We start from the raw sequence: 47,770 nt of genomic DNA, 5'->3' as shown, positions 1-47,770 counted from the left end.
GCTTTGCCTTGGGGCTGGCCAGCGGACGATCGCGAGGTAGCAGAGACCTCGATCGCCTGGGCCATTTGTACCTGACGATGTAAGGTTTCGGCACTGGAGACCAGATTACTTAGGCCATTGATGAGGCGACGGAGGTTCTGGCGGAGGGTAGGGTCACCCGTCAGATCATCCAGATCCGAGGTGATTTTCTGGACATTTTGGAAGGTCGATCGGGCTGAATCCAGGGTTTGTTGAATGAGTAAGAGGGTCTGGGGATCATTCAGAGAGGTGGAGAGATCCCGCAGATTGACAGATGCCTGGGCCGCATTGGCGGATAGGGTTTCCAGATTTTTCAAGAGATCACTTTGCTCCACTTGGCCCAGGATGGGATTCAGGTTGGTAACCGTGAGCCGCAGTTGATCGCTGGTGAGGCGCAGGCTGGTCAACGTGGCCGTAATATTATTGCGATTGGCCGCCAGCAGGGCATTGATTTCCTGGGTGGTGGCCCCAAACTCCTGGGCCGCATGACCGAGCGATCGCGCTGAGGCAGAAAAGGCCCCCAGTTCCTTTTGCAGCGATCGGCTCAGGCTGGAAAAGTCCTTCGACAAATCCGTGACCCCGGCGGCGGCCTCGGCGGCATTGCGGGTGACGGCTTCAATATTGTTGTATAGCTCCGGATTACTAAAGAGGTCGGCAATGCGAATGGTCGATCGCATCAGGGCATCGAAACTCACCCCAATTTGGCCCTGGAGCCGATCGCCCTGGCAGATGATGACCGTTGAATCACAGTCCGGAGCTACCGGGCTAAGGGCCGCCAGATCGTCAGAGACCACGGCCAGGGGGGTAATATCCAGGTTGACTTCCCCAATCAGGCCCGTTTCATTAGCCTCGATCATCACGGGCTGGGGGATGATCAGGTGCTTGGAGGCAAACTCCACGGCCACCTCAATCCGAGTTGCGGAAGGGCGAACCTCAATGACGCGTCCTACCCTTACCCCTCGGTAGCTGACGGTTGAACCCAGTTGCACCCCCCCCGCATCCTGGAATTCGACAATGATCGTGTAGGTACGCCGTCCCAGGCGAATATCCCGCACCCACAGAAGCAAACCGCCAAAGACCAGGAAACCGACCAGGATCATCAGACCAACGGTACCTTCCCGAATTGTGCGTGCCCGCATGACGATTGCCTCACTACCAAATTGAACCAGGGGCTATCCCCCCAACCTTACCAGCTCGTCCGGCCCCTTGAAGCCTATCCTAGGCCCCAACAACCTGAATGGGACCTTCGACCGCTGCCTTGAAAAACTGACACACATAGGGATTATCCGTCGTCTCGATCTCGGCTGGGGTTCCCTGCCATTGCACCTGACCCGCGTGGAGGAAGAGGATGCGATCGGCAGTACGGCGAATCGTGGTGTCCTGGTGGGTGACAATGGCATAGGTCTGACAGCCCCCGGGTTGTCGCTGCAAAAAGCGAATCAAGTCTTCCACCACGGTTGAGGCGATCGGGTCTAGCCCGGCTGTGGGTTCATCGTAGAGTAAAATTCCGGGAATTTCGGTGGGATCATCGGGGTTCGCAATAACCGCCCGTGCCAGACTGACCCGTTTGCGCATCCCCCCCGACAGTTGGGCCGGATAGCGATCGCCAATGCCAGCCAGCCCCAACATTTCCAGCTTCTCATTCACCAGGTCCCGAATCCGCCGCCGTGACAGCCGGGAGTGTTCATAGAGCAGAAACCCCACATTCTCCTCCACGGTGAGTGAGTCAAACAAAGCCGCCTGTTGAAAGACCATCCCAATCCCGATCGGGTCTTGGCGTTCCTCGGCCAACCCCTGGCGGCGCTGGCCCTGAATGTAGATTTCCCCCTCGTCGGCTGGGATCAGACCCGCAATCAACCGCAGAATCGTAGACTTACCCGTACCGGAGGGACCAATAATCGCCAAGCCTTCCCCCGCATAGATTTGAAGGTCGATGCGATCGAGCACGCGTTGCTGATCAAAGGACTTGGAGACACCACGGAGTTCAATCAGGGGTTCCGGTTCCGGCATAGTAGCTGAGGGGGGCAATTAGGGGAACAATGGATGCAGTAGAGGGGCCTAGGGGGGCATTGTACCCACAATTGGTTGCGGTTGGTGGGTGCGGATCAGGCAAATAGACCTGGGATGGCGGTCGCCCTTAGGAGCAGGATTTGGAGTCAGGGCGGAACCTAGTAGCTCGAACGGTAAGTTCTGCAACGTTCGTCGTGCTGGCTTTAGCCGGCAACGACTAAAGTCGTTACTACCAACGTTGTAGTCGAGTAAGTTCTGCAACGTTCGTCGTGCTGGCTTTAGCCGGCAACGACTAAAGTCGTTACTACCAACGTTGCGAAACTTTATGTTTACTGTACTAGGTTGTTAAATCATCGCGAAATGACGCCGTGATCCTCAGACCGACCCTGACAGATGGGCCGATGCCCAGTATTCTGGTAGGCGACTATTCAGTTAGGTCTTGTCAGCGAGGCCGTGGTCAGGGAAACAGGATGATGCCAGACTAAACGACAAGGAACGACCGCATATTCGCACATCCCCTTTTTATTGTTACCAATATGCCGATTGGTTTACTCAAACAAGTCTTCCAGGCACTGCGAACGGAAACCCGCCAATTCTACTTTGTCGCAGAAGGCATTGCCTTGGGTCGGACAGCGGCCCTGAGTCAGCGGCTTGGGAAGCGCCCCCGCCAGTGGTTTAAGTGGTTAGCACCGGGATTATTGGTCAAGCGTTGGCTGTTCCTCAGTGTGGTTGGGGTCATTCTCACCAGCCTTGGATTAGCCATTTGGGCGAATCTTACCCCCGTTTATTTCCTTTTCCGGGTATCCGGTCAATTCCTGCGCCTAGTTACCCAGGTCATCCCCAGTTATATCAGTGGGCCGTTGGTCGTTGTGGCGGGTCTCCTGCTGATCCTATGGGGCCAGTCCCGTACCCTGGGGTCAATTACGGAGGTATTGATGCCCGATGGGGATGCGGAGTTGATTGATGTTTTGCTCAATCACCGTCGTCTGCATCGGGGGCCCAAGATTGTCACGATCGGCGGCGGCACGGGCCTTTCCCACCTCCTGCGGGGCCTGAAAACCTATAGCGCCAATATTACGGCGATCGTCACCGTCGCTGACGATGGGGGGTCCTCTGGCCGCCTGCGCCGCGAGATTGGGGTGCTTCCCCCTGGGGATATTCGCAACTGTCTAGCCGCCCTCGCCGATGAGGAAAAGCTGATGACGGAGTTATTTCAGTATCGCTTTCGAGCCGGGGATGGGTTAACTGGGCACAGCTTTGGCAATCTCTTCCTCACAGCCATGAGCGAAGTGACAGGCGATCTGGAGCAGGCCATTACCGCTAGTTCCCAGGTCCTAGCCGTGCGCGGACAGGTATTACCCGCAACCCTGAGTGACGTGCGCCTGTGGGCTGAGTTAGAAGATGGACGGCGCATTGAGGGAGAATCGAGCATTACCGAAGCCCACGGCAAAATTGTGGATATTGGCTGTATTCCTGCGAACCCGCCGGCCCTACCCCGTGCCCTTGAAGCGATCCAGGACGCGGACTATATCATCATTGGCCCCGGGAGCCTCTATACCAGCGTTGTCCCCAACCTGTTAGTGCCGGAAATTGTCCAGGCGATCGCGGCCAGTCGGGCACCCCGAATTTATGTCTGTAACATCATGACCCAACCGGGTGAGACGGATAACTACAGCGTCAGTGACCACATTAAGGTCCTCGATCGCATCTGTGGCCAGCCGATTTTTGATGCGGTGCTGGTTCAACGCCAGGTGCCCTCCGCCAGGGCACTCATCCGCTATGCCCAGGAAAATTCCCATCCCGTCGCCCTCGATCGCGAAGCAGTGGCTCAAAGTGGGCGCAAGCTAGTTCTGGCGAATATTCTCCACGAAGATCCCGAAACGGGCCTCGTGCGCCACCACTCCCAGCGTCTTGCCCGTGTTCTGTTCCGCTGGTATGAACGCACACAAAATGCCGGATAAGCCAACCGACCTCGCCACCCAACTTCAGGCAAGCCAGCTTGCCTGTCGCCTAGCCCAGGAGATGGCCCGCTTCCAGGCGGGTTTTTTGGGACGGGTGGCCCACGAGTTGCGATCGCCCTTGAATCGGATTCTTGGCATTCACCAGATGATCCTGGCTGATCTGTGTGATAGCCCTGAGGAAGAGCGGGAATTCCTGCGCCAAAGCCAGGCCGCTGCCCAAACCTTGCTGCAGTTACTCAGCCGGGTGAGTGATCTGTCGAAGTTGGCCTATGGGACTGAAAAGCTGGACATCCAACCGCTACAAGTCCAAGCGCTCCTGCAAAATGTAGCCGATCGGACACATCTCCAATTTGCGAACCGCAACTTGCATCTCCAGGTAGCCGCAGTTGATCCCACCTGGTATGTATTAGCCGACCAAATCGTCTTGCTGCAAGTGTTGGTAAACCTCGTGGAAACCCCGATCGCCCATCTGGATCAGGGCACCCTCACGATCACCGCCGAAATTCTTAACCCGCCCACTTCCTCATTGGACCCCAATTGTCCCCAAGTCGCCATCACCATTGCCGGCCCCTTCGCCACCACAAGCTGGGCCGACGCGATCGCCCCCGACCCCGTATCCGAGCCAGAACCTTGCCCCGCGCCGAACCTGCATCAGCCCCCCCCTCACCTCTGGCCCTCCTTCGGCCTATCCCTCACGATTAACCAAACCCTCCTGGAATTAATGGGCGGACTTTTAGACATCACCGAAGCAGAAACCAGCACCCGCTTTCTCTGTATCCTCCCCCTTTGTCCCCCAGAAGACGACCTGTTCTAGCCTTTACCCCAAAATCTAAAATCTAAAATCTAAAATCCCCCAATGCCTCGCACCGTCACCTACAGCCCTGCCTACACGATCGTCCCCACCTATGAATGTTTTAACCAGTGTAGCTACTGTAACTTTCGGACAGATCCCGGCCAGGACGAGTGGCTGTCGTTAGCGGCGGCGAGTGATCGCCTACGGGCACTGCAAAAGACGGATGTGATTGAGATTTTGATGCTGAGCGGGGAAGTGCATCCCGATAGCCCCCGCCGTTCGGCCTGGTTTGAGCATATTTATCGCCTTTGCCAACTGGCCTGCGAGTTTGGTTTTTTACCCCACACCAATGCGGGTCCCCTGCGGTTTGAGGAAATGGCCCGTCTCAAAACGGTCAATGTGTCCCTGGGGTTAATGTTGGAGCAGATCACCCCCCGTTTGTTGGCAACGGTTCATCAACATGCGCCGAGTAAGGTGCCTGCTAAACGGTTACAACAATTGGCGTGGGCGGGAGAGCTGGGTATTCCCTTCACCACGGGCATTTTGTTGGGCATTGGGGAAACGATCGCCGAACGGCGGGAGTCATTACGGGCGATCGCGGCGATCCATGACCGTTGGGGCCACATTCAAGAGGTGATTCTCCAACCCCATCGCACGGGTCAGGCCCAATCCTGGGCCGGGGTGACCTTAGAGCCAGCCGAGTTTCTGGCAACGATCGGCGAGGCCCGTCAAATTCTCCCGCCGTCGATTACCCTCCAGGTGCCCCCTAACCTGCTCCCTGATCCTGCCTTTCTCCTCGCTTGCCTGGAGGCTGGTGCCCGTGATCTGGGTGGGATTGGTCCCAAAGATGAGGTGAATCCGGACTATCCCCACCTCCCGATACCCGTGTTACACACCCATCTAGCCGCTGCGGGTTGGCAGTTAGTGCCCCGGCTCCCGGTCTATCCCCAGTACGTGACCCCCACCTGCACGAGCGCTGGCAGGGACGACGCAGGGAAGGCAAGTCGCACATGGATATCGCCCTGGTTGCGCGACCAGGTTGCCCAATGGCAAAGGTACTTAGGCGATCGTGGCCCCAACCCCCCGTCGCATCCCGATAGACCCACCGGGCAAACGGCCATGCCCCCTCATCCATCCATTGGAATTAAATAGGTGCCCCAGGTGGGGGGATGCTGTCGGGTTCCCCCCTGGAGACGGGCTAAGCGCCAGGTTTTGTTTTCAATTTGGGGTTGTAGGTAGACTTCAAACGGGCTGTGCTGGGTCAGCGATGCTCCCGCTTGTTTGATCTTGAGATCATAGGAGCCGGTCACGCGGTAGGTGTCCGTATTCGCGATCGCAGTGGGTTCAACCTGGGTAATCTGGACGTGTTTGACGGCAAAGTCGTTAGGGTTGGGGTCACCCAGGCCCAGTTGTTGGTTGAGTTCTGTCTGGGCCAGAGTCAGTTGGAGGGCGATCGCCTGCCGGACCACCTGTTGGCTCAGGCCAGGAACACCCGTGCCACAGGCAGTCAGGAGGCTCAGGACACCGATCAGGAGGATGGCAATTCCCGTGCGCAGTGGTTGCCTGACAAAGCGTCGCATCATATCAAAACCTCTTGACCCGCTACGATCGACTCTACCAGCAAACTCGATCGCCCGCTTACGATCGTTACCCGTAGGAATAACGCCTATAGTGGTAGAACGCATTGTGGGAGGTTGCCTATGTTTGGCTTGGGTTGGCCAGAAATTGTCATTATTGGCGTAGTCGCACTCCTGATTTTCGGCCCGAAGAAGATCCCAGAGTTCGGAGCCGCCCTGGGTAAAACCCTGCGCGGGTTTAAGGAGGAGTTGAATAAGCCCGCGCTGCCAGAGGAAGAAGAGGACGATCGCCTTTAGGGGGGTGGGCGTCGCCTAGAGTCAGGGATGGCCAGGTTTGTAGGGCCGTGACCCAGCAGATTTCTTCCTAGGCTACACCCGCTTTAACTGCCGACGCTTGATAATAGCGCCTAGCCCTGTGGCTGTGAGCATACCAAGGATTGTGGTGGGTTCTGGTACAGCAGAGGCCAAACCCGTTACTTGACAACTCCCCGGCCTAAAGGCGCGGGGATTCTTGGAGCACAGGGTGTCTTAGACATTGCCCTCACCAAGCAGCGTCACTTCTAGGGCAAGGGGAATCGCTCTTGGTTGGCAAACACCTGTTTAGGCAAATCAATCGCTAGAACACACCCCGATCGCGAATCGCAGCTTGCAGGCGATCGCCCACCTCATCCACGGGTAACGCGCCCAATTCACCGGCTGCCCGGGTCCGAATACTCAGGGCATTGGCTTCCCGTTCCTTGGCCCCGACGACCGCCATCACCGGCACCTTTTCCTTTTCCGCCTTGCGGATCATCTTGCCTAGGCGTTCCCCACTGGTATCGACCTCAGCGCGAATCCCGGCTGCCCGGAAGCGATCGCCGACCGCGTGGCAGAACGCCAATTGCTCATCCGTCACCGGCAACAACCGGATTTGCAGCGGCGCTAACCAGAGGGGGAAATCCCCCGCATATTCCTCGATCAGAATCCCGATCAGGCGTTCCAACGAACCAAAGGGTGCCCGGTGGATCATCACGGGCCGTTGGCGCGACCCATCTTCGGCCACGTATTCCAGGTCAAAGCGTTCCGGCAGGTTGTAGTCCACCTGGACCGTCCCCAGTTGCCACTCCCGTTCCAGGGCATCCTGCACCATGAAATCTAGCTTGGGACCATAGAAAGCGGCTTCCCCAATTCCCTCAAAGTGGTCCATCTCCAGGGTTTGCACGGCATGGCGGATAGCATTTTCGGCCTTGTTCCAGGCTTCATCACTGCCGATATATTTATCTGAATCCGGATCACGGAAACTGAGGCGGGCCTTGAAATTCGTCAGATGCAGGGCGCTGAACACCGACTGGATCAGATCTACCACCTTGAGGAACTCATCCTCTAACTGCTCCGGGGTCACAAACAGGTGGGCATCATCCTGGGTAAAGCCGCGCACCCGCGTCAGGCCCCCCAGTTCCCCCGACTGCTCATAGCGATAGACCGTGCCAAACTCCGCCAAGCGCAGTGGCAATTCCCGGTAGGAGCGCAGGCTGGATTTGTAAATTTGCACATGGAAGGGGCAGTTCATCGCTTTGAGGACAAAGCCCTCATCTTCATCGGCCCCCATCATCGGGAACAGGTCATCGCGATACTTCTGCCAGTGGCCAGAGGTTTTGAACAGTTCTACCCGACCGACGTGGGGGGTAACGACGGGTAGGTAACCGCGCTTGATCTGCTCCTGCTTGAGGAAGTCCTCCAGGGTCGATCGCAGCACCGTCCCCTTAGGGGTCCACAGGGGCAAGCCCGGTCCCACCTGATCGGCAAAGATAAACAGCCCCAACTCGCGGCCTAATTTGCGGTGATCACGGCGCAGGGCTTCTTGTTTACGGCGTTGGTATTCGGCCAATTGTTCCGGCGTTTCCCAGGCGGTGCCATAGATGCGCTGCAATTGGGCCTTGGTTTCATCCCCACGCCAGTAGGCCCCTGCCACGGATTCCAGGGCGATCGCCTTCGGGTTCAAATCAGCGGTACTCTCCACATGGGGACCGGCACACAGATCCCACCATTCTTCACCCAGGTGGTAGATCGTAATCGGTTCCTGAATGCTGTCCAGGATTTCAAGTTTGTAGGGTTCCCCGATCGCTTCAATGCGCCGTTGCGCTTCCGCCCGGGTCACCTCTTCCCGGAGCACCGGCAGCTTTTTCTTGATGATCCGCTCCATTTCCTTTTTGATCGCCTTGAGATCCGCTTCGCTGAAGGGTTCGGGCGTGTCAAAGTCATAGTAAAAGCCTGTCTCAGTCCAGGGGCCGATCGTCACTTGGGCCTTAGGGAAGAGCTTCTGCACCGCCATCGCCATGACGTGGGAAGTGGTATGGCGAATCTTCTTCAGGGTTTCCGACTCGCTGGTGCGGGGTAAGTGTACCTTGACAGGTTGCTCATCGGCCAACGGCTCAACTGGGGACAGGGATTCTGAACTAGACATGGACTCGCGGGTAAAAAATACTCACAAACTGGGCCTTAATGCCTCTATGGTATAGCGCTTTCGACGATCGCGCCTGCCCCCTAGCCCAGTCCCGCTCAGGGTTAGTGCCCTGGATCTACACCCACATAGAATGTTACAAAATGTAAATTGCGTTAAGCTTAGCATAGGGATCTTTACACCCGCCCAAACACCTCAACCCTTGAGTCTAGACCCGATAAGATCATCATGTTTAAATCTGGCCTCCCTGACCCTGATCTGTTGAAAAACGTTTTAGAGCCACTTTTAAATGATTTCCAGGACTGGTTTGCCCGATCGCGGGCTTTACTGGAAAGCGAGAATATTCCTTTTCTGGAAGCGGCGGCCCAAGCTGATCTACTCGATCGTGTCAAGCAAGCCCAGCAGGAGGTCAGTACGGCCAAGTCCCTATTCCTTGTGACGCAGGGAACCGTGGGGGTGGAAATGGCGGTCCTAGTGCCCTGGCATCAACTATTGATGGAATGTTGGCGGGTTTCAACTCGCTTGCGGGCAGAGCGGGCGGCCAATTCCCCCGCCGAAGCCTAGGGCAATGGGCGATGGAGAAGCCGCCGGGGACTGGCCTACCCAGCATCCACCACGATCCTCAGATTTTTGTCAGTTTTCTAGATAAGCTTTTTATTAAGACTGGAATACCACTCTAAGTTCTCAATGGCGCAGGGCCAACTGGCCTGAAAGGGAGAAAGTCATGCTACACCTCATTTACATCCTGGCATTTACTGTGTTGGCCTTGATCGCGATCGTGAACCTGTTCCGCAATCTATTAACCCTGAACGTGGCGGAAGTTCGTCGCACCCATTCCCACCTGGGCTATCCTTTCGCGGGCGGGGGGGCCAACCGGCAAATGCAACCCACGCCCCACCCGGAACTGCTGGACGAATCGGGTCGTGTGGTGAATGAGCCGCTGTTGGTGATGCGATCGCTGTCGGTGGAAGATGCCCGCGAACGCCTAGATGCTCTTTACAACAGTTCTCCTGATGCCCGCAACGATACCCGCGAAGACGAGTAAGGGGCGTTGGGCCAGCCGATTCACATAAGAGGCTGTTTTAAAAGGGGGAGCGCGGTTAAAACCGCGACTACAAACCCTGACGTTTGGCTGTCCTAAGGGTTGCTTGGCGTTTGTAGTGGCGATTGAAGTCGCCAAAACGACTGATTTCTGGACTTTTCAAACACCCTCTAAGGCTAGCCAGCGGTGTTGTTGGGTCTACTCAATTTTTCGGGACTTCAATAGTTCAGGAATCGTGGCTTCCAGTAGCTGATCGATTTCGCGCGATCGCGGTTGGTGAATAAACGGACGCCGGGGATAGATACGATCGTTTACCCAGTGCTGCGACCAGCCCGTGGTCGTGGTCACACACATTTCTGCAAATTGCTCGATCGCAAAATTTTTCTCAATTTCTAAACACCCCCCCAGCATGATATCGACATAACTTTGCACGATCGGGAAATCGGCATTGGGGGCAATGGCCTTATCTGGCTGCACGGTATACATCCAAATTTGCCCCTGTGGCGTTACCGAGCGATCGAGCATTTCGATTTGTCGTGCATCAACCAGCACCCGACAATACCCACTCTCACGCCGATCCGTTGCTGCTAACTCTGACGCTAGGGGTAACCGGTAGATTACCGCATTCATTTGGGCACGCGGGTTCGCCATCGCACCGAGATAGGTGGTGGGGCTGTAGCTGGAACCCCGAATAAACCAACCCCGTTCAAAGCCGGTCACCATAATGGGTAAGTTTTCCCCTGCTGTTGGGGCCGTTTGCTCCTTCGATGCGGTTGCCATCAAACTGCCATAGCCAACAATGTATTGCGGTTGGCGCGGATCAATGCTGGGACGACAGTGATCGGCGCGAGGGGCAAGCGCTGCGTCGGGCAGCAACGCGGGTTGGGCAGCGATCGGCCAGGGATAGATGAGCCACCCCAAGGTTAGCAATAGGCGTAAGTCAGGCTTAAAAATCACAGTTTTGGGCAATCGCTAGGACAAAAAAGCAAGTCTAGAATCTCTTGTAACGCTAGGCTTTAGTATTAGGCTTTTAGTATATGGCAGCCTGGAATATGAAACCCTAGGACTTCACCACGTCTAGGATGAATCCATTACTTAACATTGGACACGCTACCCTTGATCGCGTGTGCGAGGAGGAATACAGCCGTTTCCCCGCTCATGAAGTACTGTCAAGCCTTGTAGACAAGGGACTTAAGCCCTTTGTTTGTCCCTCACCAAATTATGGAAGTGCTGTAGAGCGATCGCGGTTGTCGGCTAATCCCCTTTGGCAGGAGAGTGTCCTACGTGTTTGTCGGTCCCACTGCGGGTAGCGAATCATGCTGGCCGGAATCTATCCTAAAGCTGATGAAGTATACCAAAGCCCAGGGCTAGACTGAATCAAAGCGCTCCCCAGAGAACAATGGAACGGTTGTTGGGGGGTGTATGGTGTATCGATCGTTGGCATACTTGCCCCTGTCATCCCATTGCCTCGTAACCCCCATGATCCAAGAATTGGCGATTCAAACCCAGGGCCTAACCAAGGAGTTTGATGCACCCACCCCAACCCGGAGCCTTCACCGGGGAACTCCCCAGACCCATCGCTACCGAGCCGTCAGCGACATTGATCTCACGGTGAGTGCGGGTGAGGTGTATGGCTTGATTGGCCCCAACGGCGCGGGGAAGACAACCCTCATTCGGCTACTGGCGACGGCAGAAACCCCGACCCTGGGGGAAATCCATATCTTTGGACAGCGCCTAGAACAGGATGAGCATAACCTGGCGCTGAAGCGACGGATTGGGTACTTGCCGGATGACTATCCCCTGTATGACGATCTCACGGTTTGGGACTATCTCGACTACTTTGCCCGTCTCTATGATTTACAGCAACCCCGTCGGAACCAACGGCTGCACGAAGTTTTGGAACTGGTCCAGTTGACGGGCAAACGCCATAGTCAGATTACAACCCTCTCCCGTGGGATGCGTCAACGCCTCAGTCTGGCCCGCACAATTATTCACCAGCCGTTGCTCTTGCTGTTGGATGAGCCAGTATCGGGTCTAGACCCGATCGCCCGTCTGCACTTCCGGGATTTAATCAAGGCCCTGCGGGAAGCTGGGATGACAATTTTAATTTCGTCCCATGTCCTCAGCGATTTAGCTGAGTTATGTACGACGATCGGGGTTATGGAATTCGGCTTTTTAGTGGAAAGTGCGCCCTTGGCTGAGCTTTATCAGCGATGGAGCCAGCAACGATTGATTATTGCCAGTCTGGGGAGTCTCGACGCACTCCAATCGGAACTGCGCAACCACGCGGCGGTAGCCACGATCGCACCGTTACCGGATACAGCGTCGCGATTTCTCAGGGGGGGAGCAGCGGAATCAGTCGCGGCGGGGCAAACGGTAACGACTGTCCAGGTCCACTTTACTGGGGGACCCGCTGCTGCGGCTGCGCTCCTCCGTCAGTTGGTTGAGGCGGGCTTGCCGATCGCGGAGTTTCGCCTGGAGCAGGAGGATCTGGAAGCAATTTTCCTGAAACTCGGCCACAAGCAGGCTTCTTGAGGCCCCTGGGGGGATCAGTATTCTAGTTGTGCAGCAGTGGCTGGATGAAATTCAACATTCAAAATACTATTTTGACACTAGCAGGTGGGAGCCGACTCCACGGGAGGTTTAAGTTGGCAATTTGTGTTTCGACACTGGTAGGCAAGATGCCTACCCCACGGGAATATCGACCTAAAATTTACTTCCTAGCTAGAGGTTATGCCTAATGTTTGCGGTTTATTTTGATCGTCTTGGCAACTGGAATCCCCAACTACTACGCGAACTCAAGGGGCGCTTAAATCTGCGCAATTTGGCGATCGCGATCAGCCTTTCCCTGTTCGGCCAACTCCTATTGTTTTTATTTCAACTGGGGCGATTGCCTTCGATCCATAAGTTTGTTAATGTTCAAAATGTCTATTGTACCGGATCGCGCAATTATCCCTACTCCGCTCCAAATTGCCTGATCGGTGCGGATCGGTCTTTTCTTATCAACTGGCCCCTGTGGTGGCAAGATTTATTTATTTTGATCAGTATTGCTTCGCTTTGCATCCTATTGGTCAGTGGTAGCTATCTCATCATCCATGATTTATCGAAGGAGGAACGACTAGGCACCCTGAATTTTATTCGCCTGAGTCCCCAGTCGGCTGAAACGATCCTGTGGGGAAAGCTATTGGGCGTACCAGTATTATTTTATTTAATGCTCCTATTAACGATACCCCTATCGATCTATGCGGGGCTGGCCGCTGGTTTATCTCCCATCATTCTGATTTGCTATTACAGTATTGTCGCTGGCAGTTGTTTATTTTTCTTCAGTTTATCTCTGTTATTTGGGTTAGTAACCACTTGGCTAGGGAGTTTGCAGGCTTGGCTGGGCAGTGGAACGTTATCTATGGCTTTGTTCAGCTATACGCTCATGAATACGGGAGGTGCTGAAATTAATAACTTCGCGGCTTGGCCTCGAATTCTTTTCCCAACCACCTTAATTCCTGGCATCGAAAGTAGTGGAATGCTGCCCTACGGAAATAATTTTCAATTATCCGATCTAACCTGGTTCTATCTACCGATCGGCTTAACGACGATTGGAATTACCCTATTCACTCTGGTCTTGTATGGGATTGGTACAATTTGGGTGTGGCGCGTCTTAAGGCGACGTTTTCGCGCAGTGAATACAACGATTTTAACGAAGGCGCAAAGTTATGCGTTGACCGCTATTTTGCAATTGATCATGTTAGGATTTATTTTACAGGAAAGTATCGAGGCCAATCGTTATCGAACGGAGATGGCCTGGATTTATATGTTGATCTTGAATCTCATACTGGGATTATTCCTGATCGCGGCCCTAACTCCCCAGCGATCGTCCTTGATCGAGTGGGCGCGGTATCGGTATATCCGGCGTTCCGATCGCCCGGCTTGGTTGCGTCAGTGGCTTAAGGAATTCATCTGGGGTGAGAAAAGCCCTGCTTTTCTGGCGATCGCCGTCAATGTCATGATCTTCGCAATCGTGCAATTGCCCTGGATTGGGTTCACCTTTGCCACGGATGCCCCCAAGACTCAAGGAGCAGCCCTGCTAGGCACCGCATTTGCCTTGAGTATCTTGCTGATCTATGCCGCGATCGTCCAACTCTGCCTGCTTTCGGCTTCGCCCCGTCGTACTGTTTGGGCCGCCAGCCTCATTGTCCTGGCTATTACGATGCCACCGATTATCTTGGGATTTTTGGGCATACTCCCCAGTTCCTATGCCGGTGCCCCCTTCTGGCTGTTCACCGCCTTCCCCTGGGTAGCGGCTGAAAATATCCTGGGAGGGACCCTGGGCTTCGCGGGCCTCAGTCATGGGCTGGCGATCGTCCTCCTGAATCTTCAGTTTACCCGTCAACTCTCCCGGCTGGGCGAGTCTGCCTCCAAGGCTCTGTTAACCCCAACCCCGGTGGGTAAGCCTCTGGCACGCTAAGCCCTGAAGGCGACGATCGGGGGGAGAGGATTGGCCCGGATTCAGGCGCATCTCTTTATACACATTATACGCGGACTCCTTATACTCAAAGTAGCCGGATAATTTACATAACGGCTGGCACATGAGTTATTGTCTGAATCCTAGTTGCCAATGTCCCGAAAACGCCGATGCCGAGGATGCCCAGGTCTGTCGGACCTGTGGTAGCCCGCTCCTCCTGCGATCGCGCTATCGGGCAATGCGGGTGATTGGCCAGGGCGGTTTTGGCCGCACCCTATTGGCGGTGGATATGGATAAGCCCTCCCAACCGCTGTGCGTCATTAAACAATTTTTTCCCCGTAGTCCCAACCCCGATAGTCGCTCAAAAGCTATCGCCTTTTTCCGGCAAGAAGCCCAGCAATTGGAAGCCCTAGGGCATCATCCCCAAATCCCGGACCTATTGGCCTATTTTGTGGTCAGTGATCAACACTATCTGGTTCAGGAGTTTATCGAAGGGGAAACCCTAGCCGCCCTGATCGCGACGGGTGATGCCTTTGACCAAAGCCGCATTCTCGATGTCCTCAACGCCCTGCTGCCCGTATTGCAATTCCTGCACGATCGTCAGGTTATTCACCGCGATATTAAGCCGGATAATATTATTTGGCGATCGGCCACCGATAGCTATGTCCTAGTTGATTTTGGTGCTGCTAAATATGCCACACCGTTGACATTAGCCCAAACCGGTACCGTCATTGGGAGTGCCGCCTATGCCGCGCCGGAGCAGGTGGGGGGAAAAGCCACGTTTGCCAGTGATTTGTATAGCTTGGGGGTGACGTGTCTGCACCTGCTCACCCTGGTTGAGCCGTTTGATCTGTTTTCCTTCGCTGACGATCGCTGGGTTTGGCGCGATTATCTTTCCCATCCCATCAACCCTGGCCTCGGTCGGATTCTCGACAAGCTGGTGGCCCGCCCCCTGCGCTGCCGCTATCAAACCGCGACTGAGGTCCTACGCCACTTACAGTTGCTCACGGCCTCGCCATCCGCTAGCCCGCCGCGTGATCGTCCGCTGCCACCCGTGGGCGATCGTGCCCGGTCTTCCCACACGCCACCCCAACGGATCGCCCCGGCGGCCAAGGACACCCCGATATCCCAATGGTTGACGCCCCCCACCCCATCCCACCGTCCGGAGCCACCCGTTGTTCCCAAACCTCTCATCCCGACAAGCATTCTGGCTACCCCTCGCCCCCCCGCTGCCCCCCTAGCACTCACAGACACGCTGGCGGCAACAGCAGGGGTAGACTATCAACCTTTGGAACAATCCCTGGCAGCGGGAGACTGGCTGACGGCGGATAGCCAAACCCACGCGGTGATGTTACGTGTGATGGGCCACGATCGGGGGGAATACCTAACTTTTGATGATTTAGCGGCCTTCCCTTGCACAGATTTGCAAACCCTCGATCGCCTGTGGGTAACCTACAGCCAGGGCCATTTTGGCTTCAGCGTCCAACAGAAAATTTGGCAGCAGTTTAGTGTAGCCTCCCGCAGCGGGATAGAGTGCTGGTGTGACTTTGGTGAAGCGATTGGTTGGTTACACCGGGTTGAAAAGCAGATTGGAGCAGCCCTGCGGGGAGATATTCGCGAATATTATTGGCTATCACGAGATGAAGTCGTTGCCAATGTGCACAATATTCCCTCTGATGAGTTATTAGTCCGCGTTCCGGCGGGATGTTTGCCTTTTTTCTGTAGTCTCTATACGGGCACCTCACGCGGTGGTAAGATTCTACTAGAACGAATTGCCGATTGTATCCATTAAAGCTGGCGGCAAGGGGTTATGGAGGAAGTCAATGCGGTTGGGGAAAGTCGTCAAATCTAATTCCCATTGTGATTATTTAGTAGAAGTTGACGATAGCTTTGGCGTTGCCGAGCCACCCCAACCCGAGGACTATGGCTTTGGTTCATTTGTGAAGTTTGAAGATCGGGAGGGTCGCCATTGGGCGGTTGGCATTGTTTATAACTCCCAACTGTTTAATCCCATGTTCTTAAATATGGGGCCACGGTTATCCAGTGAGCCTGATCCCTTGTTCACGCCGGATTTAATTCAGGAAACGCGAACGTTGCTGGGGGTGGTTCTCATCGGTACGCTGGTGACGCAAGCCGATCAGCCCTATGGCCAGCACGGAATTCCCCACATGGTGGTGCCTGTCAATACGCCTGTTGTCCGGATGACGGCGGCAGAAATTCACCAGTTTCACTTGAATGCAAACCGGCAACCCCAATTTTGTTACTACAGCCTGTTATTACGGTATGGCGGTAGTTTTGCGACCCATTTGACCCAACAGGTCTTGGATGATTTGGCCGATCGCCAATTATTCCAGGGATCGGAACAGCGGGCACTGGAAATGCTGTGTAAGGAACTCTCTTGGCGCAATACGATGGGGGTGATGCGCTAACTGCTGAATGCTTGAGGATGGCTATGCAACTGACCACGTATTATGTCCTGCGATCGCAGCAGGATGGCCGTTATTTAACGGCTCGCCTAGAAAGTTCAGCCCCCGAGGCAATGACGAAGGAGGACTTGCCCCCGCCAACCTTGGCCAGCTTTTTGTTACTGTTCCAGGAGCACTTTGAGGCCTTGAGTTATGTCAGCGTCCATGCACCAGATTTGCGCGATCGCTTTGGGGTGGAGGGGATTTCCTCGCTTCAGCTTCGGTCGCTGATCGATCGCTGGGGCTTTGCGGGCGTTGGTATCGTGCGTGATCCCCTCGTGCCCCAGGTAGAGTTTATGGCCATTCGCTAGTTCTAAATACGCGGTTGGTGAGGATAACCTGGCTGCTCCCCAAGCAAAATACTTGCATCCTTGGCACTCTGGAACCCAGCGATCGACCACCCAGGCCAATTGCTGCCCTACCGCCAACATCTGTTGTCCTTGCATCCGTGTGATCTCTCACCCCTCCTCAAGTCCCCATCCTTGCCGCCCATTGTCAGAGCAGGCATCGTCTCCGATTCTGATGCAAGCTGTAGCCAGACCCAGCCCGCCGCTTTTCACGATACCCTGTGTGTTATCGACCGGCTGCCCAAACGTGAATGTCCGTCAATTAACAACCTGATTCAGGGTAACTGTATGGCGATCGTGGTTGTAGAAACTCTGGCAACAATACCGCTAACACCGGAAAATCCCACCGATACGGATCTGAGGGTGTTGGGGTGTTTAGCGGAACGGAATGCGACTTGGCGGTATTCCCTGCTGTCGAGCGATCGCCTGCGCATGATTTGTACCTTTGAAGCACCGGATGCGGAATCCGTGCGGGAATCCTATCGTAAAGGGGGCGGATTCTTTAGTCGGATCTGGCATGGTGAATGGCTTACCCCAGAAGGCCGGCAACCCCAACCTCAAGCCAACCTGCTCAAGGTCATGGAAGGGACCTATGCACCGATCGGGGAGACGGAATTAGTGGCACTCAGTCATAAAACGTTGAGTTGCTATGCCGAACGGGGGATTGAGTGGATTCAGTCCTACCTGTCACGCGATCGTACCCGTTTAATTTGCGAATTAAATGCCCCCGATACTGAGTCCATTCGAGAAGTCCAACACCGTATTGGTGTGCCTTTCGATCGGATCTGGTCGGCCCTGATGATCAGGCCATAACTCCCCAGATTACCCGTCAACCGTAATACAGCCTAGAGTCAGCCTGGGAACGATCGCGGATCGTTTTGAGAACGGTTTAGGATCGCGGCCCTCGTTACCGTTAGTTCAGATGTAAAAACCAGCAACGGTATCGGAGGAACTAATGGTCACCACACCTGTCAAGCGCTACCCCACCCCCAGCCACTCGGCGGTTACGCAACAACCGTACTCCCCACCCGCGATCGCACACATCACTCCCCCGGTTAGAACGGCAAGAAGCAGTGAACAAAAATATGTCATTGCCACAATGGTTTTAGCCTTTAGTGGCGATCCAGCAGTTCGTTGGCTGTATCCTGATCCCCATCAATATCTGGCCTATTTCCCCCAATTTGTACAGGCATTTGGCGGCCAAGCATTTACTCAAGAAACCGCCTACTGCATTGATGGCTACTCAGGAGCCGCACTGTGGTTTGCCCCTGGGGTTGAACCCGATGTTGAGGGAGTCATCGAGCTAATTCAACGCAGTGTGTTCGAGTCGGAACAGACCGATGTGTTTGACGTATTTGAGCAAATGGATGCCTACCACCCCAAGTCCCCCCATTGGTATTTACCCCTGATTGGAATTGAACCGACACAACAGGGACAAGGCTATGGTTCGGCGTTGATGCGATACATTCTGAATCACTGCGATCGCGATCAACTGCCCGCCTATCTCGAAGCTTCTCATCTGGGGACCGTATCCTTTTATCAACGACACGGCTTTGAGGTGATCGGTACGATTCAGGCTGGCCACTCGCCAACTATTTTCCCCATGTTGCGCCATCCACAATGAATGCACGATCGCAGTTTCTCAATTGAGCTTCGCATTTCAGATACAGCCCTTCCATACTTGGTGAGGTACAGGCAAGGGGCTTAAACCCCTTGTTCACAAGGCTTGACCGTATTTCATTAGGGAGGGAACGGCTGTAGTCATCCCATCATTTTTCATCAAAACTGGAGAACGACAATGGCTAAGTATCGTCACCATTTGCCCCAGCTATCTAATCAGCTTTTCCTCACCGATGGTGGCATGGAAACAACTCTCATTTTCCATGAAGGACTCGACTTGCCAGATTTTGCTGCCTTTAATTTGCTGAAGAGTGAAGCGGGGTATCGCACGATCGAGCGCTATTTTCACACCTATATCAAGATCGCTCAACACCACCAGGTTGGCTTTATTTTGGAAAGTGCTACTTGGCGAGCCAATCCCGACTGGGGTACACGGCTAGGGTATTCCAGCACCGCCCTAACGGAGATGAATCGGCGGGCGATCGCCCTTCTCCATGATCTACGCCGAGACACCGAAACCGAACAAACGCCAATAGTGATCAGTGGTTGCCTAGGTCCCCGTGGCGATGGCTATATTGCCGATAATGCCATGACCGCCGAGGAAGCCGCCAACTATCACCGCCCCCAGATTGCCGCCTTCCGCGATGCCGATGCAGACCTGGTCACTGCCATCACGATGAACTATGCCGAAGAAGCGATCGGGATTGCCCGGGCCGCCCAAGCCCTGGAGATGCCTGTGGTGATTTCCTTAACGGTGGAAACCGATGGTAACTTACCGACCGGACAAAGCTTGAAGGACGTGATCGTCCAAATTGACGAAGCGACCGATCAGGCTCCAGCCTATTACATGCTCAACTGCGCCCACCCAACCCATTTTGCTGCGGCTCTGGCTAACAACGAACCGTGGTTAACCCGTATTCGGGGAATTCGTGCCAACGCATCGCAGAAAAGCCATGCCGAATTAAATGAATCAGAAACTCTCGATGACGGGAATCCCGAAGAATTGGGTCATCAATATCGCCATTTGCTCAGCCGTTTACCCCATATCAACGTATTAGGCGGCTGTTGTGGCACCGATCATCGTCACATTGCAGCCATCTGCCAAGCCTGTTTGCCAGTTGCCTGGGCGCACCTGACCCCAACGACATTGGTTCCCTCCGCCTAACAGCGGCGGCGGGCCTTTTTTCCCCGAGGTGACCAAGCAGGGGCAGGGGCCAGGTTTCTGGCCCCACTGGTGTCAGCAGTGAGCACCTGCAACCCCAGATTGGGAGGACAATGCTTGGGCTTGAATGCCACAATAGCACTGTACTCAACCCTGCATGTGTTATGGACAGCCTCACGATCGCCCCCCATGACTCCGGTATCACCCTCGAAGGGACTCCCGGTGATGACATCTTAATAGGGACCAATCTGGCCGATACCTTGAGTGGTCTAGGCGGAGATGACTGGCTCTATGGTCGTGAAGGTTACGACAAACTAGAGGGCGGTTCTGGCAACGATGTCCTCTACGGCGAGGCTGGCTTTGATGTCCTCTATGGCAATGACGGCAATGATACGCTCCTAGGGGGATTCGATCCTGATTACCTGTTTGGGGGTAAAGGCGACGACCTCCTGCGGGGGGGAAAAGACCGAGATGCGATCGTCGGGGATGACGGTGACGACACCCTCATCGGCGATCTGGATGTGGATAGCCTCTGGGGCGGCGTTGGAGCCGATGTGTTTGTCCTGCGCCACGATACCGCTGCCCCGCCGCAAATTCTGGGCACTCCCGATCTGATCCTCAACGGCGCTATCTTTGCCCGTGTCGATGAGGTACCCGCCGACATCATTATGGATTATCGAGTCGAGGAGGGCGATCGCATTGGCCTCACCGGGGGCCTCACCGCCGCTGATCTGATCTTGACCCAGCGCTTCCTCACCGTCGGCGATGCGCGGGATTACGCCACGGATGGTCCCTATCCACCCAATGCCCCCCGCACCCTTGACTTCCGAGTCACCACCTTCGCCGCCACCATTATCCAGATCGCTGAGACGGGCAACCTCTTGGGGATCGTGAAGGAAGTTGCACCTGAGGCATTGCAGTTTGTGAGTAGTGACCTATTGTGAGTAGTGACCTCGGCAGATCGGGGCTGGCTTGGCGTTGGCGTTTGGTATTTAGACACTCGGTAAAGCTGACTGGGGGGCTGTACAGTAGGGTCGGTGTTGATCTTCAGGATGCCGTAGTCCTGATCCCATCTCCTTCCGTATGCGCTTGCTCTATGCCCTAGTCGCGTTGTTGCCGATCGCGACCGTCTTTAGTCTTTTGGTTGTGGCCAAGCGTCCGGCCAATCAAGTCATGCCGATCACCTATCTGGTCACGGTTGGCATCGCGCTGGGGGTGTGGCGAGTCCCTTGGGCGTGGGTTGCCGCTGCGAGTTTGAAGGGGATCGTCGCTACGGCAGAGATTTTGTATATCGTGTTTGGGGCCATTTTGCTGCTGAATACGTTGCAGGTGTCCGGGGCGATCGCCGCCATTCGCCAAAGTTTGCTGGATATCTCCCGCGATCGCCGGGTGCAGATGATTATTATTGCCTGGTTGTTTGGCAGTTTCATTGAGGGGGCGGCTGGGTTTGGCTCCCCCGCTGTGATTACAGCGCCCCTGTTGGTGGCGATCGGGTTTCCGGCCCTGGCCGCTGTGATCACCCTGTTACTGATTCAGAGTACCCCCGCCAGTTTTGGGGCCGTCGGCACCCCGATCCTGATTGGGATTGATCTGGGGTTGGCCGATGTTCCCGCCGTCCAGCAATTACTACAAACCCAGGGACTCACCCAGGCGGAAGCCTTGGCGATCGTGGGCCAGTGGGCCGGTCTGTTTAATGGTTTGGTCGGAACGCTGGTGCCCCTGATGCTGATTGGGGTGGTGACAGCCCAGTTTGGTGACCGGGCGCAAAGCCCGTGGCGATCGGCGATCGCGGGACTATCCGCTTGGAAATTTGCCCTCTTTGCCGGGGCGGCGTTTACCGTGCCCTATACCTTAACGGCCCTCTGGCTAGGTCCCGAATTTCCCACCTTGATTGGCGGGATTGTGGGGTTGAGCTTGGTGATCCCCGTTGCCCGTCGCGGTTGGTTGCTGCCCCCCACGCGCTGGGACTTTCCGCCGCCCGCCCAATGGCCGGACGCTTGGCAAGCCTCCCCCCTAAGCTCTCCGGCGGCTCCAGCAACGATCGCGCCACCGCCCTTATCAGCCCAACGCGCCTGGTTACCCTATGGTCTCCTGGGATTCGGCCTGCTGCTCACGCGTCTGCGGTTTCTACCCCTGCGCCATTGGCTCCAAAGTGTTACCCTCACCTGGTCGAATATCCTGGGAACCGACCTGACGGTCACCACCCAACCCCTGTTTCTCCCCCCCACGATCTTTCTGGTCGTGGTGGCTTTGACGGTTTACCTCCACCGGATACCCCCGAAGGCCATGCAACGGGCGATCGCGGAGGTCGTGCCCATCCTCCGTAAAACCGCCCTCGCCCTAGGGGGGGCGATCCTCACCGCGCGGGTGTTTATCAATACGGGTACCAATGGGGCGGATCTGGCCAGTATGCCTCTGACCCTAGCGGCGGGTTTGACAACCCTGGTGGGTGATCTGTGGCCCTGGTTTGCCCCCTGGCTGGGGCTACTGGGTACCTTTGTTGGCGGCAGCGTGACCGTGAGCAATATGATGTTTGCCCTCGTCCAATTTGGTGTGGCCACCCAAGGGGGCTTTTCCCCCGCCATGATCCTGGGGTTGCAATGTGCCGGGGCCGCCGCTGGCAATAGCATCAATAGCGTAACGATGGTGGCGGCGGAGGCCAGTGTCGGGTTGGCTGGATGCGAAGGGCGATTGCTACGCCGGGTCCTCCTGCCCACGCTGGCCTATGGGATGTTGGCGGGTAGCCTGGGCATGGGGATTGCCTTCTGGCTGCTGTCGTCAGCCGCCTCCCCCTCGGTTCTCTAGAGGCTGCCATGCGACAAAAGCCGCTAACATAGCCTGGCTGCTGTCAGACAGTCCCCGCCAATGCTGGGTGCCTGGAAACGGTCGCAGCGGTAGGATTGGCCAACGGGGCAAACATAAAGTTTTTTCGCAAATTCCTTATAAAAAAACAAAACTGTAGCGATCGCTATCAACCCTTTGATTTCCCGACGTTTGAATGGTTTGATGGCGATATTTGCCCACTAGGGTATCGGGGAGGATAGGCGATACTCATCTGGAGAGCAGTGGTCGCTCTTGTTTAACCGCCACGGTTATGTCTGCGGCGACTTAACCTGTCTGGGGCCACACCCAAGGGACACCGTGGGGTAACCGTATAGAGGGAAGAGTCGTCATGAAGAAGTTATTTGGTTTGAGATTGCACAAGGGAAACGGTACTATGCAAATTGCTCGTAATCCTGCACTGGCAGACATCCGGGTGGAAGATGACCGGACAGGGTTAAGTATTGAAACGCTCAAGCGAGCCTTTCTCGATAATCTGTTTTACATTCAGGGGAAGTTCCCCCGGCTGGCCTCGAAAAATGACTACTACATGGCCCTCGCCTATACTGTGCGCGATCGCCTGTTGCAGCGCTGGCTCAGCACTGCCGCCACCTATACCGACAACGCTTCCCGAACGGTAGCCTACCTCTCAGCAGAGTTTTTGATGGGGCCGCAACTGGGGAATAACCTGATCAATCTGGGCATCTACGATGAAGTGAAGCAGGCCGTTGAAGAATTGGGCCTGGATCTGGACGAACTGCTGGAACAGGAAGATGAACCGGGTCTGGGCAATGGGGGCCTTGGTCGGCTCGCTGCCTGTTTCCTCGACTCCCTCGCCACCTTGGAAATTCCGGCGATCGGCTACGGCATCCGCTACGAATTTGGGATCTTCTCCCAAGGCATTCGCGATGGCTGGCAGGTGGAAATCACCGACAAATGGCTCAGCCGGGGCAACCCGTGGGAACTGGCCCGTCCGGAATGGGCGGTCGAAGTGAAACTGGGGGGCCACACGGAAACCTATACCGATGAACACGGCCAACGGCGGGTGCGATGGGTGCCCTACGAAGTTGTGAAGGGCGTGCCCTACGATACGCCACTCCTGGGCTATAAGACCAATAATTGCAATACCCTGCGGCTCTGGTCAGCGGAGGCCCCGGAATCCTTTGACTTTGAAGCCTTTAACTCTGGGGACTACCTGGGCGCCGTCTACGACAAGGTAACGTCGGAAAACCTGTCCAAGGTGCTTTATCCCAACGACAACCTGTCTCAGGGCAAGCAGTTGCGGCTGGCGCAGCAGATTTTCTTTGTCTCCTGTTCGCTCCAGGATATGCTGCGCATTCTCGAACAGCAACAGGTCCCCATTACTGATTTCGCCAAGAAGTTCACGATCCAACTCAATGATACCCACCCATCGATCGCCGTGGCGGAACTCATGCGGCTGCTGGTGGACGAGCGGGGCATCCCCTGGGATCATGCATGGCAGATTACCCAAAATAGTTTTGCGTATACCAATCACACCCTCTTACCTGAAGCTTTGGAATGCTGGGATCTGGCCATGTTTGAGCAAATGCTACCCCGGCACTTGGAGATTATCTACGAGATTAATCACCACTTCCTGGATGCGATCCGCGCCAAGTTCCCCCACGACAACGATCGCCTTGCCCGTATGTCGTTGATCGATGAGAACAATGGTCGCCGGGTGCGGATGGCCCACTTGGCTTGTGTGGGGAGTCATGCGATTAACGGCGTGGCCGCGTTGCATACCGAGTTGCTCAAGCAGGATGTGCTGCGCGACTTCTACGAAATGTATCCGGAGAAGTTCCAGAACAAGACCAATGGTGTGACGCCCCGCCGGTTCGTGTTGTTGAGTAATCCCCGCCTGTCCAAGTTGATTACCAGCAAAATTGGCGACAATTGGGTGCGTAAGCTAGATGATCTCAAGCAACTGGAACCCTATGTGGAGGATGCCAGTTTCCGGGAGGAGTGGTGGAAAACCAAACACGCGATTAAGGAGGAATTGGCTGCCTACATTAAGCAACATAATGGCATCACCGTCGATCCCTATTCGATTTTTGATATTCAGGCCAAGCGGTTTCACGAATACAAGCGCCAACACCTGAATGCGATGCACATTGTCACGCTCTATAACCGGATTAAGCGCAATCCCAACATCGACATCACCCCCCGCACCTTCATCTTTGGCGGCAAGGCGGCTCCCGGTTATTTCATTGCCAAGTTGATCATTAAGCTGATTACGTCGATCGGTGAGGTGGTGAATAATGACCCGGATGTGCGCGATCGCCTGAAGGTGGTGTTCCTGGAAAACTACAGTGTCAAGTTTGCCCAGCGGGTTTACCCGGCGGCGGATTTGTCCGAGCAAATTTCGACGGCAGGGAAGGAAGCCTCCGGGACTGGGAATATGAAATTCGCCCTTAATGGTGCCCTGACGATCGGGACCTTGGATGGGGCCAACGTCGAAATCCGGGAGGAAGTCGGGGCGGAAAACTTCTTCCTATTTGGTCTTACCGCCCAGGATGTCTATGCCCTACGCGGCAGTGGGTACGATCCCTGGCACTACTACCACAGCGATTGGGAGCTGAAGGAGGTGATCGATCGCATTGCGTCGGGTGAGTTCTCGCGGGGTGATCGCAACCTCTTCCAACCTCTATTGGAGTCGTTATTGAACTGGGATACCTATCTGTTGCTGGCGGACTATCGGTTCTATGTGGATTGCCAGGAGCGGGTGAGCGAAGCCTACCGCGATCGGGAACATTGGACGCGGATGTCAATCCTCAATTCAGCGCGGATGGGCAAGTTCTCATCCGATCGTTCGATTAGTGATTACTGTCGTGAGATCTGGAAGGTGAGTCCGGTGAAGGTGGCGCTGGAGAAAAGCTTGTTTTAGAAGATGTTTTATAGCGGTCGTCACGCCCATTAGGCCATTGCCAAGGCGGTGATCAACAAGGGGCTTAAGCCCCTTGTTTACAAGGCTTGACAGTACTTCATTAGGAAGGGAACGGCTGTAGGGACAGCCTGATTGACTGCTCTCTGCTTTAAGGCCAATTTGACGCCAGGGAAGGTGGTTTTGGGCATCCTGTTATGCTAGACACGGTTACCGCCCCGCCCTATTCTTATTCACCCCACTCCTACCTCCCCTAAAGCTGGGCCATGACTCCGGTTTGGCAGGTGACGCCGGGGTATTGATTTTATGGGGATTCCCTTAAGGGGTTTCCTGCTGGGAGCGATCGCCGGAGCTAGTCTCGTCTAGCATCGATTCATGGGCAGACGGCAAGGAGGGCTCCGGGATCGCGGCAGGCGTGGCAGGTAATCCGGTGACGGCATCCGGCTCGCGGGCGGCGCGGGCATGCTCGGAGGGTAAACTGCCCGACCAGTAGTCCAAAAAATCCTTAATGAAAGCTTCCTCCACCCAGATTTTGACCACGACCGCTAGGGGAAGGGCCAAGATCAGCCCCAGGAGGCCAAAAAAGGTAGCGAAAAAGATTTGGGCGATCAAGGTGGCCGCTGGCAACAGGGAAACCTGCTTCTGCATCACCATCGGGCTAAACCAGTAGCTTTCCAGGTTTTGCACCACCACATACAGGATGACAACGGCGAGGGCTTTACCCGGCGAGTCCAGCAAGGCGACGGCAACCGGAAACACCCCACTGACCGTCGGACCAATATTGGGGACAAAGTTAAACACCCCCGCCAGCAGAGCATGGGCAAACACAAAGCGCACCTGTAGTACCAGGAGGCCGATCGCGCACAGGGTGGCCACAAAGATGGAATTGAACGACACCCCCCCTAACCAACTTAAGAGGGCGATTTCACAACGGCTCATGATCTCGTCGGTGCGCCGCCGGTAGAAGGAAGGCATCAGCCGCACAGCTAAACGCCGATAGGCCAAGGGATCGGCCAGGATCATAATCGTGAGTACGAGCACCAACAGCAGTTGCAGCAAAACTCCCAGGGAGTTATTGAGGAAGGTAAACAGGTTACCAAAGAGTTCCTTGCCCAAGGCCCAGGTCTGTTGGGAAAGGTCACCGAGCCGGGGCAGTTGGAGATTTTGTTGCAAGATCCAGTCGGGGGGGTCCTTGAGCAGGCGATCGAGCCAGACGGAGAACCGGGTAAAGCCCACCGGAACAAGCTGCAGCAGTTGTTGGAATTGCTGGATGAAGGGGGGCATCACCAAGCCGACAAATAAGACGGTCGCCAACAACACGATCAGCATGGCCACAAGGACCGCTTTACCTCGCTGAAGCTGAAAGCGGTTAGTAATCCAGCGCACGAGGCTATTGAGGGCAGTAGCCAACACCACAGCGGTAAAGATTAGCAACAAAATCTGTCGGAACTGCCACAGGATGATGAGGGCAATCCCCAGAAAAATTAGGCCCACCCAGTCAATCAGTCTCACCGGTTTAACTCCTCATCCCCTGGGAATCACGATCCAATGGCTGCTTGGCAGCAGGTTTACCAGGGTGCTCAGGTCTGGCGAGCCTTGGCCTGAAACCCGCCTCGACAGGGGATGGATCGTATACCGTAGCGTATCATAGTCGGCTGAATCCTAGACCTAGCGACCCAAACGATGAAGGTCATTGATCGTCGCTGCACACTGCTGGGTCAGGTCTTCCAGGACCGATCGCGCTGAGGAGGTCGGCGGGGGGATAAGGGGACCAATGCGCACAGTCACCGGCACCGATCGCGGCCAGATTGATCCCGGCTGTTCGATCGCCTCCGTACCCCAGAGACTCACCGGCAGCAGGGGGGCATTAACCTTGGCGGCGATCAGGGCTGCGCCTAGCTTGGGATCGGTAATCTGACCGTCGGGGGTGCGGGTTCCCTGGAGAAAAATACCCGTAGCCCAGCCCGCTTGAAGCGCGGCGATCGCCGCCCGCATCGCCGCCCGATCGCCCTCACCACGCTTGACGGGATAGGCCCCATACAGCCGAATCGCCTGCTTCAACACCGGCACCCGGAACAGTTCCTCCTTGGCCATAAAGGCCACCGGTCGCTGCACACAACAGGACAAGAGGGGAGGGTCAAAGTTACTGGCATGGTTACTAACCACCACCACGGGGCCACTACGGGGTACCTGGTCAACCCCATAGACCCGGCCCCGGAAATAGGTATGGAAAACGGGACTGACCACTGACCACTTGAAAAGGGAGTACAGGATCAGGCTGTTTAGCGGTTCGCGATCGCGGGACATGGACAGCCTAAATTCCAGAACCATCAAGGAAAGCTTCAATTTCCCGATCGCGCAGACTGCACCGGGTTTTGGCCTGACTTTTGGCCACCATTTGGGCAAATTCCGCCTCTTCGGTGAGGGTGCCGCCGCTCAACTCTGCGGCACTCACCTCGATCACGGCTGGCTGGGAACGCTGCTGGAGTTGTTGCAACTGTTCTTCCAACTGTTCAATGCGATCAACCAGGGAGCGAATCACCCGTGCTTCGGAATCCGGTAAATTGCTGTGATCGAGCGGATTCACCCGCACCCCTTCCCGGTAGACAACTCGCCCCGGCACCCCAACCACCGTACAGTCAGACGGGACATCACGCAGGACGACCGAACCCGCCCCAATACGGACATTATTCCCAATTTGCAGATTACCGAGGACCTTAGCCCCAGCCCCGACAACCACATTCTCGCCTAGGGTGGGATGCCGCTTACCGCTTTGCTTGCCGGTGCCCCCCAGAGTGACACCCTGGTAAATGAGGGCGTAGTCCCCCACAATCGCCGTCTCGCCGATCACGACCCCCATACCGTGATCGATAAAGACACCCGTGCCAATTTGGGCACCGGGATGGATCTCAATGCCTGTCAACAAGCGGGATAGGTGAGAAATGAGTCGGGGGATGAAGGGGACCCCTAGCCGATAGAGCCAGTGGGCCAGTCGATGGCTGATCAGGGCGTGGAGGCCGGGGTAGCAGAACAGGACCTCTAACCAGTTGCGGGCGGCAGGATCGCGATCGAAGACAATCCGGAAGTCATTTAGGAAGGTGTTCAGCACAGGCAATGACCGCAGATGGCAATGGAGTGAAACTCTATCTATCTTAACCGTAAAGATCCTACCCCAGGGTACTTAGGATATCCTCCCTTGCCCGTAGGGATTGCCCACCCTTGACCTTTGCACCTCCGGTTGATTTTGCCGATGGCCCGCATCCTCCCAGGGGGGAAATGTAACATTTTATGAGGGGGTGCGTTCAGCTTGGGTCCGGTGAGCAATAGTCAGGATAGAGGGCGGCAGGTCAAGCCGCGTGTGGTCAGATCGGGTGCGAGTTTTTCCCTCGGAGGTACGGCGCATGAATCGGAAGCTGATCCTATTTTCGGCCCTACTCACCGCGCTGGTCGGGGCGGTCATCGGGCTAGCCACCGCCAGAATGCACCACGGGCGCTTTGCGAGTTCCCTATACCAGGATCTGGGTCGTAAATACGCGATCGTGGGGGCTACCGCTGGCCTCCTGGTGGGGGCTGGTCAAGAGGCCGTGCGTCAGCTTAAATATCAACGGGATGCGGAGGAAGCCTAGGGCAACGCCTCACGATGTTGGCTGTACTAGACAGGGAATATCTAGATAGATGCAATAGAATACATCGCAACCGGTTCAGATGCAGAGACTAATGCAGAGCCTTCGTCACTTTTGCCCAAGGACTTAATCCTCCAGGACCAATGACCGTTCGGCTTCTAAAAGCGGGGAGGTTAAGGCGCGGTTGGCTGACAGGGGGAGGGTACTGGCCCATCATACTCATGATGGCGGCTGTGTATGTTGATCGATATTTTAGGTTAAGTACTATGGCAGAAGTTTTTGAAGCCGACTCTACGGTTGAGCAATGGGATCAGGACTACTACCATCCCATTGCCTTGAAGCTCTATGATTGGGCCATTCGAGATATGCTTCAGATGATGGCGGTTACCGAAGGGGCAACGGTCTTAGATGCGGGCTGTGGGCCAGGGGTGCACAGTATTCGGGTTGCGAAAGCGGGTTATCAGGTCTATGCGATCGATCTGTCTAATGCCATGCTGAGCCAAGCGGAACAAAGGGTGGCGGCGGCCAATGTGGCTGACAGGGTGCAATTTCAGCGGCAAGACCTGACCCAACTTGACTTCCCCGATCGGTCTTTCCGGTATGTTTTTTCCTGGGGGGTGATCATTCACATTCCCGATGTGGAAAAGGCCCTTGATGAGCTGGCTCGGATCATTGATTCAGGGGGCCAATTAGCCCTGTATATTACCAACAAATCAGCCCTCGATCATAAGATCGAAGCCTGCCTGCGATGGGTCCTGAGGAAACCCCTGGCAGATTTGCAACATTTGCCCCTAGGCGATGGTATTTGGTACACCCTGCATGGAGAAAAGCTTTGGGTTTGGCGACTGGATGCTGGCGCTGTGGCTAACTACCTGGCCCAACGGGGTTTTGTCTTAAAACACCGCCGCCTGGGCGAACTTTCAGAGTTTCAGCGTCGTTTGCAGGGCATTCCTCGCTCCCTACTGTTGCACCTGAATAACTTAGCCTATCGTTGGCAATTACCAGCCGCCTGGGCCGCCAGTCAGCTTTTAATCTTTGAGAAACAGTAAATTCTAGTTGGTCAATTACGATCGCACTGCCCATGACTGCCATGCCCCCCAACCCCGCTGCCCAACCGGCGATCGATGCTGAGGAACTCCTGCGACAACTGCGCCAGAAACAAGGCACCTGGGTGATGTGGGGGCAAGCCTGTCAGCAATTGCAAAAAGCCGGGTATACCCCCCAGCAAATTTTTGAAGCCACGGGCTTTGAGCCGGTCCAGCAGAATCAAATTATTGTCGCCACCCAGGTGTATACCTCGATCGTCAATGCCCCCGCCGCCGAAGCGGTGATTGCCCACTATGCCCAAACGGGTAGCGATCGCCTCTACGAACTCCGCATTTTGAGCCAAGTCGAGCGGGTGGCGGCGGCTGAGTTGATCTTCAGCAAACAGTTGGATGCGGATCAGGCCCATGAACTGGCGAAGATTTATAAAGAGGTGGCCCGGAGTCGCCAGCGTCCGCCAGAATTTTCCGAACAGCCAGGGGATGTGATGGCCTACCACTACTGGAAATTGGCACGGCAAACCAGCGATCTGGCCGATCGCTCCCGGCTGATTGCCCAAGGCTTAGGCTTTGTGGCCACCCCCGCCGCCCGCCAACAACTCGAACAATTGCTGACCGACTTCACCGTTACGCCCAAACACCCCCAACCCCTGCTGCCCCTTTATCGCCTGGAGGCGGCGGAGGAAATGCCACGGGTGGTGCCTGTGGTTGGCCGCTTACCCTTGCTGCCAACGGATCTGCAAGCCGTTCCCCTTCTGGATGAGCAGGGGGATTTCCGCTTGGTTACGTTCCGGGGCGAAGGCGTGTGGGTAGCCGTACCGGGTTGGCCAGTGATCCTGGGGGCGGAGGACCCGATCGCCCTTTTAGCCACCTCCGATCAGCTACCATTGCCCGCCACGGTGACGATCGCCCCCCAAACGGAATGCCTGGTGATCGTCGATCGTGCCCAGCGCCAATGGGACCCCCATAGCTATTATCTCGTTGCCCAGGCGGAGCAGCTCCAAATTGAGTGGCACGAGGCAGACCCCCAGCAGCCTATCCTGGGACGGGTTCTGCTGGTCTTGCGGTCAAAGCCCCGCGAGGAGGAGCCGCTTGCCAACGATCTCTGGCAAGTCGATGAATAAGCATGAATACGCTCAAAAGTCCAACTCACTGCACGTCCAACCCAGGCCAACGATCGCCCGAATACAGATCGGGCGGTACCGATTTGTCACAGTAGACTAGATAACAAGTTTCTTTAAACTGCCAGGATGAGTGCCAGGTATGTCCATTAAGATCGAGCAGGGGCTATTTCAATCAGACTTTACCGACCACCACGCGGTACTGGGCGTGCCGATCGATGCCGAAGCCAAAGATATTCGCAAGCGCTGGTTGCAGATTTCCCGTCGTCTCCATCCTGACAGCCTCACTGGCGAGGATGACGCCCACAAGCAAGCGGCTACGGAAATTTTGTCCAAGTTAGTCAATCCCGCCTATGAACTACTGAAGGACGATCGCGAACGGAGCGAATACCTGCTACTCCTAAAGCTCAAGGGCAAACAGGCGATCCAACAACAGGCCATGAATCAGCTCCGCACTCAGGAAGCCAAAGCCCTGCTTCAGGCTAAGGACCCCAACAAACACTATCGGGAAGTCCTGCGGCACCTGTCTACCGAACAGTACACGACCCTCGATCAAATTGTGGCGGTGACCGGGCAAATTAGTGAACTCAACCTCGCCTATTTGATGCGGATGGAGTCCCAGGAGGGCATCAAGATCACCCCCGCTAGCGCGACCGCCACCACCACCGTGCGCAGCGCCGCCCCAGCCAGCGGCGCCAGCACACCCGCCGCCGCTCCGGTCACCCCGAAGCCCTCGATCAGTGATCAATATTACCGGCGGGCGGAAGAATTTATGGCCAAAAAGAGCTATGCCGAAGCCATTAAGGAGCTGCGGGACGCCCTGAAGCAGGAGCCAACGAATGCCCGTTGCCATACCCTTCTGGGAACGCTCTATTTGGCGCAAAAGCAAAACACAATGGCGAAAATCCACTTCCAACAGGCCCTAAAACACAATCCCCAGGACAGCAAGGCCAAAGAAGGACTCCGACAACTAGGGCACGCTGTGGCGGAAGCCGGAACCAAGGCCACAGGGAGCAGTAAAACCCCCCAGAAATCACCACCGAAACCCAACAAGTCGGCGGGGGGCGGCTTATTTGGGCGGCTATTTGGGGGTAAAAAATAGCCACCGGCCCGGTGTACACTGGACCCGGCAAACCTTAGGCACGTACTCCTCAGTAGGTTTAGGATGATTTACCAACCCCCCCCTGGTGCGCGGGACTTACTTCCCCTGGAAGTAGCCCAAACTCGCTGGATTGAGGCCCGTCTCCGGGAGGTATTCCGTAGCTGGGGTTACCAGCAAACGATTACCTCAACATTTGAGCGGCTGGAAACCTTGATGGCGGGTGGGGCTGTGCAGCCGTCTACAGTCATCCAGCTTCAGACAACGGCGGAGGGGGAAACCCAGGGACTTCGCCCCGAACTCACCGCGTCGATCGCCCGCATGGCCATGACTCGGCTGAAAACAGCGACCCTGCCCCTCCGATTGTTCTACCAGGCGAACGTGTTTCGCCGCTTGGCAAAAACCAGCCAGCAGGAGTTTCGTCAGGCTGGGGTTGAGCTATTGGGGGCAACGGGCCTCATGGCCGATGGTGAGATTTTGCTGCTGTTGTTGGACTGCCTACATCGCTTGCAATTGCCCGGGGGGCACCTGCTGTTAGGGGAAGCGGGGCTAACCCGATCGCTGCTCTCTCCCTTCCCCCAACCGCTACGGCAACGGGTACGGCAGGTGATCGCCCACCTCGATCGGGTGGGGTTAGAGGCCCTGCCCCTATCGGATACTTTGCGGGCACGGGCACTGTTGCTGATGGATCTGCGTGGACAGCCGGAGGCCGTTTTACAGCGGGTGAGCCAACTGGACTTGACGGCGGGGCAACGCGATCGGGTCAATACCCTCAAAGGGCTGGTCGAACTGCTGCGGCAAGGGGCATGGGCAGGCAGCGACACGCCCCCCTCACCCCGTCAAGGGATCTCCCTGGTTCTGGATTTAAGCCTGATTCAACCCTTTGATTACTACACCGGGGTTATTTTTGAGGTGATTAGCGATACGACATCGGGTCAACGGATTCTGGGACAAGGCGGTCGTTACGATCAACTGATGAGCCTTTACCATCCCGAAGGGGAGTCGATGCCGGGGATTGGGTTTTCCCTCAATACGGATGTCATTCATCAGGTCTTACTACACCAAGCCGGTCCGCTCCCCCAACAGTTGCCTGCTCCTAGTTGGCTCGTGGTGGCCCAAACCCCAGCGGCGGCGGCGGCGGCCTTTGCCTATGCCCAAGCCCTCCGGGAGGAATCTCCGACCCTAGCGGTGGAGATGGCTATGGCCCAAAACGCTGAGGAAGCGGCGGAAATTCGTCAGCGTTTTGGCGAGCGCAGCGTGACGATCGCCTGGATCACGGCGACGGGGGAAGCCACGCTCGAAACCTTGGCAAAGGGTCGTCGAGAGGTGTAGGGAAGGGGGCACCACGATTTTCCATCTACCCCTGGGGAGATTTTCCATCTACCCCTAGGGGGATTTCCCAAATGCCTCAGACACGGTAAGCTGAAGTCCAGCAAGAATTCCAAAGACTACAGCATCCCTCGCTGGCTCCAGTGGGGGGATTTTTTTGCCCGTATCCCCAAGGGCCAATTAACTAGCAATGATCGTCGTGACTGCCTGCTGCACCGGGATTTCCAGCCAAAAAGTTGCCCCTTGGCCCGGTTCTGACGTACAGCCGATCGTGCCCTGGTGGCGATCGGTAATAATTTGGTAGCTAATCGATAGCCCTAACCCGGTCCCTTTGCCAATGGGCTTGGTGGTAAAAAAAGGGTCAAACAGGCGAGCTTGGATATCTGGCGGAATCCCGGCACCATTATCGGTAATGCTGACCCGCACCCGATCCGGTGGCACTGGCTCCGTAGTGATGACAATTTTCCCCCGTGGGGCTTCCCGTGGGGGCTGAGCCGGGACAGGGGTGCCGACGGTCTCTGCTGATGGCTCCTCTAGGGGGTCAGAAATGGCATCGATCGCATTACTCAGCAGGTTCATAAACACTTGATTGAGCTGGCCGGGATAACACTCGACCCAGGGAAATGACCGTATTGTTTCACAACCTCAATCTGGGACTGTCCCCCCTTCCCCTTGAGGCGGTTTTGGAGGATGAGGAGGGTACTGTCTAACCCCTCATGGAGATCAACGGTTTTCATCTCCGCTTCATCTAGACGTGAAAAATTACGCAAGGATAGAACAATTTGCCGAATGCGATCGGTACCGATCCGCATGGAATAAATGATTTTGGGCAGATCCTCGATCAGAAAGGGGATATCGTTATTGTCGATAAATTGAGCCAATTCAGAGGCTGGCTTCGGATAGTTCCGTTGGTAGCTTTCGATGAGTTCTAGGAGGGTTGCACTATACTCTTCAATATGGACCAGGTTGCCATAAATAAAGTTGACTGGATTATTAATCTCGTGAGCAATTCCCGCGACAAGCTGACCCAAACTCGACATTTTTTCCGTTTGGATCAATTGTATTTGTGCCTGTTGTAATTCCTTTAGCGTTTGCTCTAATTGACGTGCCTTTTGCGTGGCGGTGATATGTGCGGCCTCTAATTCCGCCTGATTAGCCCTTAAAGCATTGGTTTTGCTCTCGATCTGCGCGGCCATGTGATCGAAGGCCCTGGAAATTTCGGCCAACTCATCGGACCCCCGTAGCTGGGTGCGGATATGCAATTCGCCCTTGGCCAGACGGTGGCTGGCGGAGACAAGGCGATTGGCCCGCCGGGTCAAGACTTGTTCCGCCAAAAACCACAGCAACCCAATGGCCACCAATAGTCCCAGGTTAGTGACGATCGCACGGCGGACAGCAGCCTGGATAGCCTGGGCTTTGGCTTGGCTCAGGTCGTAATTCAGCCACAAGATCCCCACTCGGGAGGGCCGCAATTCCCCGGGGGTTATGCCCAACAGGACAGGATAGATGGCTTGGACACTGCGGCGATCGGGACTAAAGGTGACAAGACCGGACTGCGATCGCCGGACCCTGGCGATCGTGCTTTGCTGGGCAGCGGCGGGCGTATTGGTTAGGCGCTGGGATTTGAGGGAGTATTGGGTTGAGGCCATCACCTGATCCTGTTCATCCAGCAGCAAGCCGAGGCGAAGATTGATATTCCCGCCTAACTGCCCCACAGCCAGTCGGGCACCCGCAATATCGTTATTGCGATAGAAGTAGGTAAGGATACCGGAGGTTGAACTGCCAGAAAAGCGGGCTTGGTAGTAACCATCGGTCTCAACCCGTCGATAGGCAAGCGCTACTTCGTAGCGAAAGGAGGCCACCCCTAACACACAACTCAATAGCAACAAGGTGGCTGGAATTGAGAAGCGTAAGGGTAGGGGGAGCTTGCGGAGCCAGCGTTGCCAGAAGCGACGGTTCATTTTGCTAACTCTTGCACCAGGGTATCGTTAAGCAGCGGTTTGGGATCAACAGCCTGATTGAGAAGTTGATTATCCAGCATCACTTCGACTAACTGCTGTGCCCCGGTCAGAAGGGCCGGATCTTGTTGGCTTAAAAGACGCTGATTCTCCTCAATACCAGGGATTAATAAGCCTTCTAGGGACTCTAAAAACTGCGCTGGGGTAACGTTCTGGCGCGGTGCCACCCGTGTAGCTGCATCCTGGGGATTGGCTTTGAGGTAATCAATGGCCCGAAACCAACCGGTAACCAGGTCGGCTAAATCAGCTCGTCGGCTGTCTAAGGTGGATTGATCTGTCACGATCACGTCCACAATTTCACCGGGAATTTGGCGGCTATCGAAGAGGAGGGTGGCCCCCTCGGCCAGAAGGCGCGATCGCACCGGGTCAAAGGTCACAACGGCATCGATCTCACCCGCTTGAAAGGCCCGTTCCTGCTCGGAAACTTCTAGCGGCACCACTTGCACCGCTTCCGGGGTGAGGTTCACAGTCTGGAGGGCACGGGTCAACACATAGGCCCCCAGGGCCGTGGCTTCTACCCCCACCCGCTGTCCCTGTAACCCACTGAGACTGGCAATCCCCGGCTTGCCTAAGATCACATCCCCCCCATCGGAAATATCGGCAATGAGAAAAATCCGGGTTTGGGGATTCGTTTCCGTCAGGAGCAGGGTTTCATCCAGGGTGAGGGCGGCTACCTCCAGATCTCCATTGCGATATGCCCGCAGCACCTCGGATGAGGAACCAAACTCCACCATTTGCACGGGTGTCCCCTCGAAATAACCCAGATTGCGGGCCAGGTAAAAGCCTTCAAATCCCGGCCACACATTGGTCCCAACACGAAGGGGTGGGGGGGGGGAACTGGGTACACAAGCGGGCACGATCGCCAGTAAAGTAGCCGCTAGCCCTAACCCTAAGAAATGGCGGCGTGACCAGCGATTGCGGCCCCATATCCTTGGCCTGCGCGAGTCAAAATGGGTCATGACGATTTACCTAGGAAGGGTTGTTAGCGATCGTCAGTCAATCGAAACGCAGTGGTGGGATAGGCATCCTGCCGACCCTCCAGACAGCCGAGACAGCTATCCCACATTGAGTTCGTAATCCACAGTGTGATCTACAGATCGTAGTCACCCATTCTCAAATTCCGAAGTATCCTCGTAGACGAAATGCCCTGGAGAGGGTGTCCCCCTGGCATCCCGACGGTCGTTAGACCCATGACTAATTCCGCACTAGCCATTTTTGGGCATTCAGTCGCTGGATGACCCCAAACACCAACAGGTCGAGGGTGATCCGACGCTCGTCAATTAAAAAGGATTCCAACAGGCTGGGTTGGGTGCCATTGTCCGCATACGCAAACTGTTTCCGACCACCAATGTCGCCATCCACGAAGGCTAGGTTGAATTGGCGCTGGTTGCCCATCCAGGTACCGATGACCTGCCAACAGGGGACACCCACTACGGGCAAGGGTCGCTGCTCAAAAGTTAAGGCCACATCCTGAAGCCCTTGTTTCGTGAGGGCTGCTTTCAGGGCGGGCAGAAGGTCCTGTTGCACAAAGTCGGCAAAGGGTTTGTCCTCTGCTTTGGGGGCTTTTTTCGCCGCTGCCTTGGCGGTCGGTTTCTCTGGAGCGGCGGGGGTTTCGTCTGCCATAGTTCCGAGGTTGAGGGTAGGGTGTCACGATCGCGGCTAAGGGTTGACGATTCCCCTTGGGGGACGCTACGCGAACGCGATCGCATGTAACCAAAACTTTACCAAAGAACTGGAGGGACCGGCGGGTTCTGGGTGATTTCCCTTGGGGGACGCGACGCGATCGCTCACGGGGGTTGGGACGATCGTCCTGCGCTCCATGTCAAGATCGGGTGAAAGATCCAATCCTTAAAAATGCATCAAAGATACGGCAGTCCCTGATTGGAGGGGGCATAGTGATACCGATGCATTGCCCATCATGGCCTTCTCCGCGATGATGTCTCATCCCCTCTATATCGCCTTTATTTGGCACCAACATCAACCCATTTATAAATCTCGACGCTCAGGCCAATATCACCTGCCTTGGGTGCGGCTGCATGGCACCAAGGATTACCTCGATTTGGTCTTGCTCCTGGAGCGGTATCCCCGGTTGCACCAAACGGTTAACCTTGTGCCCTCGTTGCTCTTGCAGTTGGAGGATTACGCCACTGGCGTGGCCACTGATCCCTATATGGCATTGGCGCGATCGCCGGTTGAGCAATTGGACGCTACCCAAAAAGCCTTCATTATCGAGCATTTTTTTGATGCCAACTACCATCACCTGATCGCCCCCCATTGGCGCTACCGGCACCTTTACGAGCAACGCCATGAGCGGGGACGGGCCTGGTGTTTGAAGCACTGGCAGGGGCAGGATTACAGTGATCTGCTGGCATGGCACAATTTGGCCTGGATTGATCCCCTGTTTTGGGATGAGCCGGAGGTGCGTCAGTGGTTGACAAAGGCCCACGGGTTTACCTTAGACGATCGCCGCCGCATTCTGGCCAAGCAACAGGAGATTATCCGTCGGATCATTCCCCAACACCGCCAGATGCAAAAGGCGGGGCAACTGGAAGTGATGACCAGTCCCTATACCCACCCGATCCTCCCCTTGCTGGCGGATACGGAGGCTGGCCGAGTTGCGGTGCCGAATATGCCCTTACCGCACCAACGGTTCCAATGGCCGGAGGATATTCCCCGCCACCTGAAGAAAGCCTGGAACCTTTATAAGAAATGGTTTGGGTGTCGCCCCAGGGGGCTTTGGCCATCGGAGCAGTCGGTGAGTCCTGCCATCCTGGCCCCCATTGCCCAGCAGGGCTTCCAGTGGATTTGTTCCGATGAGGCCGTGCTGGGTTGGACCTTGCGCCACCTGTTTCCCCGCGACGCGACGGGTAATCTGGAGGAGCCGGAGGTCTTGTATCGCCCCTATCGGCTACCTACCCCGGCGGGGGATTTGGCGATCGTCTTTCGGGATCATCGCCTGTCGGACTTGATTGGCTTTACCTATGGGGCGGTCCCTCCCCAGGAGGCAGCGGCGGATCTGGTGGGTCACCTGGAGGCGATCGCCCGCACCCTCCAACAACGCCAAGCGGGGGGGGGCACCGCGCTGAATCATCCCTGGCTGGTCACGATCGCCCTGGATGGGGAAAACTGTTGGGAGTTTTATCAACAGGACGGCAAACCGTTTTTAGAAGCCCTCTATGGCACCCTGCATCACCATCCCCACTTGCAACTGCTTACCGTATCGGAATTCCTCAAGCGGTTCCCGCCGACGATGACGTTACCGAGCGATCGCCTGCACAGTGGCTCCTGGGTTGATGGCAGCTTTACCACCTGGATCGGGAGTCCGGCGAAGAATCGGGCCTGGGATTTACTAACGGCGGCACGGCAAGTCTTAGCGGCCCATCCGGAGGCCACGGAGCGGAAAAATCCAGCGGCCTGGGAAGCCCTTTATGCTGCCGAGGGGTCAGATTGGTTCTGGTGGTTTGGGGCGGGCCATAGCTCCAACCAGGATGCCATGTTTGATCAACTCTTTCGGGAACACCTGTGTGCCCTCTATGAGGCATTGCAGGAGCCGATCCCTGCCGCTCTCCAGCACCCCGTAGAAGACCATAAGCCAGTTGGGGATCATCCGCCCCAACGCTTTATCCATCCGGTGATCAATGGCTGGATTGATGAGCAGGATTGGGATCACGCGGGTCGGATTGAGATTGGAGGGGCGCGGGGCACCATGCACCGTAGTAGCGATATCCAGCGGCTCTGGTACGGCGTCGATCACTTAAACTTCTATCTGCGGTTTGACTTCCAGTTAGGGCGTAGGCCGGGGGTAGATTTCCCACCGGAGTTGAACTTATTCTGGTTTTACCCAGATCAACCGGTGCAGACCAGTCAGCTTCCCTTGCTGGACTGGCCGGACCAGGCCCCCCTGAACTATCGCTTCCGCCATCACCTCTGTGTGAATCTGGTGACCCATTCTATCCTGCTCCACGAGGCAGCCGGTGGGAACCATTGGCACGCCCGGAATCACCGTGCCCACGCCGCGATCGCGGAATGTCTGGAAATTGCCGTCCCCTGGGCAGATCTCAATACAAAGCCGGATTGGTCATTGCAGTTGGTATCGGTGCTCTCAGAGGCGGGGCGCTACCATAGCTTTTTACCAGAACATCGGCTGGTTTCGATTCAAGCGCCTTAGTCACTTCCCTTAGAAGATGTTTTAAAAGGGGGGAGCGCGGTTAAAACCGCGACTCCAAACGTCAATAGTTGGCTGTCCGCAGCATTGTTTTGCGTTTGTAGTGGCGACTTTAGTTGCCCAAACGGCCTGTCTCTGGACTTGTCAAACTCCCTCGTAGGTGCAGAGGGATCTGATGAATAATTATCAATTCTTGTTGCTAAAGGGAGTCATGTCCCCTAGGCAGTCAATGCAGGGCAGACAATAGGAGATAAAGGGAGACGTTTAGCGTGAATGGGCTGCCGATCGCCGATCGTGATCGGGTCAAGGAGGTCGATATGTTGTTGGCGACCCTGACAACCGGAAATCCGGTAGTTTACGTGATTGTGAAGCTATGTGTCTTGGTCCTGGCAGTGGTTGCCTGGTGGCTGGTCACGAGCTATCCTACCCATCCCGTTATCTAGCCCACGCCATGCCCTCGGCTAGTATCAAGACAACGGGCTGGCGTACCCTGAGTGCTGTAACCTGGGTGCTGGGGGGGCGATCGTGACCACTCCCTGGTCACCCAGCCTAGGGGAAAGCTAGCGCTAGCCGATTACACGCAGCATCAGACAAGGTACAGCACTTCCATACCCGGTGAGGTACAGACAAGGGGCTTAAGCCCCTTGTTCGCCAGGCTTGACAGTACTTCATTAGCGAGAGAACGGTTGTATTATGCCTCGCTTTATTTTTGACTAGTGCAGCGCATAATTAATGATGCAAGGTTTGTAGTTCAGGCTTTAGCCTGCAACGCCTCAAGTCGTTACTACCAACGTTGCGAAACTTTATATTTACTGTACTAGGTTGTGCTGGTTATTAGAAAATCGGCGATTAATCCAGATGATCTGCCTGTCTCACTTGAACACCGATCGCGGTCATGGCCGACTCAAATGCCACCCACTGGTCGGAGCGGATGAATTGCGGCAGGTGCTGGGGGGCGGCATTAATAGTCTTCTTAGCCTCCTTCAGTCCCAACCCCGTGAACTCTCGGACGATCTTGATTGCAGCTAATTTCTGATTCGCAGGTACCACACCCATAATGACATCGAGTTGCTGTGTGCTTGGCACCTGAGGCAGAGATAAAGACAGATCATTATTAAATGTCGGCAACGGCAAGCCACTGATGGGAAAGGCGTAGAGTACATTGCCTTGATCATCTACTTCAAAATTAGCATTGAGTTCAAGAGCTTTGGCATCTAGGTAAGCTTTAGCCAGTTTATACTCTAGTGCTGACTCCATTGCAAACCGCAGGGGCGTCAGACGGCCTTGCTCTGTTTGCAAGAGTTGCAAGAAGATAGATTGCAGGCGATCGCTCTCTTGCTTCAGTTTTCTTTGCTGCGATCGCCACATTAACCAGCCACTTCCGATTAGCATTGGCGTGCTAAACAATAGACAAGCGACTAGGCCAGAGCGCTTCTCTTCAGGAGTGTTATCTGGGTCAAACGGGGCATAGAGTCCTGATGCCAACAGAATAAGGCCCAAAATCAACAGAATTTTAGCGGCCACTTGAGTCATCTGTGGGACACCTTGGAAAATTAACCTTGGGGGGATTATAGTCTAGGAGAAGCCCTGAGGCCCATCCCCGATCGCGCCCCCTCACCCTTACCCTCAAGCCGCGATCGGCATTTGTTGACCCTCAATAATCGCTTCGTAGTAGTCTTGCAACTGACGGGTGGCAGCACCCCAGCCCCAGCGTTCTGCCTCCATACGGGCATTCTGGCGCAATAACTCCCGTTCTGCCCCTTGGTTGAGTAAGCGTTGGGTTGCCACGATCGCCCCTTGCTCATCATTGGGATCAAATAGATAACCATTCACCCCATCAGTGACGATATCGAGAATGCCCCCTGCTGCCGCCGCAATCACGGGACACCCTGCCGCCATCGCTTCCAACAACACTAACCCCAGGGTTTCCGTGCGTGAGGGGAAAATAAACGCATCTGCTGAGGCAAAGGCAGAACCCAGTTCTTCACCCACTAAATAGCCGACAAAATTCGTGGGCGTATCAGCAAAATGGGCTTTTAATTCTTCCCGGTAGGGACCATCCCCAACCAACGCTAACCGGGCACCGGGAATTGCCTGCAAAATCGGTTTAATGCGATCGATTTCCTTTTCTGCGCCTAACCGCCCCACATAGAGCAACAACGGCGCATCGGGATAGCCCTGACTCAGGCGATCGCGCATTTCCCGACTGGCCAATTCGGGCCGAAATAGTTCCGTATCCACTCCCCGCTGCCACAGATCCAGGCGTTCAATCCCGTGCGATCGTAACTCCTCGATCATGGCATTGGAAGTACACAAATTCAGCGCCGCCTGGTTATGGCAAGCCCGCAGCAACTCCCACAGCACCCCCTCCAGCATCCCCCAACCGTAGTGCTGCAAATACTTGGGCAGATGGGTATGGTAGGAGGCCAGTAAGGGCAATTTCAATGCCTTTGCGTAGTACACGCCGCCCAATCCCAAAATCGCTGGATTCACCACATGGACAATATCCGGTTGAAACGTTTCTAGGGCTTGGCCCAGGGAAGGGCGAGGAAACGCCATTTTTAGCTCTGGATACCAGGGTAGAGGCATTCCGGGAACACCATAGATCTTGGCTCCCTTGTATTCCGTCAACCCGCCGTCCGGGCAGAAAACCAGCACTTCATTACCAAGGCGTTGGAGGTGATCCACCGTGTGTTTGAGACGGGTGACAATGCCGTCAATTTTGGGGAGGAAGGTTTCGGTAAACAGGGCAATGCGCATACTCAACCAGGAATTCAACAAATGAAATTGCGGATTGTAGGGGCGGGTTGCGCCCAAACCTTGGCTCAGAAACAGCTTTCTGCATAAACCCGCCCAGTTGATTATCCTGTATGCAGCAACCCCTAGGTCGCCCTCTCTCAAGCTAGGGGGCAGGTTCACAGGAATCGTCATTTCCCCGCAAATGGGTAGGCAAACCTGCCCCTACACCCCATGCCGACAGCGCTCCAGTCATGACCTAACGCCGCCAGGTAACCTTGGGCAGGATTTCGTTCTGATTGACGCGATCCTTGTATTTGATTGCGAAGTTCAAGAGGGAATCCAGCAGGGCATCCGAGAGGTAATGGGGATGCAGACCCAAATCAATCAGTTTGGTGTTTTTGGCGTTGAAGTAGTGTTCTTCCTTCTCCACGCGGGGGTTTTCCAGGTGATTGATGTCAATCTTTAACCCTAGGGATTTTCCGGCTTCCTGGACCTTGAGGGCGAGATCCCCGACACTGAACATTTCGGTGAATTGGTTGAACACGCGGAATTCCCCCGCATCGGCGGGATTGGCGATCGCGATTTCCATGCAACGCACCGTATCGCGAATATCCAGGAACCCACGGGTTTGACCGCCCTTGCCATAGACCGTCAGGGGATGCCCGATCGCGGCTTGGATGCAGAAGCGGTTCAAAGCGGTCCCGAAAACCCCGTCATAGTCGAGGCGGTTAATCAGGCGCTCATCCATCCCCGTTTCTTCAGTTAGGACCCCATACACTACACCCTGGTTGAGATCCGTCGCTCGGAGGCCCCAGATCTTGCAGGCAAAGTGGATGTTGTGGGAGTCGTGGACCTTGCTGAGGTGGTAGAAGCTGCCCGGTTGTTTGGGATAGGGGAGGGTGTCCTTGCGACCGTTGTGCTCGATCGTGATGTAGCCCTCTTCAATATCAATATTGGGGGTACCATATTCGCCCATTGTGCCGAGCTTCACCAGGTGGCAATCAGGAAAATCTTCCTTCATGGCGTAGAGCAAATTGAGGGTCCCCACCACGTTATTGACCTGGGTGAGGACGGCGTGTTCGCGATCGATCATCGAATAGGGGGCCGATCGCTGTTCGCCAAAGTGAACGATCGCATCCGGTTCAAAGGTCCGCAGCGACTTGCTCAGGAAATCATAATCAGTAATATCACCGACAAAGAGATCGATCGTCTTGCCGGTCAAGGCTTGCCAGCACTGAATCCGCTCTTGAATTGGCAGGATCGGGGTGAGGGTATCGACGCCCAACTGCATATCCCAGTAACGCCGCACCAGGCTATCTAAAATGCCAACTTCATAGCCTTGATTTGAGAGATACAGCGCCGTGGCCCACCCACAATACCCATCGCCGCCAATGACTAAGACTTTCATCTCGCTACCTGTTGCTTGCCAATACTCGCCCAATCTACCATCCTTGGGGGACAAATTGGCCCACTTTCCTTGGGGCACTCCCGTCAAGGCAATCCCGTTTTTGCCAACCCCAATACAAGGATTCACGCATTCATCAGGATCGCTTTTTAACCTGCTAGCGTGAGGACTGGGTGGTCGGGAGGGGTTGCCCGACCCTGGGGGGTGCTTCCCCATGCCTCTCTAGATCAGGGTCCAAATCGGGGCTGTCAGGGCGCGGCGCGGCGGTTGGGAGTTCGGCCAAGGTGCGCAGAGGTAGACCATTGGTAAGGCGGATGGGATTAGCCAGAATCGCTGTGCCCCGGAGGGATGTATGCGGGGGAATATCGGATTCGGTAGCGGGCTGGTTCGCGTAGGTCTGTCCATCAAATTGAACCCGTTTATAGCGGGGCGGAGAATCTCCCTCCGAGATAAAAAATACGAGATCGTTCCAACCCCGTGTTTTCCGATCGAGGACTAGGATCGGTACATGAACAGCGATGAATTGACCCACCTGTTGTAGCCCCTGGGGACTTTGGGTAAAAATTAAAGCCAGACAGCCGTTACGGCCACAGGTTTCTCGCCCAACGACGTAGGCGATCGTTTCCAGTCGTCGATCGCCGTTTAGGTCAATGCGGTTGTAGTAATATCGCAGCCGATCGTGGGGCGACTGATCGGGAGTATAGGGTTCGGCCAACGCCTCTAGAATTGCCCGTTCAACCTTGGGGCGAGGCTGGGTTTCTGATGGCAGGTAGTTGACTCGCCCTGGACGAATACCATTGATCACGGGTAAGGTTCCCAGGGAGGCCGCGATCGCCGCGATCGGCCAAGTAAGGGTAGTGAGGGTGGTTATCCCAACCAATAACCGTCGCGCAAGATCCTGAATCATGACTTACCTTGCCAGCTAGTCAACCTAATTCTAACCTTTGGGTGTCATACCCCATTGACCTCGCTACCTGCCTCACATTTCCTGGCGCGACTTTAGCGCTTCACCAACTTCTTGGTAACTTTGCGCAGACGGATCGAAGTCGGGGTGACTTCCAGTAATTCATCGGGACCGATGTATTCTAGGGCGCGTTCTAGGCTCATATCGACTGGGGCTTGCAGTTGCACCAATTCATCCCCCGTTGAAGACCGGAAGTTGGTTAACTGCTTGGTTTTGCAAACGTTCAGGTCAAGATCCTGGGGCCGATTGTGTTCGCCGACAATCATGCCCTTGTAAACCTTGGTGCCAGGGGTGATGAAAAAGACGCCTCGATCTTCCGCATTTTTCATGGCATAGAAGGTGGCAACCCCTTCTTCAAAGGCAATAATCACACCATTGCGGCGGGTTTCGATTTCACCACTGAAGGGACGGTAGTCGAGGAAGCTATGGTTCATGATGCCTTCGCCCCGGGTCATGCGCATGAATTCACCCCGGAAGCCAATTAGCCCACGGGCGGGAATCACAAATTCCAACTGGGTGCGGTTGTTAATCCCCACGCGCATATCCTGCATTTCGCCACGCCGCTGACCGAGCCGTTCGATGCAACTGCCCACGCTACTTTCCGGCACATCGAGCACTAAATATTCAAAGGGTTCACAGGGTTGGCCGTTAACTTCGCGGTAAATAACTTGCGGTTGGGAAACTTGGAATTCGTAGCCTTCCCGTCGCATGGTTTCGATCAAAATTCCCAGGTGGAGTTCACCGCGACCAGAGACGAGGAAGCGATCGGGGGAATCGGTTTCTTCGACCCGTAGGGCGACGTTGGTTTCCAGTTCCCGCATCAGGCGATCGCGCACCTGCCGTGACGTTACAAAGGTGCCTTCCTGACCGGCAAAGGGGGAGTCGTTGACGGAGAAGGTCATCTGCAAGGTGGGTTCATCGACCTTGATTAGGGGCAAGGCTTGGGGTTCGTTGGGACAGGTGATCGTCTCACCAATGTTAGCCTCAGCAAATCCAGCCACAGCGACGATGTTTCCGGCACTGGCGGTTTCCAGATCAATACGCTTGAGGCCCTCGAAACCCATGAGTTTGGTAATTTTGCCTTTGACGATCGCGCCGCTTTCAGTGACAAGGGCGGCCTGTTGACCGGAAGCGATCGTGCCGTTGTGGATGCGACCAATGACGATGCGGCCTAGGTAGTCGGAGTAGTCGAGGGTGGTGACTTGCAGTTGCAGGGGTTTGCTGGGGTCACCGATCGGGGGCGGAACGTGCTGGACGATCGCGTCGAACAGGGGCCGCATGTCCTGGTTCTCGCCGTCGAGGTCGGTTTTGGCGTAGCCGTCGAGGCCGGAAGCGAAGAGGTAGGGGAAGTCACATTGATCTTCGTCGGCACCTAACTCAATAAAGAGGTCGAGCACTTTGTCGATCGCGCCGTAGGGGTCAGCTTGGGGGCGATCGATTTTGTTGACGACAACGATCGGGCGCAGTCCTTTTTCTAGGGCTTTTTTGAGGACGAAGCGGGTTTGGGGCATTGGCCCTTCGTTGGCATCAACGATCAGCAGGCAACCATCGACCATGCCGAGGACGCGCTCGACTTCACCGCCAAAGTCGGCGTGACCAGGGGTATCGACAATATTGATCAGGGTGTCGCCATAGCGAACGGCGGTGTTTTTGGAAAGAATGGTAATACCGCGCTCGCGCTCCAGGTCGTTGGAGTCCATGACGCAATCGGGGACGGCCTCACCTTCGCGGAAAATGCCGGATTGTTTGAGCAGGGCATCGACCAGGGTGGTTTTGCCGTGGTCAACGTGGGCGATGATGGCGACGTTACGAATGGGCAGGGACATAAGGCTCCAAGTGCGGTGAGCGAGGTGTGCGAGTCAAACGGCTGGGTCGGGACGCGGATTGGGATCGGCGATCGGCCCAGGGATGTAAATAAACCTTAACAATTCTAACGCAAAATGTAGGTGGGTGGTGACAGTGGGAGCTAGCTATACTAGGTACAGGATGATTGTTGGTTCAACTTACTGGGTGTGAGGCGCAAGAAAGTGAGTAGCAACGGAGTAGATGAACTATTCAGATTCGCTGAACAATGTCGTCAAAAAATACAAGGGTTTGAAAACGCAGAAGTGCGTTGTGCTTTGATTGGTGCATCAGGTAGTGGAAAATCTTCACTCATCAATGCAATTGCTGGTGAGCGTATTGCCAAAGTAAATGTCATTGAAACAACTGAAAAAGCACAATCCTTCAAACATCAAGGCATTTTATTTACTGACTTACCAGGTTGTGGAACCGTAAAATGGCCAAGAGAAACCTATATTGAAAATCTTGATCTTCTAAGTTATGACTGTTTTCTACTAATTACTTCGGTTCTTCTGGGTTTTTGGTGAATATGTTACAATGGATGCCAATAGTGCGTTGGTGATGAAGCAATGGACTGGCATTTGGATTCTCTACTTAACTTGCCAAACGTTACCGTTGAAATCTGCACTCAGGAAGCCGAGCAAGTATTCCTACAGTTAGACTTATAGACTTATTAAACGAAGCAGCCACTTGCCCTTACTGTCAGACTAGCAGTCATAAGCTGCATCAGAATCGGCCCGTATTCGTGCGTGATCTTGCAATTTTTGGTCGGCCAGCATACTTGCGAATTCCGCGTCGCCAATTCT

The 47,770-nt window shown here is 55.3% G+C and carries 44 protein-coding genes; 26 read left to right on the top strand and 18 right to left on the bottom strand.

Going from position 1 to position 47,770, the window contains the following annotated elements:
* On the bottom strand, positions 1–1,157 hold a 1,157-nt coding region (locus tag ACWIUF_RS19270; protein WP_448574155.1), incomplete at its 3' end, for an MlaD family protein.
* Between the two features lie 79 nt (positions 1,158–1,236).
* Entirely contained in the window at positions 1,237–2,028 is a 792-nt protein-coding gene (locus ACWIUF_RS19265; protein ID WP_448574154.1) for an ABC transporter ATP-binding protein, read from the bottom strand.
* A 536-nt stretch (positions 2,029–2,564) separates the two neighbouring features.
* Here ACWIUF_RS19265 and ACWIUF_RS19260 point away from each other — a divergent pair.
* From ACWIUF_RS19260 to cofG, 3 genes are read left to right on the top strand one after another with little or no spacing between them, the layout of a single operon-like run.
* Positions 2,565–3,989, top strand: coding sequence for a gluconeogenesis factor YvcK family protein (locus tag ACWIUF_RS19260; RefSeq protein ID WP_448574153.1), 1,425 nt, complete (start codon positions 2,565–2,567; stop codon positions 3,987–3,989).
* A complete protein-coding gene (locus ACWIUF_RS19255; protein WP_448574152.1) occupies positions 3,964–4,803 on the top strand; it encodes a sensor histidine kinase in 840 nt (279 codons plus the stop codon). Before ACWIUF_RS19260 ends, ACWIUF_RS19255 begins: the two co-directional genes overlap by 26 nt.
* Positions 4,804–4,845: 42 nt before the next feature.
* On the top strand, positions 4,846–5,934 hold the full coding sequence (cofG, locus tag ACWIUF_RS19250; protein ID WP_448574151.1) for a 7,8-didemethyl-8-hydroxy-5-deazariboflavin synthase subunit CofG: 1,089 nt from the start codon (positions 4,846–4,848) through the stop codon (positions 5,932–5,934).
* On the opposite strand, the gene ACWIUF_RS19245 is transcribed toward cofG, so the two are convergent.
* On the bottom strand, positions 5,910–6,467 hold the full coding sequence (locus tag ACWIUF_RS19245) for a hypothetical protein (protein ID WP_448574150.1): 558 nt from the start codon (positions 6,465–6,467) through the stop codon (positions 5,910–5,912). The two genes, cofG and ACWIUF_RS19245, sit on opposite strands and share 25 nt — an antisense overlap.
* A gap of 15 nt (positions 6,468–6,482) precedes the next feature.
* On the opposite strand from ACWIUF_RS19245, the gene tatA reads away from it, so the two are divergent.
* Positions 6,483–6,656, top strand: a complete 174-nt coding sequence (tatA, locus tag ACWIUF_RS19240) for a twin-arginine translocase TatA/TatE family subunit (RefSeq protein WP_448574149.1) — start codon at positions 6,483–6,485, stop codon at positions 6,654–6,656.
* 72 nt (positions 6,657–6,728) lie between these two features.
* On the opposite strand, the gene ACWIUF_RS19235 is transcribed toward tatA, so the two are convergent.
* Together ACWIUF_RS19235 and thrS are read right to left on the bottom strand one after the other, a co-directional pair.
* Positions 6,729–6,827, bottom strand: a complete 99-nt coding sequence (locus ACWIUF_RS19235; RefSeq protein WP_448574148.1) for a PEP-CTERM sorting domain-containing protein — start codon at positions 6,825–6,827, stop codon at positions 6,729–6,731.
* A 148-nt stretch (positions 6,828–6,975) separates the two neighbouring features.
* On the bottom strand, positions 6,976–8,802 hold the full coding sequence (thrS, locus tag ACWIUF_RS19230; RefSeq protein WP_448574146.1) for a threonine--tRNA ligase: 1,827 nt from the start codon (positions 8,800–8,802) through the stop codon (positions 6,976–6,978).
* 225 nt (positions 8,803–9,027) lie between these two features.
* Between thrS and ACWIUF_RS19225 the strand changes: the two genes are divergently transcribed.
* Together ACWIUF_RS19225 and ACWIUF_RS19220 are read left to right on the top strand one after the other, a co-directional pair.
* Positions 9,028–9,363, top strand: a complete 336-nt coding sequence (locus ACWIUF_RS19225; RefSeq protein ID WP_448574145.1) for a DUF2605 domain-containing protein — start codon at positions 9,028–9,030, stop codon at positions 9,361–9,363.
* Positions 9,364–9,523: 160 nt separating this feature from the next.
* A complete protein-coding gene (locus ACWIUF_RS19220) occupies positions 9,524–9,844 on the top strand; it encodes a DUF2973 domain-containing protein (protein ID WP_448574144.1) in 321 nt (106 codons plus the stop codon).
* A 195-nt stretch (positions 9,845–10,039) separates the two neighbouring features.
* Here the strand turns inward: ACWIUF_RS19220 and ACWIUF_RS19215 are convergent, their stop codons facing one another.
* Positions 10,040–10,798 (bottom strand): gamma-glutamylcyclotransferase family protein, encoded by a 759-nt coding sequence (locus tag ACWIUF_RS19215; RefSeq protein ID WP_448574143.1) that lies wholly within the window; start codon positions 10,796–10,798, stop codon positions 10,040–10,042.
* A gap of 522 nt (positions 10,799–11,320) precedes the next feature.
* Here ACWIUF_RS19215 and ACWIUF_RS19210 point away from each other — a divergent pair.
* From ACWIUF_RS19210 to ACWIUF_RS19160, 11 genes are all read left to right on the top strand, one after another.
* Positions 11,321–12,376, top strand: a complete 1,056-nt coding sequence (locus ACWIUF_RS19210; RefSeq protein WP_448574142.1) for an ABC transporter ATP-binding protein — start codon at positions 11,321–11,323, stop codon at positions 12,374–12,376.
* Between the two features lie 205 nt (positions 12,377–12,581).
* Positions 12,582–14,303 (top strand): hypothetical protein, encoded by a 1,722-nt coding sequence (locus ACWIUF_RS19205; RefSeq protein ID WP_448574141.1) that lies wholly within the window; start codon positions 12,582–12,584, stop codon positions 14,301–14,303.
* Positions 14,304–14,424: 121 nt separating this feature from the next.
* Positions 14,425–16,092, top strand: a complete 1,668-nt coding sequence (locus tag ACWIUF_RS19200; protein ID WP_448574140.1) for a protein kinase domain-containing protein — start codon at positions 14,425–14,427, stop codon at positions 16,090–16,092.
* 31 nt (positions 16,093–16,123) lie between these two features.
* On the top strand, positions 16,124–16,729 hold the full coding sequence (locus ACWIUF_RS19195; protein ID WP_448574139.1) for a hypothetical protein: 606 nt from the start codon (positions 16,124–16,126) through the stop codon (positions 16,727–16,729).
* A gap of 23 nt (positions 16,730–16,752) precedes the next feature.
* Positions 16,753–17,076: a hypothetical protein gene (locus ACWIUF_RS19190; protein WP_448574138.1), complete on the top strand. Its 324-nt coding sequence runs from the start codon at positions 16,753–16,755 to the stop codon at positions 17,074–17,076.
* A 324-nt stretch (positions 17,077–17,400) separates the two neighbouring features.
* A complete protein-coding gene (locus tag ACWIUF_RS19185; protein WP_448574137.1) occupies positions 17,401–17,925 on the top strand; it encodes a DUF4242 domain-containing protein in 525 nt (174 codons plus the stop codon).
* 142 nt (positions 17,926–18,067) lie between these two features.
* Positions 18,068–18,736 carry a GNAT family N-acetyltransferase gene (locus ACWIUF_RS19180; RefSeq protein ID WP_448574136.1) on the top strand — a complete coding sequence of 223 codons (669 nt, stop codon included), beginning with the start codon at positions 18,068–18,070 and terminating at the stop codon, positions 18,734–18,736.
* A 174-nt stretch (positions 18,737–18,910) separates the two neighbouring features.
* Positions 18,911–19,897, top strand: coding sequence for a homocysteine S-methyltransferase family protein (locus ACWIUF_RS19175; RefSeq protein ID WP_448574135.1), 987 nt, complete (start codon positions 18,911–18,913; stop codon positions 19,895–19,897).
* A gap of 161 nt (positions 19,898–20,058) precedes the next feature.
* Positions 20,059–20,838 (top strand): calcium-binding protein, encoded by a 780-nt coding sequence (locus ACWIUF_RS19170; RefSeq protein WP_448574134.1) that lies wholly within the window; start codon positions 20,059–20,061, stop codon positions 20,836–20,838.
* A gap of 139 nt (positions 20,839–20,977) precedes the next feature.
* On the top strand, positions 20,978–22,699 hold the full coding sequence (locus ACWIUF_RS19165) for an L-lactate permease (protein ID WP_448574133.1): 1,722 nt from the start codon (positions 20,978–20,980) through the stop codon (positions 22,697–22,699).
* Between the two features lie 412 nt (positions 22,700–23,111).
* Positions 23,112–25,619, top strand: a complete 2,508-nt coding sequence (locus ACWIUF_RS19160) for a glycogen/starch/alpha-glucan phosphorylase (RefSeq protein WP_448574132.1) — start codon at positions 23,112–23,114, stop codon at positions 25,617–25,619.
* Positions 25,620–25,934: 315 nt separating this feature from the next.
* Here ACWIUF_RS19160 and ACWIUF_RS19155 read toward each other — a convergent pair whose 3' ends face one another.
* The 3 genes from ACWIUF_RS19155 to cysE form a co-directional block, all read right to left on the bottom strand.
* Positions 25,935–27,128, bottom strand: coding sequence for an AI-2E family transporter (locus ACWIUF_RS19155; RefSeq protein ID WP_448574131.1), 1,194 nt, complete (start codon positions 27,126–27,128; stop codon positions 25,935–25,937).
* Between the two features lie 156 nt (positions 27,129–27,284).
* The gene (locus ACWIUF_RS19150) at positions 27,285–27,923 is read right to left on the bottom strand and encodes a lysophospholipid acyltransferase family protein (protein ID WP_448574130.1); all 639 of its coding nucleotides are present in this window, start codon (positions 27,921–27,923) and stop codon (positions 27,285–27,287) included.
* 7 nt (positions 27,924–27,930) lie between these two features.
* Entirely contained in the window at positions 27,931–28,725 is a 795-nt protein-coding gene (cysE, locus tag ACWIUF_RS19145) for a serine O-acetyltransferase (protein WP_448574129.1), read from the bottom strand.
* A 292-nt stretch (positions 28,726–29,017) separates the two neighbouring features.
* On the opposite strand from cysE, the gene ACWIUF_RS19140 reads away from it, so the two are divergent.
* From ACWIUF_RS19140 to ACWIUF_RS19120, 5 genes are all read left to right on the top strand, one after another.
* Positions 29,018–29,242 (top strand): hypothetical protein, encoded by a 225-nt coding sequence (locus tag ACWIUF_RS19140; protein WP_448574128.1) that lies wholly within the window; start codon positions 29,018–29,020, stop codon positions 29,240–29,242.
* A 263-nt stretch (positions 29,243–29,505) separates the two neighbouring features.
* Positions 29,506–30,288, top strand: a complete 783-nt coding sequence (locus ACWIUF_RS19135; RefSeq protein ID WP_448574127.1) for a methyltransferase domain-containing protein — start codon at positions 29,506–29,508, stop codon at positions 30,286–30,288.
* A 32-nt stretch (positions 30,289–30,320) separates the two neighbouring features.
* Positions 30,321–31,406, top strand: a complete 1,086-nt coding sequence (locus ACWIUF_RS19130; protein WP_448574126.1) for a RuBisCO accumulation factor 1 — start codon at positions 30,321–30,323, stop codon at positions 31,404–31,406.
* 139 nt (positions 31,407–31,545) lie between these two features.
* Positions 31,546–32,505, top strand: a complete 960-nt coding sequence (locus tag ACWIUF_RS19125) for a J domain-containing protein (protein WP_448574125.1) — start codon at positions 31,546–31,548, stop codon at positions 32,503–32,505.
* A 63-nt stretch (positions 32,506–32,568) separates the two neighbouring features.
* Positions 32,569–33,834, top strand: coding sequence for an ATP phosphoribosyltransferase regulatory subunit (locus tag ACWIUF_RS19120; protein ID WP_448574124.1), 1,266 nt, complete (start codon positions 32,569–32,571; stop codon positions 33,832–33,834).
* Between the two features lie 177 nt (positions 33,835–34,011).
* Here the strand turns inward: ACWIUF_RS19120 and ACWIUF_RS19115 are convergent, their stop codons facing one another.
* The 4 genes from ACWIUF_RS19115 to ACWIUF_RS19100 form a co-directional block, all read right to left on the bottom strand.
* Positions 34,012–34,410 carry a sensor histidine kinase gene (locus ACWIUF_RS19115; RefSeq protein ID WP_448574123.1) on the bottom strand — a complete coding sequence of 133 codons (399 nt, stop codon included), beginning with the start codon at positions 34,408–34,410 and terminating at the stop codon, positions 34,012–34,014.
* Positions 34,407–35,792, bottom strand: a complete 1,386-nt coding sequence (locus ACWIUF_RS19110; protein ID WP_448574122.1) for a sensor histidine kinase — start codon at positions 35,790–35,792, stop codon at positions 34,407–34,409. Before ACWIUF_RS19110 ends, ACWIUF_RS19115 begins: the two co-directional genes overlap by 4 nt.
* A complete protein-coding gene (locus tag ACWIUF_RS19105; RefSeq protein ID WP_448574121.1) occupies positions 35,789–36,808 on the bottom strand; it encodes an ABC transporter substrate-binding protein in 1,020 nt (339 codons plus the stop codon). The genes ACWIUF_RS19110 and ACWIUF_RS19105 overlap by 4 nt, the downstream gene beginning before the upstream one ends.
* 235 nt (positions 36,809–37,043) lie before the next feature.
* Complete coding sequence (locus ACWIUF_RS19100; protein ID WP_448574120.1) at positions 37,044–37,472, bottom strand: DUF2996 domain-containing protein; 429 nt, start codon at positions 37,470–37,472, stop codon at positions 37,044–37,046.
* 310 nt (positions 37,473–37,782) lie between these two features.
* Here ACWIUF_RS19100 and ACWIUF_RS19095 point away from each other — a divergent pair, with 310 nt between their 5' ends.
* Together ACWIUF_RS19095 and ACWIUF_RS19090 are read left to right on the top strand one after the other, a co-directional pair.
* The gene (locus ACWIUF_RS19095; RefSeq protein ID WP_448574119.1) at positions 37,783–40,017 is read left to right on the top strand and encodes a glycoside hydrolase; all 2,235 of its coding nucleotides are present in this window, start codon (positions 37,783–37,785) and stop codon (positions 40,015–40,017) included.
* A 266-nt stretch (positions 40,018–40,283) separates the two neighbouring features.
* Positions 40,284–40,457, top strand: a complete 174-nt coding sequence (locus ACWIUF_RS19090; RefSeq protein WP_448574118.1) for a hypothetical protein — start codon at positions 40,284–40,286, stop codon at positions 40,455–40,457.
* A gap of 406 nt (positions 40,458–40,863) precedes the next feature.
* On the opposite strand, the gene ACWIUF_RS19085 is transcribed toward ACWIUF_RS19090, so the two are convergent.
* The 5 genes from ACWIUF_RS19085 to typA all read right to left on the bottom strand — a co-directional run bounded on the left by ACWIUF_RS19085 (position 40,864) and on the right by typA (position 46,948).
* Positions 40,864–41,547: a ribosomal protein L7/L12 gene (locus tag ACWIUF_RS19085; protein WP_448574117.1), complete on the bottom strand. Its 684-nt coding sequence runs from the start codon at positions 41,545–41,547 to the stop codon at positions 40,864–40,866.
* 93 nt (positions 41,548–41,640) lie between these two features.
* Positions 41,641–42,831, bottom strand: coding sequence for a glycosyltransferase family 4 protein (locus ACWIUF_RS19080; RefSeq protein WP_448574116.1), 1,191 nt, complete (start codon positions 42,829–42,831; stop codon positions 41,641–41,643).
* 178 nt (positions 42,832–43,009) lie between these two features.
* The gene (locus ACWIUF_RS19075) at positions 43,010–44,161 is read right to left on the bottom strand and encodes a UDP-sulfoquinovose synthase (RefSeq protein WP_448574115.1); all 1,152 of its coding nucleotides are present in this window, start codon (positions 44,159–44,161) and stop codon (positions 43,010–43,012) included.
* A gap of 154 nt (positions 44,162–44,315) precedes the next feature.
* A complete protein-coding gene (locus tag ACWIUF_RS19070; protein WP_448574114.1) occupies positions 44,316–45,065 on the bottom strand; it encodes a hypothetical protein in 750 nt (249 codons plus the stop codon).
* Positions 45,066–45,157: 92 nt separating this feature from the next.
* Entirely contained in the window at positions 45,158–46,948 is a 1,791-nt protein-coding gene (gene typA / locus ACWIUF_RS19065) for a translational GTPase TypA (protein ID WP_448574113.1), read from the bottom strand.
* Between the two features lie 201 nt (positions 46,949–47,149).
* Here typA and ACWIUF_RS19060 point away from each other — a divergent pair, with 201 nt between their 5' ends.
* On the top strand, positions 47,150–47,491 hold the full coding sequence (locus ACWIUF_RS19060; RefSeq protein ID WP_448574112.1) for a GTPase: 342 nt from the start codon (positions 47,150–47,152) through the stop codon (positions 47,489–47,491).
* Positions 47,492–47,586: 95 nt separating this feature from the next.
* Positions 47,587–47,770: transposase family protein (locus tag ACWIUF_RS19055; RefSeq protein WP_448574156.1), on the top strand; the 184-nt coding region annotated here is incomplete at its 3' end.

The organism is Trichothermofontia sp. (assembly GCF_053493415.1).
Note: the sequence above shows the minus strand (reverse complement) of the source record. Positions and strands in the feature narration are given on the sequence as shown.

What these genes read in the sequence shown, in the direction of transcription:
- ACWIUF_RS19265 (WP_448574154.1), bottom strand. Translation starts at nt 2,028, where the DNA reads ATGCCGGAACCGGAACCCCTGATTGAACTCCGTGGTGTCTCCAAGTCC.
- ACWIUF_RS19260 (WP_448574153.1), top strand. Translation starts at nt 2,565, where the DNA reads ATGCCGATTGGTTTACTCAAACAAGTCTTCCAGGCACTGCGAACGGAA.
- ACWIUF_RS19255 (WP_448574152.1), top strand. Translation starts at nt 3,964, where the DNA reads ATGAACGCACACAAAATGCCGGATAAGCCAACCGACCTCGCCACCCAA.
- cofG (WP_448574151.1), top strand. Translation starts at nt 4,846, where the DNA reads ATGCCTCGCACCGTCACCTACAGCCCTGCCTACACGATCGTCCCCACC.
- ACWIUF_RS19245 (WP_448574150.1), bottom strand. Translation starts at nt 6,467, where the DNA reads ATGCGTTCTACCACTATAGGCGTTATTCCTACGGGTAACGATCGTAAG.
- tatA (WP_448574149.1), top strand. Translation starts at nt 6,483, where the DNA reads ATGTTTGGCTTGGGTTGGCCAGAAATTGTCATTATTGGCGTAGTCGCA.
- thrS (WP_448574146.1), bottom strand. Translation starts at nt 8,802, where the DNA reads ATGTCTAGTTCAGAATCCCTGTCCCCAGTTGAGCCGTTGGCCGATGAG.
- ACWIUF_RS19225 (WP_448574145.1), top strand. Translation starts at nt 9,028, where the DNA reads ATGTTTAAATCTGGCCTCCCTGACCCTGATCTGTTGAAAAACGTTTTA.
- ACWIUF_RS19220 (WP_448574144.1), top strand. Translation starts at nt 9,524, where the DNA reads ATGCTACACCTCATTTACATCCTGGCATTTACTGTGTTGGCCTTGATC.
- ACWIUF_RS19210 (WP_448574142.1), top strand. Translation starts at nt 11,321, where the DNA reads ATGATCCAAGAATTGGCGATTCAAACCCAGGGCCTAACCAAGGAGTTT.
- ACWIUF_RS19205 (WP_448574141.1), top strand. Translation starts at nt 12,582, where the DNA reads ATGTTTGCGGTTTATTTTGATCGTCTTGGCAACTGGAATCCCCAACTA.
- ACWIUF_RS19200 (WP_448574140.1), top strand. Translation starts at nt 14,425, where the DNA reads ATGAGTTATTGTCTGAATCCTAGTTGCCAATGTCCCGAAAACGCCGAT.
- ACWIUF_RS19195 (WP_448574139.1), top strand. Translation starts at nt 16,124, where the DNA reads ATGCGGTTGGGGAAAGTCGTCAAATCTAATTCCCATTGTGATTATTTA.
- ACWIUF_RS19190 (WP_448574138.1), top strand. Translation starts at nt 16,753, where the DNA reads ATGCAACTGACCACGTATTATGTCCTGCGATCGCAGCAGGATGGCCGT.
- ACWIUF_RS19185 (WP_448574137.1), top strand. Translation starts at nt 17,401, where the DNA reads ATGGCGATCGTGGTTGTAGAAACTCTGGCAACAATACCGCTAACACCG.
- ACWIUF_RS19180 (WP_448574136.1), top strand. Translation starts at nt 18,068, where the DNA reads ATGGTCACCACACCTGTCAAGCGCTACCCCACCCCCAGCCACTCGGCG.
- ACWIUF_RS19175 (WP_448574135.1), top strand. Translation starts at nt 18,911, where the DNA reads ATGGCTAAGTATCGTCACCATTTGCCCCAGCTATCTAATCAGCTTTTC.
- ACWIUF_RS19170 (WP_448574134.1), top strand. Translation starts at nt 20,059, where the DNA reads ATGGACAGCCTCACGATCGCCCCCCATGACTCCGGTATCACCCTCGAA.
- ACWIUF_RS19165 (WP_448574133.1), top strand. Translation starts at nt 20,978, where the DNA reads ATGCGCTTGCTCTATGCCCTAGTCGCGTTGTTGCCGATCGCGACCGTC.
- ACWIUF_RS19160 (WP_448574132.1), top strand. Translation starts at nt 23,112, where the DNA reads ATGCAAATTGCTCGTAATCCTGCACTGGCAGACATCCGGGTGGAAGAT.
- ACWIUF_RS19150 (WP_448574130.1), bottom strand. Translation starts at nt 27,923, where the DNA reads ATGTCCCGCGATCGCGAACCGCTAAACAGCCTGATCCTGTACTCCCTT.
- ACWIUF_RS19140 (WP_448574128.1), top strand. Translation starts at nt 29,018, where the DNA reads ATGAATCGGAAGCTGATCCTATTTTCGGCCCTACTCACCGCGCTGGTC.
- ACWIUF_RS19135 (WP_448574127.1), top strand. Translation starts at nt 29,506, where the DNA reads ATGGCAGAAGTTTTTGAAGCCGACTCTACGGTTGAGCAATGGGATCAG.
- ACWIUF_RS19130 (WP_448574126.1), top strand. Translation starts at nt 30,321, where the DNA reads ATGACTGCCATGCCCCCCAACCCCGCTGCCCAACCGGCGATCGATGCT.
- ACWIUF_RS19125 (WP_448574125.1), top strand. Translation starts at nt 31,546, where the DNA reads ATGTCCATTAAGATCGAGCAGGGGCTATTTCAATCAGACTTTACCGAC.
- ACWIUF_RS19120 (WP_448574124.1), top strand. Translation starts at nt 32,569, where the DNA reads ATGATTTACCAACCCCCCCCTGGTGCGCGGGACTTACTTCCCCTGGAA.
- ACWIUF_RS19115 (WP_448574123.1), bottom strand. Translation starts at nt 34,410, where the DNA reads ATGAACCTGCTGAGTAATGCGATCGATGCCATTTCTGACCCCCTAGAG.
- ACWIUF_RS19110 (WP_448574122.1), bottom strand. Translation starts at nt 35,792, where the DNA reads ATGAACCGTCGCTTCTGGCAACGCTGGCTCCGCAAGCTCCCCCTACCC.
- ACWIUF_RS19105 (WP_448574121.1), bottom strand. Translation starts at nt 36,808, where the DNA reads ATGACCCATTTTGACTCGCGCAGGCCAAGGATATGGGGCCGCAATCGC.
- ACWIUF_RS19100 (WP_448574120.1), bottom strand. Translation starts at nt 37,472, where the DNA reads ATGGCAGACGAAACCCCCGCCGCTCCAGAGAAACCGACCGCCAAGGCA.
- ACWIUF_RS19095 (WP_448574119.1), top strand. Translation starts at nt 37,783, where the DNA reads ATGATGTCTCATCCCCTCTATATCGCCTTTATTTGGCACCAACATCAA.
- ACWIUF_RS19085 (WP_448574117.1), bottom strand. Translation starts at nt 41,547, where the DNA reads ATGACTCAAGTGGCCGCTAAAATTCTGTTGATTTTGGGCCTTATTCTG.
- ACWIUF_RS19075 (WP_448574115.1), bottom strand. Translation starts at nt 44,161, where the DNA reads ATGAAAGTCTTAGTCATTGGCGGCGATGGGTATTGTGGGTGGGCCACG.
- ACWIUF_RS19070 (WP_448574114.1), bottom strand. Translation starts at nt 45,065, where the DNA reads ATGATTCAGGATCTTGCGCGACGGTTATTGGTTGGGATAACCACCCTC.
- typA (WP_448574113.1), bottom strand. Translation starts at nt 46,948, where the DNA reads ATGTCCCTGCCCATTCGTAACGTCGCCATCATCGCCCACGTTGACCAC.